The sequence below is a fragment of the Burkholderia sp. AU33545 genome (assembly GCF_020419685.1).
In the GTDB taxonomy this organism is placed as follows: domain Bacteria; phylum Pseudomonadota; class Gammaproteobacteria; order Burkholderiales; family Burkholderiaceae; genus Burkholderia; species Burkholderia diffusa.
On record NZ_JAIZRQ010000010.1, the window covers coordinates 169863 to 215752 of the forward strand.

The 45890-nt window shown below is 60.1% G+C and carries 37 protein-coding genes and 9 pseudogenes; 35 read left to right on the forward strand and 11 right to left on the reverse strand.

Going from position 1 to position 45890, the window contains the following annotated elements; translation table 11 throughout:
• Window positions 1–214: 214 nt before the first annotated feature.
• Together LGM71_RS29955 and LGM71_RS29960 are read left to right on the forward strand one after the other, a co-directional pair.
• Entirely contained in the window at window positions 215–1150 is a 936-nt protein-coding gene (locus LGM71_RS29955; protein WP_226118061.1) for an N-acyl homoserine lactonase family protein, read from the forward strand.
• Between the two features lie 116 nt (window positions 1151–1266).
• The gene (locus tag LGM71_RS29960) at window positions 1267–1665 is read left to right on the forward strand and encodes a RidA family protein (RefSeq protein ID WP_226118070.1); all 399 of its coding nucleotides are present in this window, start codon (window positions 1267–1269) and stop codon (window positions 1663–1665) included.
• 74 nt (window positions 1666–1739) lie between these two features.
• Here the strand turns inward: LGM71_RS29960 and LGM71_RS29965 are convergent, their stop codons facing one another.
• A complete protein-coding gene (locus tag LGM71_RS29965; protein ID WP_175671346.1) occupies window positions 1740–2270 on the reverse strand; it encodes a MarR family winged helix-turn-helix transcriptional regulator in 531 nt (176 codons plus the stop codon).
• 760 nt (window positions 2271–3030) lie between these two features.
• Here LGM71_RS29965 and cnbCb point away from each other — a divergent pair.
• The 21 genes and pseudogenes from cnbCb to LGM71_RS30070 all read left to right on the forward strand — a co-directional run bounded on the left by cnbCb (window position 3031) and on the right by LGM71_RS30070 (window position 25045).
• Window positions 3031–3945: a 2-aminophenol 1,6-dioxygenase subunit beta gene (gene cnbCb, locus LGM71_RS29970; RefSeq protein ID WP_226118075.1), complete on the forward strand. Its 915-nt coding sequence runs from the start codon at window positions 3031–3033 to the stop codon at window positions 3943–3945.
• Window positions 3946–3996: 51 nt separating this feature from the next.
• The gene (locus LGM71_RS29975) at window positions 3997–4812 is read left to right on the forward strand and encodes a tRNA U-34 5-methylaminomethyl-2-thiouridine biosynthesis protein (RefSeq protein WP_226118076.1); all 816 of its coding nucleotides are present in this window, start codon (window positions 3997–3999) and stop codon (window positions 4810–4812) included.
• A 109-nt stretch (window positions 4813–4921) separates the two neighbouring features.
• Window positions 4922–6397, forward strand: coding sequence for a 2-hydroxymuconic semialdehyde dehydrogenase (locus tag LGM71_RS29980; protein WP_226118077.1), 1476 nt, complete (start codon window positions 4922–4924; stop codon window positions 6395–6397).
• Window positions 6390–7175: a 2-keto-4-pentenoate hydratase gene (locus LGM71_RS29985; RefSeq protein ID WP_226118079.1), complete on the forward strand. Its 786-nt coding sequence runs from the start codon at window positions 6390–6392 to the stop codon at window positions 7173–7175. The genes LGM71_RS29980 and LGM71_RS29985 overlap by 8 nt, the downstream gene beginning before the upstream one ends.
• Window positions 7176–7184: 9 nt before the next feature.
• On the forward strand, window positions 7185–7955 hold the full coding sequence (locus LGM71_RS29990; RefSeq protein WP_226118081.1) for a 2-keto-4-pentenoate hydratase: 771 nt from the start codon (window positions 7185–7187) through the stop codon (window positions 7953–7955).
• Between the two features lie 5 nt (window positions 7956–7960).
• Complete coding sequence (locus LGM71_RS29995; protein ID WP_226118083.1) at window positions 7961–8392, forward strand: RidA family protein; 432 nt, start codon at window positions 7961–7963, stop codon at window positions 8390–8392.
• A gap of 82 nt (window positions 8393–8474) precedes the next feature.
• Window positions 8475–9419, forward strand: a complete 945-nt coding sequence (locus LGM71_RS30000; protein WP_413226927.1) for an acetaldehyde dehydrogenase (acetylating) — start codon at window positions 8475–8477, stop codon at window positions 9417–9419.
• A gap of 10 nt (window positions 9420–9429) precedes the next feature.
• Window positions 9430–10467 carry a 4-hydroxy-2-oxovalerate aldolase gene (dmpG, locus tag LGM71_RS30005; RefSeq protein WP_226118085.1) on the forward strand — a complete coding sequence of 346 codons (1038 nt, stop codon included), beginning with the start codon at window positions 9430–9432 and terminating at the stop codon, window positions 10465–10467.
• A gap of 27 nt (window positions 10468–10494) precedes the next feature.
• Window positions 10495–12810 (forward strand): molybdopterin-dependent oxidoreductase, encoded by a 2316-nt coding sequence (locus tag LGM71_RS30010; protein ID WP_226118087.1) that lies wholly within the window; start codon window positions 10495–10497, stop codon window positions 12808–12810.
• 64 nt (window positions 12811–12874) lie between these two features.
• Window positions 12875–13090 carry a 4-oxalocrotonate tautomerase gene (locus LGM71_RS30015; RefSeq protein WP_226118089.1) on the forward strand — a complete coding sequence of 72 codons (216 nt, stop codon included), beginning with the start codon at window positions 12875–12877 and terminating at the stop codon, window positions 13088–13090.
• A 242-nt stretch (window positions 13091–13332) separates the two neighbouring features.
• Complete coding sequence (locus LGM71_RS30020; RefSeq protein WP_226118091.1) at window positions 13333–14409, forward strand: AraC family transcriptional regulator; 1077 nt, start codon at window positions 13333–13335, stop codon at window positions 14407–14409.
• 58 nt (window positions 14410–14467) lie between these two features.
• Window positions 14468–15334 (forward strand): arylamine N-acetyltransferase family protein, encoded by an 867-nt coding sequence (locus tag LGM71_RS30025; RefSeq protein ID WP_226118093.1) that lies wholly within the window; start codon window positions 14468–14470, stop codon window positions 15332–15334.
• Window positions 15335–15630: 296 nt separating this feature from the next.
• Window positions 15631–16035: a heme-binding protein gene (locus tag LGM71_RS30030; protein WP_226118095.1), complete on the forward strand. Its 405-nt coding sequence runs from the start codon at window positions 15631–15633 to the stop codon at window positions 16033–16035.
• 116 nt (window positions 16036–16151) lie between these two features.
• A complete protein-coding gene (locus LGM71_RS30035) occupies window positions 16152–16766 on the forward strand; it encodes an FMN-dependent NADH-azoreductase (RefSeq protein WP_226118097.1) in 615 nt (204 codons plus the stop codon).
• A 371-nt stretch (window positions 16767–17137) separates the two neighbouring features.
• A complete protein-coding gene (locus tag LGM71_RS30040; protein ID WP_226118099.1) occupies window positions 17138–18574 on the forward strand; it encodes a purine-cytosine permease family protein in 1437 nt (478 codons plus the stop codon).
• A gap of 154 nt (window positions 18575–18728) precedes the next feature.
• Window positions 18729–19508: a cyclase family protein gene (locus LGM71_RS30045; protein ID WP_226118101.1), complete on the forward strand. Its 780-nt coding sequence runs from the start codon at window positions 18729–18731 to the stop codon at window positions 19506–19508.
• 492 nt (window positions 19509–20000) lie between these two features.
• Window positions 20001–21104 carry a porin gene (locus tag LGM71_RS30050; RefSeq protein WP_226118103.1) on the forward strand — a complete coding sequence of 368 codons (1104 nt, stop codon included), beginning with the start codon at window positions 20001–20003 and terminating at the stop codon, window positions 21102–21104.
• 315 nt (window positions 21105–21419) lie between these two features.
• Window positions 21420–22539: pseudogene (locus LGM71_RS30055) on the forward strand (IS3 family transposase).
• 47 nt (window positions 22540–22586) lie between these two features.
• Window positions 22587–22979 (forward strand): annotated as a pseudogene (locus tag LGM71_RS30060) (integrase core domain-containing protein); the annotation flags it as partial.
• Between the two features lie 178 nt (window positions 22980–23157).
• Window positions 23158–23313: pseudogene (locus LGM71_RS33475) on the forward strand (IS21 family transposase); the annotation flags it as partial.
• Window positions 23314–23575: 262 nt separating this feature from the next.
• Window positions 23576–25045 carry a flavin monoamine oxidase family protein gene (locus LGM71_RS30070; RefSeq protein ID WP_226118105.1) on the forward strand — a complete coding sequence of 490 codons (1470 nt, stop codon included), beginning with the start codon at window positions 23576–23578 and terminating at the stop codon, window positions 25043–25045.
• 271 nt (window positions 25046–25316) lie between these two features.
• Here the strand turns inward: LGM71_RS30070 and LGM71_RS30075 are convergent, their stop codons facing one another.
• Window positions 25317–26018: a helix-turn-helix transcriptional regulator gene (locus tag LGM71_RS30075; protein WP_151049858.1), complete on the reverse strand. Its 702-nt coding sequence runs from the start codon at window positions 26016–26018 to the stop codon at window positions 25317–25319.
• A 247-nt stretch (window positions 26019–26265) separates the two neighbouring features.
• Between LGM71_RS30075 and LGM71_RS30080 the strand changes: the two genes are divergently transcribed.
• Window positions 26266–26646: a hypothetical protein gene (locus LGM71_RS30080; RefSeq protein ID WP_226118107.1), complete on the forward strand. Its 381-nt coding sequence runs from the start codon at window positions 26266–26268 to the stop codon at window positions 26644–26646.
• A gap of 150 nt (window positions 26647–26796) precedes the next feature.
• Here the strand turns inward: LGM71_RS30080 and LGM71_RS30085 are convergent.
• Window positions 26797–27299: pseudogene (locus LGM71_RS30085) on the reverse strand (MFS transporter); the annotation flags it as partial.
• Window positions 27293–27568, reverse strand: a pseudogene (locus tag LGM71_RS30090) (aldehyde dehydrogenase family protein); the annotation flags it as partial. The pseudogenes LGM71_RS30085 and LGM71_RS30090, both read right to left, overlap by 7 nt.
• Between LGM71_RS30090 and LGM71_RS30095 the strand changes: the two are divergent.
• Window positions 27567–27887: pseudogene (locus LGM71_RS30095) on the forward strand (LysR family transcriptional regulator); the annotation flags it as partial. The pseudogenes LGM71_RS30090 and LGM71_RS30095 sit on opposite strands and share 2 nt — an antisense overlap.
• A gap of 273 nt (window positions 27888–28160) precedes the next feature.
• Here LGM71_RS30095 and LGM71_RS30100 read toward each other — a convergent pair.
• Window positions 28161–29450, reverse strand: coding sequence for a porin (locus LGM71_RS30100; protein ID WP_226118109.1), 1290 nt, complete (start codon window positions 29448–29450; stop codon window positions 28161–28163).
• A gap of 128 nt (window positions 29451–29578) precedes the next feature.
• On the reverse strand, window positions 29579–31021 hold the full coding sequence (locus tag LGM71_RS30105) for an APC family permease (protein WP_226118111.1): 1443 nt from the start codon (window positions 31019–31021) through the stop codon (window positions 29579–29581).
• A 399-nt stretch (window positions 31022–31420) separates the two neighbouring features.
• On the opposite strand from LGM71_RS30105, the gene LGM71_RS30110 reads away from it, so the two are divergent.
• The 3 genes from LGM71_RS30110 (at window position 31421) to LGM71_RS30120 (ending at window position 33855) form a co-directional block, all read left to right on the forward strand.
• Window positions 31421–32527, forward strand: coding sequence for an S-(hydroxymethyl)glutathione dehydrogenase/class III alcohol dehydrogenase (locus LGM71_RS30110; RefSeq protein ID WP_062885791.1), 1107 nt, complete (start codon window positions 31421–31423; stop codon window positions 32525–32527).
• Window positions 32528–32543: 16 nt separating this feature from the next.
• The gene (gene fghA, locus LGM71_RS30115; RefSeq protein WP_151049852.1) at window positions 32544–33401 is read left to right on the forward strand and encodes an S-formylglutathione hydrolase; all 858 of its coding nucleotides are present in this window, start codon (window positions 32544–32546) and stop codon (window positions 33399–33401) included.
• 70 nt (window positions 33402–33471) lie between these two features.
• A complete protein-coding gene (locus LGM71_RS30120) occupies window positions 33472–33855 on the forward strand; it encodes a VOC family protein (protein WP_151049850.1) in 384 nt (127 codons plus the stop codon).
• A 202-nt stretch (window positions 33856–34057) separates the two neighbouring features.
• Here the strand turns inward: LGM71_RS30120 and LGM71_RS30125 are convergent, their stop codons facing one another.
• Together LGM71_RS30125 and LGM71_RS30130 are read right to left on the reverse strand one after the other, a co-directional pair.
• The gene (locus LGM71_RS30125; protein WP_151049848.1) at window positions 34058–35059 is read right to left on the reverse strand and encodes a GlxA family transcriptional regulator; all 1002 of its coding nucleotides are present in this window, start codon (window positions 35057–35059) and stop codon (window positions 34058–34060) included.
• Between the two features lie 23 nt (window positions 35060–35082).
• Window positions 35083–35721 (reverse strand): TetR/AcrR family transcriptional regulator, encoded by a 639-nt coding sequence (locus tag LGM71_RS30130; RefSeq protein ID WP_226118113.1) that lies wholly within the window; start codon window positions 35719–35721, stop codon window positions 35083–35085.
• Window positions 35722–35980: 259 nt separating this feature from the next.
• Between LGM71_RS30130 and LGM71_RS30135 the strand changes: the two genes are divergently transcribed.
• The gene (locus tag LGM71_RS30135; RefSeq protein ID WP_226118115.1) at window positions 35981–36679 is read left to right on the forward strand and encodes a helix-turn-helix transcriptional regulator; all 699 of its coding nucleotides are present in this window, start codon (window positions 35981–35983) and stop codon (window positions 36677–36679) included.
• Between the two features lie 19 nt (window positions 36680–36698).
• Here LGM71_RS30135 and LGM71_RS30140 read toward each other — a convergent pair whose 3' ends face one another.
• The 3 genes from LGM71_RS30140 to solA form a co-directional block, all read right to left on the reverse strand.
• Window positions 36699–37403 carry a histidine phosphatase family protein gene (locus LGM71_RS30140; RefSeq protein ID WP_226118117.1) on the reverse strand — a complete coding sequence of 235 codons (705 nt, stop codon included), beginning with the start codon at window positions 37401–37403 and terminating at the stop codon, window positions 36699–36701.
• 97 nt (window positions 37404–37500) lie between these two features.
• Window positions 37501–38445, reverse strand: coding sequence for a phosphotransferase family protein (locus tag LGM71_RS30145; protein ID WP_226118119.1), 945 nt, complete (start codon window positions 38443–38445; stop codon window positions 37501–37503).
• Complete coding sequence (gene solA, locus LGM71_RS30150; protein WP_151049838.1) at window positions 38442–39581, reverse strand: N-methyl-L-tryptophan oxidase; 1140 nt, start codon at window positions 39579–39581, stop codon at window positions 38442–38444. Before solA ends, LGM71_RS30145 begins: the two co-directional genes overlap by 4 nt.
• A 455-nt stretch (window positions 39582–40036) precedes the next feature.
• Between solA and LGM71_RS30155 the strand changes: the two genes are divergently transcribed.
• From LGM71_RS30155 to LGM71_RS30180, 6 genes and pseudogenes are all read left to right on the forward strand, one after another.
• Window positions 40037–41290, forward strand: a complete 1254-nt coding sequence (locus LGM71_RS30155; RefSeq protein WP_226118127.1) for an aspartate aminotransferase family protein — start codon at window positions 40037–40039, stop codon at window positions 41288–41290.
• Window positions 41291–41398: 108 nt separating this feature from the next.
• On the forward strand, window positions 41399–42829 hold the full coding sequence (locus LGM71_RS30160) for an aldehyde dehydrogenase family protein (protein WP_226118129.1): 1431 nt from the start codon (window positions 41399–41401) through the stop codon (window positions 42827–42829).
• Between the two features lie 78 nt (window positions 42830–42907).
• A pseudogene (locus tag LGM71_RS30165) lies at window positions 42908–43450 on the forward strand (3-hydroxyacyl-CoA dehydrogenase family protein); the annotation flags it as partial.
• Window positions 43451–43509: 59 nt separating this feature from the next.
• A complete protein-coding gene (gene paaK, locus LGM71_RS30170; RefSeq protein WP_226118131.1) occupies window positions 43510–44832 on the forward strand; it encodes a phenylacetate--CoA ligase PaaK in 1323 nt (440 codons plus the stop codon).
• A 154-nt stretch (window positions 44833–44986) separates the two neighbouring features.
• Window positions 44987–45250: pseudogene (locus tag LGM71_RS30175) on the forward strand (transposase); the annotation flags it as partial.
• 271 nt (window positions 45251–45521) lie between these two features.
• Window positions 45522–45890, forward strand: a pseudogene (locus LGM71_RS30180) (transposase); the annotation flags it as partial.

The following is a 45890-nucleotide window of genomic DNA, read 5'->3' on the forward strand; positions in this document are numbered from 1 at the left end:
TTTTATGCCGACGCAGCTGCCTGCCGCTGACGGACGGAACCGAGCGTCTTGACGTTCCCGCAGCCCCATACCGATCCGTAAGGTTTTGGAGCGCTACACCTGCTCTGCAAGCGGTTCTTGTCGGGCGACATGGTTCCGTTCGGGGCGTCGTCCAATAGCCAGTTTAATTCGGTATGCGAAATTTAAAATGCATCATTCATGTCAGGAGACTCATGTGAGCGCCCCATCCATCATCGGCTCCCAACCTATGCGAGACACGGATTACTCGATCTGGGCGCTCGCATATTGCCAGGCAGATATGCCGCAGGACTTTTTCGGCGGCGCCGGCATCTACAGCAACGCCGGCACCATCCGGATTCCCATGATCTACACATTGCTGGTCGGGGGCGAGGTCGGCGGTAAGCAGCATGTTGCGCTCGTCGACTGCGGATTTCGCAATGACCATTGGCTGACGCGCTACCCGTTCTCGAGCTGGGAAGAGCCGCGAGACGTATTGGGACGCATCGGTTTTGCGCCGGAGGACGTCGATACGATCCTGGTGACACACATGCACTTCGACCATATGGGAAATTTCGAAGCCTTCCCGAACGCAAAGCTGTATGTGCAGCTCGATGAGTATCTGGGCTGGTCGCAGGCGGTCTGTGCGGTGCATCAGCACGAGACCGAAGAAGAGAAGGCGTGGGTGTTCTCCTCGTTCGATCCGATGGATTTGATCCGCGCGGCGCAGGGCGTTTCGGAAGGTCGCATCAAGTTCATCCGCGGCGACGAAGAGGTCTTGCCAGGCATCACGGCCCGCCTCGCCAAGGACAGTCATACGTTCGGTTCGCAGTGGTTCGAAGTGAATACACGCAACGGCCCGTTTGTCGCTGCCGGTGACATTGTTTACTGGTACTCGAATATCGACCGCATGTGGCCGCCCGGCTATCACCAGGGCAACGCGTTCAATCAGATTCACGTTTACCGCCAGATGCGCGATCTACTCAAGCAGAAGACGGAGCGCGTCATCCCCGGTCACGATCCGGAGGTCTGGAATCGTCACTCGTCCTGGGAAGCACCGCCGAACGGGAATCAGATTGCCGAGGTCAATCTGAAAGAAGGGGATACGTCACGGCGCCCCGATGTAAGCGCGTCGAAGATCATCAGTATCTGAACCCGGTGCGTTTCGCGGACGGGGCGCGGCACTCGCAAACCCGTCCGCCTGCCGGTGCCGACATCGCGGCGTCGGCGGACGACCGAATCCAAAACCTGCAAACTTTCAGGGTAACCATGCATCGCGAAATTGTTTCGTCGAACGTTCTGCCAACGCCACGTTTTCGCTATAGCCCCGTCGTGCGGGTCGGCCCCTTCGTTTTTGTCTCTGGCCTCGTTGGACTGGACCCGTCGACCGGCACTCTCGCTGACGGCGGCGCATATGGGCAGACGGTGCAAATTCTCCGAAACCTGAAGCGGCTATGTGATGAACAGAGTTGGGCGCTTTCGGACCTGATCGTGGCGCGGGTGTTCTGTGCGAACACGGCGGACGCCGCGGCGGTGAACAAAGCGTGGGAGGAAGCGTTCGAACATGTCGAGCCGCCCGCCAGAACGGTTGCGACTGTCAGCGGATTGCCGCTTGGGGCTGCCGTGGAGATCGAATTTCAGCTCTTGCCAGGGGAGCGGCGGAGTTGAGCGCCGTCGTCGTGAGAGATGCATCGGGAGCACGTCCAGCGTGCCCCGATTTCCGATGCGTGCAAGGACTGCGGTTACAAACCCGCTTCGGGCTCCGATTCGACGATCAGTTTCAGGCACTTCACAAAAAGCGGCCGGTATTCTTCCGGTAGTTTATCAAGCAGCTTTTTCTCGACTCCGGCGTCTCGCGGCAGCACACGGTTCAGCGTCTCGATGCCGTTCTTGGCGATGTGCAGGCGATAAGCTCGCTGGTCGTCTTCCGAAGGACTCCGTACGAGCATCTCGTTCGCGCAGAGCCTTTTCACCATCTCCGCGATCGTGTTTCGGTCCATGTGCAACTGGTCGGCCAACTCGCTTTGCTTCAGACCGGGGTGTTGAGCAACCACCACGAGGGCAGCCTTTTGCCGCGGCGTCAGCGATTCGGATGCGAATTCCCGGCTGAATATGTCTTCGGCAATGAAGTGTGCTCGCCTCAGCAGGTGAGAGGCGACCTCTTCCAAGCGGAAGTGATCCAGAGCATGTTGTGCTTCCTTTGACAGGCCGATCGAGCTGGAATCCGCCGACTTGTTCTTTGCGGGTTTGTCGTTCTTCTTGGGTGAAGGCATAGGAAAGAAGACAGTCGAATGAGAAAGAGGTCGTTCGGGTAATCGGGCTCCAGACGTGAGACGAAGTGAAAGGAACACGAATACGGTGAAAGGAAACAGTTGCCATTATCGATGGTTCGGCTGCGCGGTTCAACTGGCATGGGACCGCGATCGGGAGCCGGCGCACGACTGGCCAACGTGCATAGGAGAAGCCATTTCGGCTGCGCGCGGTTCGATGGCGGCGGCGTCGCTCATCGACACGTCGGCGGTTCTCCGACGCTCAAGAACACGCCCATAACTTACGTACACGTATTATATTGATTCAATGACATGTTGCGGTGGTTCGTCGTGGTGCGGCAAAAGCGACGATCATGTCCATTGCTTCATCGTGGGCCCTTTCCAGTCTCACACGGTGCGCGAAACGCCCTTTAAAAGTGCAGGACTCCCCTTGTTCTCATGAGCAGGCCCCATCAATCTCGAACCGACTGGATTGATGGGCCGTCGGCAGGGTTTGTACCTACGTCGTATGCAAATTTGAACCCTTGACACCACGGCGACACGGCTCCTATCATCGAACCAACAAAGTACGTATACGTACATTTATGATTCGAGAGAAAGGCGGCGGTAGCGGAGAAGGTGCAAGACGGCTAAGCGGTTTTCAAACCATAAACCGGTCATGGACGAGCGTCCGATTCGAAGGATGACGTCAACGAAAGAAGCCAAAGGGCGGCGGCCGTGATCAATGTGAACGTTCCACTTCCAAAAAGGTAGGAGAGAAAGTATGGCCACCGGAGAAATCGTCAGCGGTTTGCTGGCACCCCATCCTCCGCACATGCTCTATGCGGAGAACCCGCCCCAGAACGAACCCAAATCGTCGGGCGGCTGGGAGCAGCTGCGCTGGGCATACGAGCGGGCGCGCAAGAGCCTGGACGAGCTGAAGCCGGACGTATTGCTGGTTCACTCGCCGCACTGGATCACATCGGTGGGGCACCATTTTCTCGGCGTCGAGCACCTGTCGGGGCGATCGGTCGATCCGATCTTTCCGAACCTGTTCCGCTTCGAATATTCGCTGAACGTCGACGTCGAACTGGCCGAGGCGTGTTGCGAAGAAGGCCGCAAGCTGGGCCTCGAGACGAAGATGATGCGCAATCCGCGCTTCCGTGTGGACTATGGAACCATCACCACGCTCCACATGATCCGCCCCCAATGGGACATTCCGGTGGTCGGTATCTCGGCAAACAACACGCCTTACTACCTGAGCATGAAGGAAGGTTTGGCCGAGATGGATTTGCTGGGGCAGGCGACGCGTGAAGCGATCATCAAGTCGGGCAAGCGCGCGGTCCTGCTCGCGTCCAATACGCTGTCGCACTGGCACTTTCATCAAGAGCCGGTTCCGCCGGAAGACATGAGCCAGGAGCACCCGTTCAGCCACGCCGGCTATCAATGGGATATGCGCATGATCGACCTGATGCGTCGCGGGGAAATGAAGGAGGTGTTCCGCCTGCTGCCGCAATTCATCGACGAGGCGTTCGCGGAAGTCAAGTCCGGGGCGTTTACCTGGATGCATGCGGCGATGCAGTACCCGGAACTGGCCGCGGAGTTGCATGGTTACGGCACCGTCATCGGCACGGGCAATGCCGTGATGGAGTGGAACCTCGTCAAGGCCGGTCTTGCGCACGAAGCTACGGTGTCCTGATAGAAGGCGCGCAAACGAGCTTCCTTGGTCCCTTTCTAGAGTGTGAACATCATGTCTATTGTTTCCGCGTTCATTGTTCCCGGTAGTCCTCTGCCCGAGCTTCGTTCCGACGTGCCGGGATGGCACAAATTCAAGCAGGCCATGCAACAGGCCGGCGCTGCATTGAAAGCGTCGAAACCCGATGTCGTGCTGGTGTACTCGACACAATGGTTCGCCGTGCTTGACGAAATCTGGTTGACGCGACGGCGCAGCCAGGACGTACACGTCGACGAGAACTGGCACGAGTTCGGCGACTTGAAGTACGACCTCTATAGCGACGTGGATCTCGCGACGCTGTGCATTCAGTCTTGCCAGAACCAGGGTATCAACGCGCGCGGCGCGGATTACCTGAATTTCCCGATCGATACGGGCACGATCGTCGCCAGCAGTGGCTTGGGGATCGGAGGAGAGGATCTGCCGCTGGTGGTGGCGTCCAACAATCTCTACGACAACGGCGAAGCGACGGCAAAGCTGGCTTCCATTGCGGTGTCCAGTGCGCAGCAGCAAGGGAAGAAGGTCGCCGTCGTGGGTGTGGGGGGACTGTCCGGGAGCGTTTTCACGAAGGACATCGATCCTGCCACCGATCACATCGTCAAGCCCGAGGAAGACGAGTGGAACCGGCGGATGCTGGCGCTGTTTGAAGCAGGAGATTCCGACTCGATTCGCGAGTTGTTCCCCGCCTACGCAAAAGGCGCGCGTGTCGACATGGGCGGCAAGCACTTCAGTTGGGTGCTCGGTGCGCTCGGCGGCAGTTTCGCGGGCGCCACGGTTCACCACTACGGCCCGCTGTATGGGAGCGGTGCTGCAGTCATTGAATTCCGGATCTGATCCCGGGGCCGAACGGGGGCTCGCCCGTTCGGTCACCGTTCGAACCGGAAGCTAATCAGATCGACATGTGCGGCGAAAGCCGCCAGTCAGCGTAACCAAGGTAAAACGGATGAAGCACTATCGAAATTTTGTGGATGGCCGATGGGTCGAAAGCACGCGGACGTTCGAAGATATCAGCCCTGTCGACGGTTCTCTGGTTGCGATAGTCCATGAGGCAAGCCGGGATCTGGTGGATCAGGCGGTCAAGGCCGGGCACCGGGCAGTCGCGGGCGAGTGGGGGCGCACCGGAACGGTGGAGCGGGTCGCCATGCTGCGCCGTATCGCCGACGAGATGGAACGCCGCCAGGACGATTTCCTTGCCGCCGAGATGGCGGATACCGGCAAGCCTCTTGCGATGGCGTCGAGCATCGATATCCCTCGGGGCATCGCGAACTTCCGCGCGTTCGCCGATATGCTCGCCACCGCGCCGCTCGACAGCCATCGGCTGGACCTCGCCGACGGCGGCTACGCACTCAACTACGCTGCACGCAAGCCATTGGGCGTCGTGGGCGTGATTTCCCCATGGAACTTGCCGCTGCTGTTGCTGACCTGGAAGGTGGCACCGGCGCTGGCGTGCGGTAACGCCGTGGTGGTTAAGCCTTCCGAGGAAACGCCCGGCAGCGCGACGTTGCTCGCCGAGGTCATGGAAGCGGCCGGCGTACCGCCCGGCGTGTTCAACCTGGTCCACGGTTTTGGGCCTGACTCTGCCGGCGAGTTCATCTCGCGTCATGCGGATATCAGCGCCATCACGTTTACCGGAGAGTCGCGCACGGGTACGACGATCATGCGCGCAGCGGCAGAGGGCGTGAAGCCGGTCTCGTTCGAGCTGGGCGGCAAGAATGCGGCGATCATCTTCGCCGACTGCGATTTCGACAAGATGCTCGACGGCATGATGCGCGCGCTATTCCTCAATAGCGGCCAGGTGTGCCTGTGTTCGGAACGCGTCTATGTCGAGCGGCCGATCTTCGATCGATTCTGCGCGGCGCTGGTCGAGCGGATCAAAGCGATGAAGATCGACTGGCCCGACGATCCGGGCACGCACATGGGGCCGCTCATTTCGGCCAAGCATCGCGACAAGGTGATGAGCTACTTCGGCCTCGCGCGCGACGAAGGGGCAACGTTCCTGACGGGCGGCAAGGCGCTGCGTTTCGGCGACGAGCGTGACGGCGGTGCATGGGTCGAGCCGACGGTGATCACCGGCCTGCCGGACGATGCGCGATCGGTGCGCGAGGAAATCTTCGGGCCGATCTGCCATGTTGCGCCGTTCGACAGCGAACGCGAAGTGATCGCCCGCGCGAACGATACGCGGTACGGCCTCGCGGCGACGATCTGGACGTCGAACCTGAGCCGTGCGCATCGTGTGAGCGAGTCAATGCGCGTGGGTATCAGCTGGGTCAATACCTGGTTCCTGCGCGACCTGCGCACGCCGTTCGGTGGGGCGGGCCTGTCCGGTATCGGACGCGAGGGCGGGGTGCATTCGCTCAATTTCTATTCGGAGCTGACCAACGTCTGCGTGCGCGTTGACGAGGAGATCGAGCATGTCTGAACGAGTCCAACACGTGGCCGACCTGCTCGATCAGGCGGCCAGAACGGGGCAGCCGATTGCGCCGGTGCGTGAGCACTTTACCGGCGGCATCGCGGAGGCATACGCGGCACAAGACCTGAATACGCAGCGTCAGGTGCGCGAAGGGCGCCGGGTGACCGGCCGCAAGATCGGACTGACCTCGCTCGCTGTGCAGAAGCAACTGGGCGTGGATCAGCCCGACTTCGGCACGCTGTTCGACTCGATGGCGGTCAACGACAACGAGGAAATGGCCTGGTCCCGGCTGATGCAGCCGAAGTGCGAGGCCGAGGTGGCGCTGGTGCTCGAGCGCGACCTCGACGGCGAACACATCGTCATGACCGATCTGCTGGCGGCGACCGCGTACGTGCTGCCGGCCATCGAAGTGGTCGGCAGCCGCATCGCGAACTGGGACATCACGATTCTCGACACCATTGCGGACAACGCATCCGCGAGCCTCTACGTGCTGGGGCAGCGTCCGGTCAAGCTTGCCGAACTGGACCTGAGGCTCGCGGGCATGATCATGGAGCGCAAGGGCGACGCCGTGTCGCTCGGCGTTGGTGCGGCGTGTCTCGGTCATCCATTGAACGCGGCGCTGTGGCTCGCGCGGACCCTCGTCGAGATGGGCACGCCGCTCCGTGCCGGCGATGTGGTGCTGACCGGGGCGCTCGGGCCGCTGGTCACGGTTTCCGCCGGTGATGTGATCGAGGCGCGCATCCAGGGTCTCGGTAGCGTGCGCGCGCGCTTTGCCGAGGCCGGTTGAGGAGATTTCATGAAAATTCAACGTATCGCCAAGCGTCTCGACGATGCTGCAGTGAGCAGGCAGGCTACGCCGCAATTGACCGGCGACGATGCCGTGACGCTTGAAGAAGCCTATGCCGTGCAACGGGCGCTGATTGGCCATCGCCTGGCGCGTGGAGCGAATCAGATCGGCATCAAGATGGGGTTCACGAGCCGGGCCAAGATGGCGCAGATGGGCGTCTCCGATCTGATCTGGGGGCGGCTCACGTCCGACATGTGGGTCGAGGAAGGCGGCAGCATCGCGCTGTCCGACTACGTTCATCCGCGAGTCGAGCCGGAGGTGTGCTTTCTGCTGGGCAAGCGCCTCGAAGGCAAGGTCACGCCGCTGCAGGCTCTCGCCGCGGTCGAGGCGGTTGCTCCCGCGCTGGAAGTGATCGACTCGCGCTACCGCGACTTCAAGTTCTCGCTGCCCGATGTCGTGGCCGACAACGCTTCGTCTTCAGGTTTCGTGGTGGGGCCGTGGCACGCGCGGGACACCGATGTGAGCAACCTGGGGCTGGTGATGTCCTTCGATGGTCGCCCTGTGGAGATGGGGACTACCGCTGCCATCCTCGGCGCGCCGATTCGTGGCTTGGTCGCTGCCGCGCGCCTGGCGGCGGAGCAAGGCGAGGCGCTCGAAGCAGGCAGTCTCATTCTGGCAGGAGCGGCAACCGCGGCGGTCGCGTTGCGCCCCGGCGTGGCGGTGAGCTGCGAGTTTCAAAACACGGGCAAGGTGGCGTTCAACGTCCGGCGCGAGGAGTGAACGGTATGACAGATGCAGTCCAACAGCACGCGGCGGTCGTGGAGGGCAAAGCCCGGCCGCTCGGCGCGTATCCGCACATCAAGCGCGCAGGGGACTTCCTGTTCGTATCGGGTACGAGTTCCCGGCGCGCCGACAACACCATTGCAGGCGCCGAAGTCGATTCGTCGGGCAGAGCACGGCCGGACATCGAGGTACAGACGCGAGAGGTCATTCAGAACATTCGCGACATCCTCCGCAGCGCCGGCGCCGACCTGAAGGATGTGGTCGAGGTGTGCAGCTATCTGGTCAACATGAACGACTTCCCGGCGTACAACCAGGTCTACTCGGAATTCTTCGATGTGGAAGGGCCGACGCGCACGACCGTGGCCGTGCATCAGCTACCTCATCCTCATCTCGTGATCGAAATGAAGGTCGTGGCATACAAGCCAGTCAGTTGAAGTGAAGGAGGTACTCCACGACGTTCGCGGCGGCCGGCATGGCGCCGCGTCCGTGGTACTTCCCACAAGCGAAAGGAAGAATATCGTGTCAGAGAATCGCGTTCTCGCGGCGATCATCGGGTCGGGCAACATCGGCACCGACTTGATGATCAAGATCCTGCGTCATGGCAAGTTCCTGAAAATGGGCGCCATGGTCGGCATCGATCCACAATCGGATGGCCTGGCGCGCGCGGCGCGTCTCGATGTACCGGTAACGGCAGGCGGCATCGACGGCCTCCTCGCAATGCCCAATTTCGGCGATATCCGCATCGTGTTCGACGCGACGTCGGCAGGTGCGCACAAGCGTCACAACGAACTGCTCCAGGCAAGGGGTGTCCAGGTGATCGACCTCACGCCTGCCGCGATCGGCCCGTACGTGATTCCGGCGATCAACATCGACGCGCATCTCGATTCGCCGAACATCAACATGGTGACGTGCGGCGGGCAGGCCACCATTCCGATGGTGAAGGCCGTCTCGCGCGTGGCGAGGGTGCATTACGGCGAAATCATCGCATCGATCTCGAGCAAGTCGGCCGGCCCCGGCACGCGGGCGAACATCGACGAGTTCACCGAGACCACGTCGAAGGCGATCGAGGTGATCGGCGGCGCCGCGCGCGGCAAGGCCATCATCATCCTCAACCCGGCCGAGCCGCCGCTCATCATGCGCGACACCGTGTTCACGCTATCGGAAATGGCGGATACGAAGGCCATCGAGAAAAGCATCGCCGAGATGGTGGAGTCCGTCCAGGGCTATGTGCCGGGATACCGGCTGAAGCAGCGTCTCCAGTTTGAGGAAATCTCCGCGGCGAACCCGTTGAACGTGCCGGGCCTCGGAAAGCTGTCGGGCTTGAAGACCACCGTCTTTCTGGAAGTCGAAGGGGCTGCGCACTACCTTCCTGCTTATGCGGGCAATCTCGACATCATGACCTCCGCCGCGCTCGCGTGTGCCGAGCGTTTCGCGCAGACGCGCCTGGTAGAAGCCACCTGAGGACCGCATCATGAGCAAGAAGCTTTACATTTCCGACGTCACGCTGCGCGACGGCAGCCATGCCGTGCGTCATCAATACAGCATCAAGAACGTTCGCGAGGTCGCGCAGGCGTTGGACGACGCGCGGGTGGACAGTCTGGAAGTCGCCCACGGCGACGGTTTGTCGGGTTCCAGTTTCAACTACGGCTTCGGTGCGCACACCGATGTCGAGTGGATCGAAGCCGTGGCAGATACAGTCAAGCACGCGAAGGTCGCGACGTTGCTGATTCCCGGTGTCGGTACCGTGCATGACTTGCGCAATGCCTATGACGCCGGCGCTCGCGTGGTACGCGTCGCCACGCACTGCACAGAAGCCGACGTTTCGAAGCAGCACATCGAATTTGCCCGCAATTTGGGGATGGACGCGGTCGGGTTCCTGATGATGAGCCACATGAACACACCGCAAAAGCTCGCGGAGCAGGCGAAGCTCATGGAGAGCTATGGCGCTTCGTGCGTGTATGTGGTCGATTCGGGCGGCGCATTGAGCATGAACGACGTACGCGATCGCTTCCGCGCGTTCAAGGATGTGCTGAGGCCGGAAACGCAAACCGGCATACATGCCCACCACAATCTCAGTCTGGGCGTAGCAAACTCCATCGTTGCCGTGGAGGAGGGGTGCGACCGTATCGATGCCAGCCTGGCGGGAATGGGCGCCGGTGCAGGTAATGCACCGCTGGAGGTATTCATCGCCGCGGTAGAACGTATGGGCTGGAACCACGGTTGCGATCTGTACAAGCTCATGGACGCCGCGGACGACATCGTCCGTCCGTTGCAAGACCGGCCGGTGCGCGTCGATCGCGAAACGCTCGCGTTGGGCTATGCCGGCGTGTACTCGAGCTTTCTGCGCCACGCGGAAGCTGCCGCAGCTCGATACGATCTGAAGACGGTCGACATTCTCGTCGAGCTCGGGCGCCGCAAGATGGTCGGCGGCCAGGAAGACATGATCGTCGACGTCGCGCTCGATCTTCAGAATGCGCGATCCAGTTCAGCGGCCGCGGCTGATCGCTGACCTAGCCTTACTCTCGGAACCCGGAAAATGAGCGATTCGAAGCGGATTCAGACTGCGTCTCACTGGGGCGTCTATGACGTTCACCTGAAGGACGGTGAAATCTCGGGCGTGACTGCGTTCAACGAGGATCCGGGCCCACCTGCTCTGATTCAGGCACTGCCGCAGATGGTGCGCAGTCCGCTGCGCATCGATCAGCCATACGTTCGCGCCGGGTATTTGAAGAGCCGGGAGGCGTCTCGAGCGGGGCGCGGCGCGGAACCATTCGTTCCGGTCACGTGGGACGTCGCGATGGATCTGGTCGAAGACGGGCTGCGCAGAGTCAAGTCCGAGTTCGGCAATGAAGCGATATATGGCGGCTCCTACGGTTGGGCAAGCGCAGGGCGGCTGCACCATTCCCCCAGCGTTCTGAAGCGATTCCTGGGACTATTCGGCGGCTACGTCGACAAACGGGGCAACCACAGCTTTGGCGCGGCGATGCACATCGCGCCGTATGTGATCGGTTCGTCCGACGTCACGTCGATGGCTGTCCCGTGGGTGCATATTGCCGAGCATACGGAACTTGTCGTGATGTTCGGTGGCGCCCACGTCAAGAACATGCAGATCGACGCGGGCGGTGCCGCGGTCCATGAAGCCGAGCAGTGGATCGAGCGCATCGCGCGCTCGAACGTCGAGTTCGTCAACATCAGCCCGGCCCGCGACAACGTATCCGAACTGCTGAAGGCAGACTGGCTGCCGATCGTTCCGAACACCGATACTGCGATGATGCTGGGGCTTGCGCATGTGCTGGTGAGCGAGAACCTGCATGACAAGCGATTCCTCGATGTCTACTGCGAGGGGTTCGAACCGTTCAGGCGTTATCTGCTGGGCGAAACGGACCACGTGCCCAAGGATGCGGCATGGGCGTCGCGCATTTGCGGCGTGGACGCGGACACCATTCGCGATCTTGCTCGCAGGATGGCGGCGCATAAAACGCTGATTGCGACAGCCTGGTCGGTCCAGCGCGCCGATCATGGCGAGCAGCCGGTATGGATGACGATCGCGCTGGCCAGTCTGCTGGGGCAGATCGGCGAGCCCGGTTGCGGGTTTAGCTTCGGTATCGGCGCCGTTGCGGGGATTGCCGTCCGCCGGCCGCGCGACATTCCGCGTCCGACGTTTTCTCTCGGTCCCAATCCCGTACGCGCGTACGTTCCGGTTGGACGCGTGGCGGACATGCTGCTCAATCCGGGGTCCGAGCTCGAATACGACGGGTCGACGATCCGGATGCCCGATATCAAGCTGATCTATTCGGTTGGCGGCAACCCGTTCCATCACAACACGAATCTCAACCGGTTCGTGCAAGCCTGGCGCCGGCCGGATTTCGTGGTCGTGCATGAACCGTGGTGGAACCCGCCGGCCCGATATGCCGATGTCGTGTTGCCGGCGACGACAACCATGGAGCGCAACGACATCCTCGCGACGGAATTGCAGCGTCACTGGATCGCGATGCATCAGGTGATTCCTCCCGTCGCACAGTCGCGGAACGATTTCGACGTATTTGCGGAACTGTCGGAACGGATGGGCTTCGGGGACGCTTATACCGACGGACGCAACGAGATGGAATGGCTGCGCCACATGTATGCTCAAGCTCGCGAACGCGCGATCGGTCTGGGCTATGCGCCGCCGGATTTCGATTCGTTCTGGGAGCAAGGGTCGTATGAGTTCCCATCCAGCGACGAGTATCTGGAGCCGGCGCTATTGGCCGATTTCCGCGCCGATCCCGCCGCACATCGCCTCAAGACGCCTTCCGGAAAGATCGAACTCTTTTCGCAGCGGATAGCGGAATACGGGTATGACGATTGTCCTGCGCATCCGAGCTGGCTGGAACCGGCCGAATGGCTCGGCGGCGAAAAGGCTGCAAGATTCCCGCTGCATCTGCTGTCGAATCAGCCCGCCGGCAAGCTGCATAGCCAGCTCGATCCCAGCCCGGTCAGCGTTCAGTTCAAGCGCGATGGCAGAGAGGTGTTGAGTCTCTCACCGCGAGACGCCGCCGAGCGCGGTATCGAAGACGGCAATATCGTCCGCGTCTATAACGATCGCGGGGCATTTCTCGCATCGGCGCGGGTGAGCGAGGATTTGATGAACGGCGTGGCGCAAATTCCGACAGGCGCATGGTTCGACCCTGAAGACCCCAGTGCCGATTGCTCTCTCGAGAAGCACGGCAATCCCAACGTAGTGACGCTCGACAAGGGTACATCCCGGTTGGGACAAGGATCGGTCGCGCAAACGGTCCTGATCGAGGTCGAGAAGTTCGCGCAGCCGCCGCGCGTCACTGCGTTCGACCTTCCCCTGTTTTCCTCCGAGTAATGTCGGAACGTCGTTCCGGCCGCCGCGAAGGCAAATCGAAAACCATCGAATTAAGGAGAGGGCCGTGCCTTTGATACAGGTCATGCTCATCGACGGCCGGACTACGGCCGAGAAAACAGCGCTGATCGCCGGTTTGACCGAAGCAGCTGTGACCGCGCTGGATGCACCGAGAGAGTCGGTGCGGGTCATCGTGCAAGAGGTGCCGGCCGCACACTGGGGCGTCGGCGGTGTACCGAAGTCTTCAGTCGCCGCCCGCTCGCCGCCAGGGAAGGACGCATAGCGTCGACCTGATTCCGAAGGCGTAGGCGGAGCGGCGCCTCAAGGGTTTCCGATAGTCTTGACACTCAAATTTTCGGTGATTAAATTCAAAGATAAATACGACGTACACGTACTTAGTCGGGCGTACCTATGCATGCTTTGATGTGGTTGTGACGGTCGGGAACTGCATTCTCTGAGCGACATCCGGGCCGGGGAGTCTCTGGAAGCGGTGCTCCCGTCCGTCCCCGGGAAGCTGAGGATGTCATGAACACTTATCCGAGTTTGTACAACGGCACGCGGGACGCCTTCGAGCATTTTGGCGTTCACTTCGAAGGCAGAATGAATCGAGAAAGCGTGATCGATCTGGTAGGGCAAGCAATCAAGCCGCACGAGATGTCGGTTGCCGGAGGTCGCGGCGAGATCGACGCGGCGCTGCGCTCACTCAAGATCGGCAGTTTGCGCGTCTTCTATCTGCAGTATGGAGCGGAAGTCCAGGTCGACTGTGACGAGCTGGAAAGCTTCACGCTGGTTCAGATGCCCGTTCGCGGCACCTCACTCTACTCGGTCGGAAAGCAGCTGGTGTCGGGCAGTCCCGATGTCGCTGCCATCCTGTCGCCTCAAGAGGCGATACAGCTGCAATTTTCGGCCGAGTTGGAACAAATCGTTGTCCGTATAGAACAGAAGGCGCTGGAGCGCGCGTGCATGGAGCATATCGAATTGCTTCCCAGGCAAGGTTTGCGCTTTCAACCGAAATTGTGCCTTTTCGGGCCAGCCGGCCAGGCGTGGCTGGCTACGCTCTCTTACGTTCTTCAGGTAAGTGCGGCGTGTCCCGACTTGCTCGCGCGCCCCGCCTATTGCGAACGCTGGGAGCGTCTGCTGATCGATACGCTGTTGCTCGCGCAACCCAGCAACTGGTCGGAAAACCTGAATGACATGTGCGACCGTAGGACGGTCAGGCCGGCCTACGTCAAGCGCGCGGAGGACTATATGCGGGCGCATCTCGCTGAGGCGACCTCGGTGGAGCAGATTGCCCGTGCCGTCGGAGTGAGTCCAAGGGCGCTTTTTTATGCGTTCCGCCAGACGCACGGTCAGTCGCCGATGTCGTTTTTGCGTGACCTGCGCCTGAAGGCCGTTCACGCCGAACTCACCGCGGGCGACCCAGCGACGACGCGTCTGACGGAAGTGGCGTTGCGTTGGGGTTTCGAACATTACGGTCACTTCACGTCGCACTATCGCCGTCGATTCGGTGTACGCCCTCAGGATACGTTGAAGGACGTGGGCCGCTTTGGGCTTGCGGAGCACGATGGTCGGATCGAACACATCGAGGCTTTCACGGGCTAGCGAGGGCATGCTTGCGGCGCGTACGAGACCCGGTTTTTCAAGTGACATGGAGCAAGCAATGACTGAACCGCACGAAGCTCTCGATCTCGCCGGATACTTCAAGCGTATCGGCTATCAATCGGCCGAGCCGCCGGCTGGACCTACCCTCGACAGGTTGTGTTTACTGCATCGGTTGCATCCCGAGGCAATCCCTTTTGAAAATCTCGACGTATTGCTCGGCCGACCGGTGCGAATCGACCTCGCATCGATCCAGCGGAAGCTGGTGCAAGCCGGTCGGGGCGGGTACTGCTTCGAGCACAATCTGCTTTTTCGACACGTGCTCGGACTGCTGGGTTATACAGTACGAAGCTGCGCCGCGCGCGTGCTGTGGGGCCACGACGCATCATTCGGCATGCCGCCGCGTACGCACATGTTCTTGCTTGTCGAGATAGATGGGGAGCGCTATCTGGCCGATGTCGGCTTCGGCGGGATGACGCTGTCCGCCCCGCTCTTGCTGCAGACGAATCTCGAACAGACGACACCGCACGGCGTATTCCGGATTCAGGATTCGCCCTTTGAGGCCGGAGCCGATCGTGCAGGCCTACCGGCCTTCGTGCTGCAGGCCCAGGTGGAGGATCAGTGGAAGCCGGTGTACCGCTTCGATCTTGACCCGCAGTACCCGGTCGACTACGAAATGTCGAATCACTTCGTGTCGACATATCCGAGCTCGCTGTTCGTGAGCAACCTGCTTGGGGCTCGCCTTGCGCCGGGCAGGCGTATCGGACTTTTCAACCGCATGCTGCATATCCACGACCAGCAAACCGGGACGCACAAGCGGGAATTGTCGGGTGCACAAGAACTGCGCAGCGTCCTTCGCGGTGAACTAGGTATCACTTTGCCCGAGGAGTCCGCCGCACTCGACGCGGCGCTCGCACGCCTTCCGTGAAAGGGCGGTAACGCGACACGCCATCTCGGCCAGTACGGCCGCGCCCCGAGGGCGTCGTGCGCCCCTCTGGCGCGGTAAGGCCGTCAATGCCCAGCCAGTCGTTCCTGGTAAGCGGGCGACCGAATCTCTCTTTCGCTCACGGGATTTATGTTGCCGAAACTGGATGGCGGCGCGATTTGTGTCGCCGGACGATAGGTTCAAGCGGGTCCCGTGTTCGACGCCATTTTCGCGCCTACCCGCCCCATACGGTTCCACGGCGTGGTACCGCGCGCTGAAACAACTGGAGAGAAACGAAGGTGCAAAGAAAGTCTGTTTTGACCGTCGCAGAGGTTGAACGAATCATGGATGCGGCACGTGCCGAGGCCGAATCGAACCAATGGCCGGTAGCGATTGCCGTGGTCGATGATGGTGGTCATCTGCTTGGTTTGCTTCGGCTCGACGATTGCGCGCCGATCGCCGCCGAAATGGCTATTGGAAAAGCACGTACGTCGGTGCTCGGACGCCGCGAGTCGCGGATGTACGAGGAAATGATCAACGCCGGCAGAACGGCATTTGTCAGCGCGCCTCTCGTCGCGGCGCTGGAGGGTGGCGTGCCGGTCGTTGTCGACGGGCAGGTGGTGGGCGCCATTGGTGTCTCGGGTGTCAAGCCTGGTGAAGACGCCCGGATTGCGAAGGCGGGAGCGAATACGCTTGCCCGTTGACGCAGGTTGTCGGTGCCACCGTGGTACGAGCTGGCACGGAACCCACGAAGCTCGCCACGTGTTTCGCCTTCAATCGCGGGGCCTGAACACCGCTTTGATTCAGCATGGATTGACTGATGAACGCTACAAATTTGCTTCTGCTTGATTGCAGCCCGCGGAACGACAACTCGACGAGCCGGTACTTCACCGAGCATTTGCTGCCTACGTTGACGGCCCGCACCGGACGAAACATTCGGGTGACACGGCGCAAGATCGGCACCGAGCCGCTGCCGCCTCTTACAGCCGAGTATGCCGAATCTCTGCTCTTGCCTGCCGCGGAGGCAAGAGAGTGGTATGGCGCGGCGCTTGCTGTTTCCGATCAACTGATTCAGGAGCTCGACGCAGCGGACGTACTGTGGATTTCGACCCCCGTGCATAACTTCACAGTGCCAGCGGCGCTTAAGACCTGGATCGACCTTGTCGTTCGCCGCGACGTAACGTTCGTGGCAACGGAAAAAGGCAAGGTCGGCTTGTTGCGCGATCGCCCGACGTATATTGCGGTCACGTCCGGCGGCGCGATGTTTCACGAGCCGCCCCGCCAACCGGATTTCTTTCGCCCTTACCTGACCACCGTGTTGGGCGTGATTGGTATCAAAGACATTACCTTCGTGCATGCCACCGGCCTCGCTTTTGTTGAAGAGCCGCTTGTCGTGCTCGAAGAAAAAGCGGCGCAATGGACTATCCGCGATTGAAGCAACCGTGATCACATCGATGCGAGATGACGACTATGTCGACACTGCGGCTTGTGGTCGGCACGGGGTGACGCTCTTCGACTGAATGGTGGGAAATGTGGTGTGCGCAACGCGCGGTGTTATGAATAGGAATACGAATGTTTTAGCTCTTAAGCGGAGTCAATTTTTACCGAGTTGAGCGACGGAGGCGGCCGATATGAGCAAGGTGGGTTTGCCGTTTAACGTCGTTTGATCCGAATTGTGGTTTCCCCTATAGACAGTATTAAATCGGCCGACTATTTCCATATAGTACGTATACGTACATATGTGTTGGGTGTGACCTTCGAGCCACCGGGCCAGCGAGTGACTAGCGGTATCAACAGGAGCGAGAGATGAAGGAAGAAAGTTTGAGCGTGAAGATGGAGGACCACGCACTGGAGCCCGTGCCGGACGATGCTCGGCAAGGATGGTTGTCTTTGACCTGGAGTACGGCTGGCATCGTCGTATCCCTGGTTCAGCTATTTTTCGGCGCGTTGGTTACGTTCGTAGCCGGTATCAAGATCGGCTTGCTCGCCGGTGTTCTTGTGACCGTTGTCGGTGCGCTGCTTGGCTGGGCGTGCGGCCATGTCGCGTATCGATCGGGTCTTTCCAGTACCGTCATGTCCCGTTACTTCGGGTTCGGTCGCAGAGGGTCGATCGTCTCTTCGTTGATTTTTGCGTTCATGATCATCGGGTTTCTGGCGCTCGAGAATGCGCTGTTGTACAAGGGATTCATCTTCTACCTGGGGATCGCCGATACGCTCACTGCCCGAATCGTCACTTATGGCTTGATGACGATCCTCTGGGTGTTCCTCACGGCATACGGATTCAAGCTCGTTGCCCGGGTCTCGTCGATCGCGCTGATTCTGTCGCTGATCGTGCTGGCCTACATCATGGAAGTGGTCATTTCCAGTAGTCCGCACTCCGCAGCCGACCTGTTCTCGTTCGGATCGCAATTTCCGCTCGATACGCTCAAGGCCATGGGCGCAGGCAGCGACATGCACAAGTTCATCTTCGCAGTGAACGTCCTGATCGGGTCCGCGGGCGCGCTTGCGTTGTTCGATGCCGATCTCGGCCGATATGCTCGCCGCTCGCGAGACATTGGAATCGCCGCGTTGCTGGGCAATCTGTCGATGGATGTGCTGATGCTCGTACTCGGCGGTGTGATCATGTACGCGGGTATCCCTTCACTCGTGGATTTCTACATGCATACGGCCGGTATGACACGGGAGGCCGCGATGCACGCGTCGCTGCAAAGCCCGGACAGCATTACCGCCGCATTCGTGGTCTTCGGTGGTGTGATGGGGGCTTTGCTGATGGTCCTTGCGCAGGGCAAGACGCAGGTGCTGAACACGTACAGCGCATCCTTGTCGCTCTCCAATCTTTTCGATGCGCTCAACTTCCGTCCCGGCCGACTGACGTTCGTGGTTCTTGCCAACATAGTTGGATTGCTGATGCTCTATGGGCAAATTCTTGCGCTGGTCAATTCCTGGATCACGATCCTCGGGGTGCTGACGACGGCGTTCGCGGGCATTGTCGTCGCTGACTTTTTCATCGTCCGGCGTGTCTCGAAGGAAGAGTTGGATTTGAAGGCGCCGGCGGAGAGCGTCAATTGGGCAGGGGTCGTCACACTGATCGTCGCGGTGATCACGTCGCACTATTTGCTCGCACAGATCATTCCCGTGGAAGCCATCACGACCGTTGCGATTTGCATCGTGGTTTATCCCGCATTGCGCCTGACGGTTCTCAAGCCGAACCGTACGGGCCGCCCAGCGGCAGCGATGCTCTGACCGGGATCGTTCGCGAAGCGATATCGCGGCAAGCGCATTGCAGTTGACGCGGCCACCGCGTTTTATGCTCGATGAGACGTTGGGCACACCATCGAAGGCTACGTCGGAACCGATTTTCAAGCCGTACCAAAGAGAGAGTGAAGGAGTACTACGTATGAGCAACATCCTGAAGCAATTTTCCGAAGCGATCGCACAGGGCGCGATCGAGGTCATCGACTTGAGCCATACCTTGCAGGCGCGCACGCCGATCATCGGGCTCCCGCCGCAATACGGTCAGACGGCCCCGTTCCGCCTGGACGAGATCTCGAACTTCGACGAGCGCGGGCCGAACTGGTATTGGAACAACTTCTCGTGCGGCGAACACACCGGGACGCACTTCGATGCGCCGGTGCACTGGATCACGGGCAAGGACTATCCGGACGGTGCGACGGACACCATCTCGGTGCAGAAATTCATCGCGCCGGCGTGCGTGATCGATGTCTCGGATCGGGTGAAGGAAAACGAGGATTTCCTGTTGACCGTTGCCGATGTCGAGGCATGGGAGAAGAACTACGGGCGAATTCCTGCTGGCGCGTGGGTGTTGATGCGCACTGGCTGGTCGTCGCGCAATTTGACCGATGGCTTCTTGAATACGCGGGAGGACGGTGGTCATTCGCCCGGACCGTCGGAGGATCTCCCGGAATTCTTGGCCAAGGAGCGCGATGTGATCGGATTTGGTACGGAACCCGTCGGCACCGACGCCGGGCAGGCCTACACGTTTGCGAAACCGTTCCCGTGTCACCATACGATGCACGGCAGCAACAAGTTCGGCCTGTCTAGCCTGGCGAACCTGGACCGTTTGCCGCCCACCGGATCGATGCTGATTACGCCGCCGCTGAAGATCAAGCGCGGTTCGGGTAGCCCGTGCCGGGTACTCGCGCTGGTGGAGCGTTAAGCACTTAGCTGGTTGGGGGCACGGTTGTCTCGGTGCCCCCGAATTCTTCGCCGACATTTACTCCTCGCTCTTGGGATATCTATCCCGGACTCGCAGTCCTCGTGCGCTATCGCCTCCTCGACGTCGATTTCCGGTACGAAGTGGAACTGTCGCCGAAACCGGACATGCACGCGCTCCATCTCGAATCCTCAGTTCGTGATCGCGAGTCAGACGACATTCCGACGTTAGGCATCTCCGAAATATCGCCGTATTGCGGTCTCGCATACCGCGATCGCGCTGCATCGCCCGGCGCCCGGATTGCAGCGCTGAGAGCGCTTGGTTCGAAGTCGATGATGTAGGTGTACTCATCTTCGTCATTCGGATTAATCGTGCAGAAATTGGATGGCTGGACGACTTTTGGCCTTTAATGATCGAGTCGTGCCCGGTCGTGTACGACACACCATCGGGTGCAGCTATCGAAGTTCAATCTTGATCGGCGAGAGGAGAGCAGGGATGAAGGGGGAGGCAATCAAGTGCAGGACGGCCGCGTTGACTGCTGCGGTTGCAGCATCGTTCGGAGGCGTGGTGATCGCTGCACATGCGCAAAGCAGCGTCGAAATATACGGGGTGCTGGATACAGGCCTCGATTACGTCAGCAACGTCGGAGGGCACAGGCAGTTCTCTTTCGGCAGCGGTGTGATCGCGCCGAACTTGTTCGGGTTTCGCGGCAAGGAAGACCTGGGCGGAGGATTGACGGCGACGTTCGTGATCGAAGGGCAATTCAACGAAGGCACGGGCGCATCGATCGGAAACACGTTCGGTCGACTGACTTATTTGGCACTGGCCGACGAAAAATGGGGCCGCGTAACCCTAGGTAACCAGTATGACTTCATGTTCACGTCGCTGGCGATTCGGCGTTACGGCCCAGCGTTCCCGGTCATTACGCTTCAGAACCTCCGGCAAGGCCCCTTCAACGCGTTGAACGTTCCCAACCTGCCGGCTGGCGGATTCGATTTCGACCGCGTCTCCGGTCAACGTCTCGCCAACGCGATCAAGTACGAAAGCCCGGATATCAAGGGATTCAGCTTTGGCGCCATGTATGGGTTCGGCGGCGTGGCGGGCGCATTCTCGCAAAATAGCTCGCAGAGCTTCGGTATCGACTATGGCAATAGTCTGTTCGATCTTGACGCTGCCTACACGTATGTCCGTTACCCGAACATGAACAACGGGAATTCCGGCATCCGGACCTTTGGCCTCGGTGGCGGTGTGTTTGTCGGGCCGGCCTATGTCGACCTTCTCTATACAAATACGAGAAATACGGCAACCGGCGGCGCCGTGAATGTCTACGAGGTCGGTGGCATGTATCCCGTCAACCCGTTCCTGCGTATCGCCGTGGCTTATCAATTCATGGACGGAAACGCAGTACTCAATGGAAACAAGGCGCAGCAAGTCAATACGACGTTCGACTATTCTCTTTCAAAGCGTACGGACATATACGCGACCGCCGCATTCCAACGCACGTCGGGCAACGACGCGCAAGCGCAAATCACGCTGTTCGGCCCATCGTCCGGCCGAAACCAACTGGCGTTGCGGATCGGCATGCGACACATCTTCTGACGGTACGCGAAGGGCGGCATGAAGCGCTGGGTATTCACCTGGCGTTTTCCCACGCCGGCGGCGTTCGAGCTCGTTACCGGCGTAGCGCCGCCAACGGTCGCTCGTGCATCGAGCAAGGCGCCGAATCGATGCCTTGACGCCGGAATACTCGTCCACCTACACTTGCATATAGTACGTATACGGTCAAAATGCGGATCTTTCACCAACGCTCGTGTCGGGGATCGTGATGGCCACGAGTTCGTCTGCCGATTGGTGTGAGGCCGGCCGGAAAAAATGGAAGCCAACGTTTCGTAAAATCGAGAAACGGAGGCATGCATGAATCGAATTCCAAGAGCGGTGTATACGAAGGAGCTTCGCGACGAAGCGGTCAAGCTGGCGTTGACTGAAGGTGTTGGGGTATCGGAAGCTTCCCGGCGGTTGTCGATCCCAATCAAGACGCTGGCAAACTGGGTGCGCGCGGCGAAGGCCGGTAAGCTGAAAGATGTCGGTCGGCACCAGAAGCCACTGACGGAAATGGAGGCCGAGCTGGCGCAGGTCAAGCGCGAACTGGCCGAAGTCAAAATGGAGCGCGATCTGCTAAAAAAGTTCGCGACGTACTTCGCGAAGGAGTCGCGGTGAAGTACGGCGTGATCGAACAAGTGCGACAGGACTATCCCGTGCCGCCGATGTGCCGCGTGCTGGGCGTATCGGTAAGCGGCTACTATGCGTGGCGCAAGCGCAAGCCGTCCGAAAGAACGCAGCAGGAGCCTCGCCTGGAAGCGGAGGTGCTTGCGGCCCACCGGCGAACCCGGGAAAGTTTCGGGCCCGAGCGCCTGCAGCAACATCTCGAGGAACGTGGCGTGCGAATCGGCGTACACCGGATCAGGCGGCTGCGCAGAAAACTGGGGCTGCGCTGCAAGCAGAAACGCCGCTTCAAGGCCACGACGAATTCGAAGCACGACCTGCCTGTCGCGGCGACATCACCTATATCGCGACCGGCGAGGGCTGGCTGTATCTTGCCGGTCTGAAGGACCTGTACAGTGGCGAAATCGTCGGTTACGCGATGAGCGAACGGATGACGAAACATCTGGTCATGCAGGCCTTGTTTCGCGCGGTCGCGACCCGACGGCCGTCGGCAGGTCTGATTCACCACACCGATCGCGGGTCGCAATATTGTGCGTTGGCCTATCAAGCACTCGTGAGCCAGTTCGGCATGCAGGCGTCGATGAGCCGCCGCGGCAATTGCTACGACAACGCCCCGATCGAATCCTTCTGGGGAACGTTGAAGAACGAACTGGTCTATCATCAACGCTTCGCCACCCGTGAGCAGGCGCGGCACTCGATCAGCGAATACATCGAAATCTTCTACAACCGGCAACGCATGCAGGCGCGTCTGAACTACCAATCGCCGGTCGCGTTCACGCAGCACTTCTATCTGAATCAGATCGCTGCTTAACCCGTTGGCCTCCACGAATTCCGTCCGACCTCAGACGACTACACGCGGGCTTACGCGTGCAGCAAGTGCTCGAGCGGCTCAAGGAGATGCGAGGCTTACCCGCATCCATCACGGTCGACAACGGGCCGGAGTTCGCTGGTAAGGTGCTGGATGCATGGGCCTACGAAGCCGGTGTCACGCTGTCGTTCATTCGGCCTGGCAGGCCGGTGGAGAATGCCTATATCGAGAGCTTCAACGGGCGGTTCCGCGATGAATGGCTGAACGAGCACTGGTTCGTCTCGATGCGCCACGCCAAGCGGCTGATTGAGGAATGGCGTATCGAGTACAACACCGAGCGGCCTCATAGTTCGCTCGGCTATCTGACGCCAGTGCAGTTCGCTCGGGCGCACGATGCAAAGCAGCAGCTTTTAACCTCGGACTCTAACTGCAGTCCGGACTAAAACCGGGGGCAGGTCAGTCCCCTAAAAAGAGACAAGGCTAACGCCCGTCGTGGATCACATGCGCAACACCACCGCCGAGCCGGAACTGGTTGGCATCGCGAGATCGAGTGCGTATTACTGGGCGCAGCCAGTGATGAGCTGAACCCCAGATGTTGGACGGTGGTTGAGCGAATTTCATGCGAATCGAATCCGGTATGCGTGTGCAACACGCTCTGAGGCCATGCCTGACTGGATCGGCAGCCTGATCGACGCGTTGGAATTCTACGGCGGCGTTCCCGAGCTGCTGGTGCCCGACAACATCAAGGTATTGATAGCCAAGGCTGACCGGTACGAACTTCAACACATGCCGCTCGCGCAATTCTCGCGCTCGCAGCGCACCGTTCATAGGAGGGTGATTGGCGTGCTCGGCGCCGGCCATCGGTAATCTTCGATAAACCGAAGAAAAACCATCCTTTGGCGGATAGGCAACCCGCATCGTGAAGGTCAAAAATAGACGGACCGTCGTTCACCGCTGAATGACTCGAATCATCGCGAGTCGCATCAAATGACGAGCGTGTCGACGCAAGGATACAACGCGACCTTCATGGAGACTGAGCATGTCGCAGCTTAAAGATTCGGAGCTTTCGGTGACGAAAGAGGGGTACGTGCGTTATGCCGATGCACGGCCGCCACGGAACGAGCTGCCGACCCGGGCGGCTGTCACGGGCGTACGCGCTCGTGACGCAGCAGCGTGCGATTACGACGTGATCGTCGTCGGTGCGGGCTTCGCCGGGCTGACGGCGGCACGGGATTTGGGAAGAGATGGCTATCGGGTGTTGCTCGTCGAGAGTCGCGATCGAATCGGCGGCCGCACGTTCGCCGCACGCGTCGACGGCTACGACTACGAAATTGGCGGCACGTGGATTCACTGGAGTCAGCCTCACGTATGGTCGGAGGTCACGCGCTACGGCCTGAGCATCAAGGAGTCCATAGGTGCCGCGCCAACGACGATTTCCTATCTTTGCGACGGCGTCCTCAAACGGGCGGCAGCAGAGGAGGTATGGGCAGAGTTTGCCGAGGCCATGGCGGCATACTGCAATGTCGACGGTGCCGAGGCGCGCACGGTGTTCCCGCGAGCACACGATCCGCTTTACTCGGAGGAAATTGCAAAGTACGACCATATCACCCTCGCCGATCGCCTCGCGGAACTGAATCTGCGCCCGGAAATTCGCGACATGATCGGCGCGATGCTCGCGCTCGATTGCCACGGAGATCCCGCAACGGCCGGTCTTGCGGATCAACTGCGCTGGTGGGCCCTGGGAGACCACGAAATGGGCCGCATGTTCGACAAGTGTGGTAAGTTCAAGATCGAGGAGGGCACGACCAGCCTTGCGCTGGCGATGCTGGAGGACAGCAAGGCAGATCTCCTGCTTTCGACCAAAGTCGTGAAAATCGAGCAGCGGGGCGATGCAGCCGAGGTCCATACGGCGAATGGTGAAACGCTCACTGCACGGCAAGTGGTATGCGCGTTGCCGATGAACGTGCTCAAGAACGTGGAATTCATCCCAGAACTGAGTCCGGGAAAACTTGCGGCTTCGCGCGAGGAGCATGTAGGGAAGGGTACGAAGTTCTGGGTGAAACTTGATCGAAAGATCGGCAGCTGGTTTGGTATGGCTCCCTATCCGAATCCCGTTCTGGCCGCATGGACCGATACCGAGGCAGAGGATGGCACTTACGTAGTTTGCTTCGGCTCGCCCGATCAAGTCGACGTGTCGAGTCTCGAGGCGGTTCAGACGGCTCTGCGTACGTTGTTGCCCGATGCCGCGGTGAGAGCAGTGATTGCCCATGATTGGGCGAAAGATGAAGCGGCGTTGGGCACGTGGTGTTTCTACCGGCCGAATCAGCTCACCTCGGCACTCGCGACGTTGCAGTCCTCCGATAACCGACTGTTCTTTGCCGGTTCGGACTGGGCGAATGGCTGGCGCGGCTTTATTGATGGCGCGATCGAGAGCGGGACAATCGCTGCAGTCAATGTGCGCGCAGCGCTGCGGGACGAGGTGAAGACGGAGCAACCCGTTCGAGGTTGACGATCGACACTTGAAGATGAGGACTGCGTGCGCAGTCCTCAGATTGCCGACGAACCCCACGTTTTTCGGCGCCGGGGGTTCCGTTGTTCCGGGAACAGGCCGGAAGGGGCGCGGCAGCAAATCTACCGCCAGCGCCACCTTCGCTTGGAACGCCGCTGAGTGCGTGCGTCGGGTTTTCTTCGTCGTTTCCCCGGTTCCTTTACCAGCATGATCGCTGGCTCAGGCCTCGGCCAAACCCACTTGTCCGATTGTCCGGATTTGCGCGGCGACTTTAACGGATTACAGCCTGCCGCAGGATCTTGGCTGCAAGCGCCGTGCGGCTGGTGACTTGAACCTTTCCGAAGATATTGTTCAAGTGGCTTTTGACGGTCGCCAGGCTAATGCACAATGCCTCGCTGATTTCCTGATTGCTGCGCCCATCTGCAATCAATCGGGCGATCTGCGTTTCGCGTTTTGAAAGCGGAAAATCGTTCAGATACCATTCGGCGTCCGCGTCCGACGCATTCAAGCGTTGGCTAACAAAATTGAACTCAATGAAGCGATGACAATTGGCAACGTCCAATACGACACGTCGCACGTCTTCCTCTTTGCTTTGAGAGTGCGTGAGCGGAATACTCAGCCCGCCACGTAACTGACGCTTGGCATCGCGGAAGAAGAGTTCCACGATCTCGCCAAAGCCATAGCTGCCGAAAAAATCCATGAAACGTTCGCCGTATGGCACACGCGCGGCACCTTTACTGGCGACCTCGACTGAACTCCCCGACAACCAGGCTCGCTCGGTGTTAAATGGATCGACGTCCCGCATTGACGACATATAGCTCGTCAGCAGATCCTCGTCGATGTCCCTTGGCACGAAGATCGGCCCGTCCGCAGACCGATCGACGGTGTAAAAGAGCATCTTGTCGGTTCGCAGGATAGTCGACAAAAACTTCATGGTTTCGACTGCGAACTGGTTGAGCTCTTGGGGTTTCATTCCACGTCCACGATGAAAATTTAGGCTGCACTTCAATATCGTCACCCGTCATCGGCCCGTCAACATCGTGTTTACCTGCATATCCGTGCAGGTCCTGCCGCGGGAAAGACATGTGAAAGAAAAATTCAATCTTGCGATGGATTCCGGCGGCGAGACCGATTGACGACAATACGCTACGTCGCAACCAACGTGGCGCGACGGGTCCGATCGGACCGACACATCGAACCGGAAAACAGGTGGAGACCCTATGTCACAAACCCTTCGCAGCGCGCTTGAAGCTCGCGTCTCGGAACTCAATAAGGCATGGCCCAAACACGACGCAAACACCATCCATCGTGAATTCTTCTCGCCGCAGGCATGGATCGCTGGCGAAGGTATGCCGGCAGCCGCGCATGACGCCGCAGGAGTCGTAGCAACGCTTCAGCACATGTTCGAGCAGGCTCCGTACGTCAAAGTGGAAGTCGTATCGGCAAGCGCATTCGACTCCGCGATCTCGAGCTGGCTGCATTGGCGGATTACCGATGCTGGTGGAACGGTCCAGGCCACCATGCGGTCACTGACGCTCTGGGAGCCAGTGGATGGCCGGCTCGTCATCTCCAGCGACTCGTTCTCTGCCGGCGAACTGTGAATGTTGCAGCCTGACAGTCAGTGCATTCGGTAAAGAAATCGCCATGACCGGGTTCGGTTTTTTACCGACACCCGGTGCAAGTGTATTGTGCGGCGGTTCGCGCTTCCGGCAATCGTCTCCGCCGCGCCTGTCACCGGAAGCGCGTATCGCCTAACGTCGCGTTGAATCCGCGGGAATGTGCTGACGAACGACGGCAAGGGCGACGAATACGACCATCATCGCGGATCCAAGCATGAGCAGGTAGCCGGCTCCTCCGGTCGCGGTAATCACGGCCGCACCGGCAAAGGCGCTGAGGATTGCACCGAGCCGGCCGAAAGCTAGGTTGGACGCCGTGGCGGTTGCCGCACGCCGGTCGAATAGACGTACGCGCAGAGTGCATACATCGTCGACTGGACTGCGTTGACGAACAGGCCGTGCAGCCCGAGTCCCAAGATCAGAAGCGTGGTCTGATGCTTCAAGTCCACGCCGAGGATCAGCCATGCACTGGCGGCGCCGCCGATGCCGCACAGCAGCAACGGGACGCGCGAACCGTAGCGGGTGACCGCCATCGCACATGCGAGTGCGCCGAGCACGCCGCCGAGATTGTAGGCCGTCAGGCCGTAGCCGGCGATCGTCACCGACAATCCCTCGCCGGTGAGCATGGCAGGCTGCCAACCGCTGCGTCGACGTCCGCATCATCGAGGACGATGAATGGCGCCTTGCCGCCGAGTTCGAGCACGGCCGGTTTCAGATGACGCGCACATTGTTCCGCGATCAAGCGCCCCACGCGCGTGGAACCCGTGAAGTTGACCCGTCGGACCTTGGGATGGGCGACCAGTGCGTCGACGATGCGGGCAGCGTCCGCCGGGGCGTTCGTGACGAAATTCACCGTGCCGGGCGGCAATCCGGTCTCCTGCATCGCCTCGACGATGAGGCCATGGGTGCCGCCGCGCGGCACCGTGCCATCCGAACACATGCAGCAGGTGTTCGCCGGACACGGCCTGGGACTCCCGAACATCGTGGTCGAAACCCGATCGATTACCGTGTTGAAGAGTCTCGTCGCCCGGTCCGGCTTTCTGAGCTGGATGCTTGAACCTATGTACGTGACGGAGAGCAAGGCTGGTGTCTTCGATACGCTCGAATTGCCGAAGGTGGTCGGGCGGCGCACGTTGACCGGATTTCGGCGCGGGCGCGGTTTATTGCCGAGCCCCGCCGTCAAACTGCTCGAACAGTTGAGGCAACTGACGGGAGAGCAACGCTGACCGCTCCCCGCAGTGGCTTGCTGCTGTTCTTCCGTGCTCCTGAAACAGGAGCGAATCAAGCGGCGCCCCTATTCGAGCCGGGCGACGCGGCCCCGGACCTGTTCGACTACATCGAAAGGTTTTATGACCCGGTTCGTCGGCATGGTTCCGCCGGCGATCTTTTATCGCTAAACGGCTCGTGAGTGTCTATGAGACGCTGGCGGGTCCATGCGCTCGCGTCGATTACTTCGACGTTACGATCGTCCAGAACCGGGTCGAGACCGCAAGACGCGGCTAGAACGTGTGCTTGATACCCATCGACACTGCGAGCTGGCTCGACGAATTCGAATTGCCGAAATACGAGAGTTGCGCGTAGCGCTCGAGCGAGCCGGTCACGGGGTTGATACCGATGCCATCGCCAGCCATTTTTTCGAAATTGCCGATGAGGTAGAGCTGCGTTCGCTTCGAAAGATTGTAGATCGTCGCGAGGCTGACCTTGTGAATCTGAGGCCGATCCCCCGTTTCGGACATTTTTCCAATCGTGTATGCGTAGGCCAGACCGAACTGCAGCGCCTCGGAAAAACTGTACAGACTATTGACTTCGGCTGTATCGAATCGCACGTCACTGACCGGGCCGCCGGCCTGGACCAGATACCGACTGGCCAGCAACTTCGCGCGCGTAAGCGTGGCATTCACGTTGAACCGGCCGAAACTGTAGCTGCCGCCAACCCCGTATGTTCGAAGCTCGCTCGCGTTCTGCAGTTGACAATAGTTCGACGGGCTTTGCCCGCAGCTGAACTCGCCGATATATGCGTTGTTGCCGCCCAAGGCTGCGGTGAACGGATCCCGCAGCGAAAGATAACCGGCCGCAACGGAGAGGGCGCCGGACTGGTAGCCGGCCGCGACAGCCCATGCACGATTAGTTGCGAACGCTCCAGGTTGATTGCCCAGACTGAATGTGCCGCTGAAGGAGAAGCCGCCAAATGTCGGGCTCGTATACACGACGGAATTGTTCACGTTGAAAGCGGCATTCAGATTGTCAACGTCACCGAAGTGCGCGCCCGCAAAACCGGACCAGACATTGCTCGACGCATATGGCGCGAGATATGTCGTGTACGAGTCGAACTGGCGGCCAAACGTGAGCACACCGAGCTTGTCGGACTTCAGGCCGACGGTAGCATTGGCGTCAAACAGCCCGTTCGGCTCAAAGAAAGCGCCGTTGTTCGATTGAAAATAATTCTGCAAATTGAAAGTCGCGGCCATTCCGCCGCCGAGATCCTCTACGCCTTTTATACCGAATGACGACGGCGCGCTGTTACCGGCGGTCATTTGCCAAGCGCGTCTTCCCGAAACACCGGCGCCGTCCGCGACCTGCTGGTTGGACAGGAACGTGATGCCGGTGTCGACCACACCGTAAAGTGTGACGCTGCTTTGAGCGGCGGCCATCATCGGCCCACATGCGACGATAGCAGCAACGGATGCACGGATTGCGCGGGTCCGAAACTTTGCAGATGTGGCCTTGAAAGAGGATGAACTCGCGCGACGATTCATTACCGCGTACCGGTTGATTTCTGGATTGCGCATTCGAACGACTCCTGGAATCGACGTGTTTCGGCCGAACGCCGTCCTGCGGCGATCGCCGCCTGCGTTGGACCGATTGATGGGTTTCAGTCGGCTCTTCTACGAGCCGTGTTCTGGAGCGCCGGGGAAACTCACAGCTCGGAGAGGAAGCGTCCCAGACTGCTGTAGCGATCCGGACGAGCCTTGCGCAACCAAAGTGCGTACATCACGCCGCCGAGCGCAAGCGCGGCGATGCCGTAAGGGAAGCAATAGATCCACCGCGACGTCGATCCGGTCATCAGATCGAGGTGGCTGACTTCCATGAATACGAACCACGCAAGTGCGATCGCGCTTGCCGCCGGTGCTATTTGCCTCACCCACGCGTTCTCGCCACGGGTGCCCCGCATGAAAAAGGCGATCACCGAAAGCGAAGTCAAGCATTGGACCGACAGGAGACCGATGGTCGAGAGTGCGGCCGTATAGGGCAGGACGACATTCATCGGATCGGACTTCGACCATGCGAACAGGAGCAGAGCCGCGGCCACGGCGGCAGCTTGCACCGCACATGCAACTACGGGCGCTTGCTGTCCTCGTGATACCGTTGAAAGCACCCTTGGCAGCACCTCTTCTCGCCCGAGCGAGAAAATGTACCGGGACGTGGTGTTGTGGAAGCTGAGAAGTGCGGCGAACAGGCTGGTAAGCATCAGCACTTGCATCGCCTCGGAAATGAATTTGCCGGCGATACGCTCTGCCATTCCGTACCACAAGCTGGCGGGATCTTTCCCAGCCATGGAGAGGACCTCGCTGGGACCCCAGACGACGATCAGCGCCCAAACGGAGAAGGTATACAGCACCATGATCGTCGTGATGGAGATATAAGTCGCCAATGGAATATTGCGATGTGGCTCCTTTGCTTCTTCCGCATAAATCGCAGTGGTTTCAAAGCCCATGTACGAACCGACTACAAACACGATTGCCGTTCCAAAACCAGCAGTGAAGGTATGCTGCGGGGTGAAAGATGCGAGCGTATAGCCAGCGGGACCGCCGTGCAAAACTGCCGCGACGTCGAATACGGCGATAACGAGCATTTCGGCAGCGAGGAGGAAAAACAATAACCGACCGCTGATCTCAATGTTGGTGATACTCGCTACAAGAATGACGAGCAGCGCACCGAGACAGCATATCCACCATGGCACGTCAACGCCGATCCAGTCGTGTAGGCTTGTCGACAGGAAGAATCCAAGCATGCCGTAACAGGCGAGTTGCATTGCGTTGTACGACAAGATGGCGACAAACGCGGCGCTGATGCCCCACGGCCGCCCGAGTCCCTGAGCGATGTACGCATAGAACGCACCCGCGTTCGTGGTGTATTTGCTCATTGCGGTGAAGCCAACGCTGAAGAGCACATAGACTAGGCCGACGATGACAAATACCGAAGGCAGCCCGATACCGTTGCCCATGGTGAGGGAAACGGGAACCGCGCCTACCAGAGCGGTCAAGGGGCCGTTGGTTGCGATTACGGCCGAGACTATTGCGAAGAGCCCTAAAGCGCCCTTCCGCAGTTGCGGTTGATTTGCTTCTCTTGCGGCATCCATGGTGGGGTTCCTTCCAAAGTTAGGACGAAAGGCTGGCGTTATTAGCGCGTACATTGGTCGACGCAAGTATTTTTGATCTGTCGCATCGACCTCTCGCAGGAGACGGATTCCCGTGCGGTACCGGCATCTGTCGAACTGATTTTCAGCGGCCGAAATCAATCGTCAATCATCCCAAAGTTGCAAAGCCAGTGTTTCCCCTAGTGCGGGATACGCCCGGGTCTCCCAGGTCGAAGGCGTGGATGACGAAAAGGGGGCCGTCCAAGCGTAGATTTCAGGTTGAAAGCGCAGGCACTGATTCGCGCCATCGTGCGCAACGATCCCGCCAAAACTCAGGAGAAGCGTTGGCTGAGCATTCCCCGACACTTAATCTTCGTTCCAGCAAATAGATCGAGGATTGAGATGAAAACCAAAGCCGCAATCGCCTGGAAGGCAGGACAGCCTCTCACGATCGAGGAAGTCGATCTGGAAGGGCCGCGCGCCGGCGAAGTGCTGATCGAAGTGAAGGCGACCGGCATCTGCCACACCGACTACTACACGCTGTCGGGCGCCGATCCGGAAGGGATCTTCCCGGCGATCCTCGGCCATGAGGGCGCGGGCGTCGTGGTCGACGTCGGCCCCGGCGTCGGCACCCTGCGCAAGGGCGACCACGTGATTCCGCTCTACACGCCCGAATGCCGCGAGTGCAAGTTCTGCCTGTCGCGCAAGACCAACCTGTGCCAGAAGATCCGCGCGACACAGGGCAAGGGGCTGATGCCCGACGCGACGTCGCGCTTCTCGCTCGACGGCAAGCCGCTGTTCCACTACATGGGCACGTCGACGTTCTCGAACTACATCGTCGTGCCGGAGATCGCGGTCGCGAAGGTGCGCGAGGACGCGCCGTTCGACAAGATCTGCTACATCGGCTGCGGCGTGACGACGGGCGTCGGCGCGGTCGTGTACTCGGCGAAGGTCGAGGCCGGCGCGAACGTCGTCGTGTTCGGGCTCGGCGGCATCGGCCTGAACGTGATCCAGGGCGCGAAGATGGTCGGCGCGGACAAGATCATCGGCGTCGACATCAACCCGAAGCGCGTCGAGCTCGCGAAGAAGTTCGGGATGACGCACTTCATCAACCCGAACGAAGTCGAGAACGTGGTCGACCACATCGTGCAACTGACCGACGGCGGCGCGGACTACTCGTTCGAGTGCGTGGGCAACGTGAAGCTGATGCGCCAGGCGCTCGAGTGCACGCACAAGGGCTGGGGCCAGTCGTTCATCATCGGCGTGGCGGCAGCCGGTGAGGAAATCAGCACGCGCCCGTTCCAGCTGGTCACGGGCCGCGAGTGGAAGGGTTCGGCGTTCGGCGGCGCGCGCGGCCGCACCGACGTGCCGAAGATCGTCGACTGGTACATGGAAGGCAAGATCAACATCGACGACCTGATCACGCACACGCTGCCGCTCGAGCGGATCAACGAAGGCTTCGACCTGATGAAGGCCGGCGAGTCGATCCGCTCGGTCGTGCTGTACTGACCGGGAGCGCACCGCGATGCTCGAACTCGTTTCCTCGCATGCGTGCCACGGCGGCGAGCAGCGTTTCTACCGTCACGATTCGGCGGCCATCGGCCTGCCGATGAAGTTCTCGGTGTACCTGCCGCCGCAGGCCGCGCACGGCCGCGTGCCGGCGCTGTTCTATCTCGCGGGGCTCACGTGCACCGACGAGACGTTCGCGATCAAGGCCGGCGCGCAGCTATACGCGGCGCAGCACGGCATCGCGCTCGTGATGCCCGACACGAGCCCGCGCGGCGCGGGCGTGCCGGGAGAGACCGACGCGTGGGACTTCGGCGTCGGCGCGGGTTTCTACGTCGATGCGACCGAGGCGCCGTGGTCCGCGCATTACCGGATGGAGTCGTACGTGACGGGCGAGCTGCGCGTGCTCGTCGCGGCCGAACTGCCGATCGACGGTGCGCGGCTCGGCATCTTCGGGCACTCGATGGGCGGCCACGGCGCGCTGACGCTCGCGTTGCGCCATCCGGGCCTGTACCGGTCGGTGTCGGCGTTCGCGCCGATCGCCGCGCCGACGCGCTGCCCGTGGGGCGAGAAGGCGTTCTCGGGTTACCTCGGCGCCGATCGCGATGCGTGGAAGGCGCACGACGCAAGCGAACTCGTCGCGCGTGCCGATGCGCCGAAGTTCGCGGACGGCATCCTCGTCGATCAGGGCCTCGCCGATCAGTTCCTCGCGAACCAGCTCAACCCCGACGTGTTCGAAGGCGCCTGCGCGAAGGCCGGCCAGCCGCTGACGCTGCGCCGTCATCCGGGCTTCGACCACGGCTATTTCTTCATTTCAACTTTCATCGCGGACCACATCGGGCATCACGCGACTGCCCTCGGTGCGTACCGAGGGTGAATACACAATCATCCGAAGATTCATTCTGGCGCGCAGCGCCGTACCATCACGTCACTCAAAGAGGAGAATCATGGCAGTCTTTACGCACATCACTGTCGGCACGAACCATCTCGAGAATGCGCGCTCGTTCTACGATCGCGTGCTTGGAGAAATCGGCTTGAAGCGTGTCGCCGACCTCAACGACAACGGCTCCATCTGGGGTCAGGAGTCTCCGTCCTTCTTCGTTCTGAAGCCGGCGAATGGCCAAGCAGCCACCGTTGGGAATGGCGTGACCGTCTCGTTTGAAGCACCGGATCGCAAGTCGATCGACGCGTTTTACAAAAGCGCGCTTGCCGCAGGTGGAAAATGCGAAGGTCCTGCCGGACCGCGTGGCTGGGCGCCAAACGCATATGCTGCTTACGTGCGCGATCTGGATGGCAACAAACTTGCCGTCTATTGCTTCAAGGCTGAGTAACCCGACACCATTGCCAGAAAATGAGCTTTCGGCCTTGAGTTTTCCAGCCGCACCAGTACTACGTCTATGAGGCCGATCCGCCTGCGTTCATCTCGCATTCGCAACGAAGGCAGGCGGAATCCTGCCCATCCGGGTAAAGGAACCGCGCCTGTCAGGCTTCTCGGTGATCGGCTGGAGGTACCTGAGCCGAAGCGCAGACGGTTTATTTCGGCTTCGTTTCTTCCCCTGTGCTTCTGTAAGTGCTCGGGCTTATACCGAGCACCTTTTGAAAAGAGCGTCGCATCAATTCGTAGCTCCCGAACCCGACGTGACTCGCGATCGCCTTGGCAGGCAGGGATGTCTCGCGAAGTAGCTGGCTCGCCATATCGATACGTGTCTTCTCCAGGTAACGTCCAGGCGTCATGCCCATTTCCTCATGGAATACCCTTAAGAAGTTACGTTCGCTCATGGAGATGTATCCGGCCATCTCGGCAACGGAAAGCTTCCGTGTGATGTTTTCCAGGAGCCACTCTTGCAGTTGCCGAATTTCAATTCGGTTGGTCTGCTGAACTCGGAGGTGTACGCTCAACTGAGATTGTGTGCCCGAGCGCTTGAGGTAGACCACAAGATCGCGGGCGACCAAATGGGCAAGTTCCGGTCCGTGATCTTGCTCGACCATTGCGAGTGCCAGATCGATCCCGGCAGTGACGCCAGCTGATGTCCACAGCCAATCGTCGTTCAGGAAGATGCATTCTTCATCGATTGAAACCTTAGGATAGCGGTCCTTCAGTTCATCTCGAACGCTCCAGTGCGTCGTGGCGCGATGTCCGTCGAGCAGACCGGCGGCGGCAAGGAAGAAGACGCCGGAACAGAGTCCCGCGGTTCTTTGGAGTCGACTCGCCACCGAGCCGAACCAATCAACGATTTCAGGATTTTGCGCGACGGCATCGTCGATGCTCCGCGTGCCTACGACAAACGCGGTATGCGGCACCGACAATGGAGAAAGCGATTTGGTCGGTGTGAGGGAGGCGACCGAGTCGGATGCGATGGGGGTCACCTTGCTCGCAACAATCCGCACGTCGTAACCTGGCGGGCGGCCTAGCTCCGCAAGATGGATGTTCGCATAAGAGAACACGGACATCGGCCCGACCGCGTCCAGGAGCTTGAAACCTTCATAAATGATCAGGTCGATGGTGATGGTCGGATGGGTGAGCCGCTTTTTCATACGCTGTGTTGACCGCAGTGAGTCTATTCACCTCCGATAATGGAAGTGACGATGGAAAGCAATTCGGCACGCAATGGCGGTGCGCTCGTGGCGTCGACGTACGTTCGTCTACCCGCCTCCCGGATCGCACCGACGAGCAGAATAGCGCACGCATCGGCGCGCGAATGCCCCTTCTTCCCCCGGAATCGCGGCGTGGCTCTCAGATCATCCGTGATCTCGGCGCGAACCCAACCGGATGTCCTGCCGATCGCTGGCGCCAAAATCGGTGCCAGAGCTGGTTCGGCAACACTGTACAGCTTTCCCTTGCGCGGGTCCGCGCAGATGGCGAAGTAAGCATCTGCGAACGCCATGATCTTCTCCGACGGTGAATTTCCGCCATCCCGAAGCCTGGTGCTATCTCGTTGAAACTCGGCACCGATCTGCTCGTAAGCTAGAAGAAGCAGTTGATCGCGGCCACCCGGAAAGTGGTTGTAAAACGTTCCTTTGGACAAGCCCGCCCGTCTGAGAACGTCATCCAGCGCACACAATCCCGCGCCGCTGTCTGCAAGCTCCGTCGTTACTGCATCGACAAGATCGTCCCTGACTCGGAGCTTATTGCGCTCACGCAAGGTCAATGGCGTTTTCGAGGTCACTGCGAGGAGCGTGGATGCGGGTTCGGACATGCGACTGTCTCACACGGCGGTTTTCGGGGTTGAGGGCATTCGTCGGGTGGCAGCGCCGACCGTTCTATTGTGGGACGAGGTCGTTCACTTGGCAAGAAAACGTGGACATCGAGTCCAATTTATGGTTTTGGAGTATTGACGCGGTTTTTTTCGCTTTCTAACATGGATTCGTCACGGTGCATGTTTACTTCAGGTCGTTTTTTCGCTCCTGGCAAGTGTTCAAGAGGGAAGACGGTCTTTGCCGAACAGGGATGCGATCATGCGTAGCGAGAAGACGGGTGCCGAACAATTTGCAAGGCAGACATTGAATTTCATGTCGAATCTGCTGGGCGTCGACTCGATTGCGTTCTATCACATCGACGACGAAACGCGAGAGTCTCAGTTCAAGTTGCTGAACGTGCCGGCAGGCTTCCTCAGCGACTACTTGACGTATGCGGGGGATCTCGACCCACTTTCTCCCGTCCGGGCTCAATCCTTAGGGGGCGCTACAGCATTGCTAAGCAACGAGCTTGGCGAAAGTGACGGCGACCGGGAGTATCACCGCTTCATGCGACTGCATGGATTCCGGGACACTATCGAACTGTTCTTCCGGTGCAATGGACAAATGGTCGGAGGATTGAGCGTGCTTCTGAACGACGGTTCAGCCGCTCCTGATCGCAGGACTGAACTGCTGCAACGTTGTCGGATCGCACAGCCTTACATCGAGCACAATATTGCAAGCGGTCCTCACGCTTCCGTCATTCGCGTCCGCGAGTGGCTGGCGACCGCCCATGGCCTTTCGAAGAGGGAGGTAGCGGTTGCCGAATTAGTGGCGGCTGGTCAATGCAACAAGAGGATCGGAGGAGAGCTGTCGATCGCGGTCACAACCGTGAAAACTCACCTGGTTCACATCTTCGACAAGGTCGGCGTCGATAGCCGTGCTGCGCTGATCGCAAAGATCAATGCTTTCTCGTCGTAACGGGGCGGCCTAGCCTCTACTAAGTACCCGCTTGTCCGTGTCGGGAAAGCAAATGCTCCAGCGTCGTTTCACGCGGCGTTGGATGGAGTGGATGGTGCGCGGCAAAGTTTATCAGTCGGACCACCCAATCCTCGGGTTCAGCGCCGATGTCCAGCACGTTCAAACAAGCGTAATCTTGCTCGATGCTGGCGAAATACGCACCGCGATTTCCCGATAGCGCTCGGGAGATGATCGCGGTGTTGACCCCGCCGTGTACCGCAAGGAGCGCCACTTTCCAGGTGTCGTCCAACCGCAATGCCTCGATCTCGGAGTCGACCCGTGTCGTGAAGTCGCGAATCGTCTCGCCATTCATAAATGCCCAGGAACCCGGCACAAGTCGAACTCCCGCAAAGAACGCTTGATCCAGGCTGGTGCGAGACAACGCACTGACGTCGCCACCATGAATTTCGCATAGCGAATCAAAGTTTTCCACGGAGGTCACTCCGAGACTACTTCCGATGATCTGGGCGGTTTCGCGGGACCGGAGCAGCGTGCTTGAGAGAATTCGGTCTACGACCACGTTGTTCTGTTCCAGAAATGCGGCCGTCTGCGCTACCTGTGCTCTTCCGAGACTCGAAAGAGGCGGGTTCTGGTCCATTTGGCTCTGTTGGGGGAAGTAGTTCACCTCCCCGTGGCGGATGAGATAGATCCTTCGCCGACCGGACAAGCTGGGTTCACGCTGCATTTCCTGCACCCGTGGAGGTGGAAAATTCGGAGTATCCGGACATACTCGGAAAGACGGAAATTGCTGCCTACGCGCCGGGCGCGCGGCAGCTGTGGCGTCAGCGGGCCGCAGTCTGGAGCAGTGTCCCGAATTCGGGTGAATCGATCCGCTTTTTCACCTTGTCAAGGCTACGATTCAATTCACCCACGTAATCGTAGTCAGCGTTCTTGTCACTTGCTCCTTGCGCGACCGTCCATAGGCCGAGACTGCAGTAATCGGCGGCGAGTGCGAAGAGGCGCATGCGGGCCTGCCTGCATGCATCGTTGGTGCCGAAGTAGTCTTCACACATCTGGCCGATCGAATCGGTGTCGAGCTCACCGTACGTCGCGATGAAACCGAGTTCGTAGCAGCGATCGCCATTCCCGGACAAATCGTAGTCGACGAGTCGTACGTCACAAGTCGTCGTCTCGAGAATGTTCGCACCGTAGAGGTCGTTGTGACATGGAACGAAGTCGGTGATTCGAAGGTCGAGAACCTTTTCGACTCGCGCCATCACTTTGCACAGTTCTTCATAACCGTCGGGAAGGTCCACGCCGCGTTGGCGCGCGCATGCAAACTGTGATCTGGCGTCCGAAAACGGGCTGAAATCCCGTGCGAAGCGAGCGCCGCTATCGTGGAGTCGACGCGCGGCGCTTAGAAGGCGCCTGCGGCCCGCGCGATCCGAGGTGTCGAGAAGTTTGCCGGGAAGAAATTCGACCACAAGTGCGAGTGGCTCCGTGGTGATCTTCAATACCCGCGCACCAATACCCAACTCGCCCGCCAGACGCGTGTTTTCCATCGCGACGCCGGACGGCGGAATCACGCCAAGTCCCTCCCAGGTCGTATTCCACAACTTGAGCATGCACTTGCGGTCGCCGTCGATGGCCACCAAGTTTTTGTGCGCACCGCCGCCAGACATCCATTCGAACACGGGCCGGGAGTCTGCCCAACCCGGTGTTTGACGGATGACATCTTCAGCGCGCTTAAGCAGATCAACGTCGAGGACGGTTTCGATGACACTCATTTCGTCACCTCGCTGCTTTTGAGTTTGAACCGTGCCGTCGTGAAGGTATCGAGGTCCGGACGTTCCGTGCCATCGACGAAATCGGCCAGTGCTTTGCCGACCACAGGCGCGTAACGAAATCCGCGGCCGGTACACCCTGCGCCGATAACGACGTTCCTATGGTCCGGATGTGCCCCGAGCAGCCAGTGACCGTCCTTGCTTTCGCTCCACATGCACACCGCGCCGCCCACAGGTTCTGCATCGAGCTGCGGCAAGCGCTGACGGAGCACCTCGCGCACGCGCTCGACATCGTTTGCCTTGATATCTTGACTGATCGTATCGGGATCGATGATATCTATGCGAGTTGCGACGCTGAACTTGTAGGTGCCGTCAGGTTCGGGACATCCGTAAGCCGGCATCCCGGGGTCGCCCGGGGGAGCGGCAAAGAAGAGGGCGGGCATTGCGACATGACCCGCCGGGACCTTGAAATTGACGAGTACTTGACGCTCTACGTCCACTGGAAGGTCAAGGTTCAGTATCCTGTTCGACCTCGCGCCCGCGGTGACGACGAGCTTGTCAGCTCGATACGTGCCCTGGGCAGTGTGGACTTCCACGCCGCGGGCGTCGGCGCTCCACGTCAGAACGGGTTCGTCGAAGCGGAACTCGACACCGTGTTCGGAGGCCAATTTCTGCAAGGAGCGAATGGCAGGTTCGACCAGGATAATCGAGCCATTCGGTTCCCACACCGTCAGCTCGCTCTCTCGGGTTTTCAGCCACGGGAAACGTGCAGACGACTCGGAATCGGAAAGAACTTCGTATTCGAACTCGCTTTTTTGCAGGTTGGAAAGCGTCTTGTCGAACCACTCCGAACCGGGTTCGCCGATGAACGCCGAACCGGTTTTGACCAGAATGTCCTGACCGACCTTCTTCGAAACTTCGCCCCACATCTCCCAGGCGGCTTCGGTAAGCTTGATGTAGGCAGGGCCGGAACTGTTCGATTGCCGCGCGAGGCGAGTCGCGCCGCCGTGCGAGCCAACCTTGTGAGGCGGACGAAATGCATCGATCGCCAGCACCCGATAGCCACGGGCGGCCAATTGCCAGCTTGCTGCGCTTCCCCAGGTGCCGGCACCGAGAACGATCACATCGAAACTGCTCATCATAAATCCCGAAGAACATGGAGCTCGTGGACGTCCTTCGTCCGACGATCCTCGCCGTTAATGAATGGTCGTTGTCGGCTCAGCCGGCATCGACGTCTGCAGCCCGACCTTGACCGGACTTTCATTCATTTTTCTCAGCAGAAAATAAATTGTCGTCCTCCAAAGGTTGGAGACTCGACTAGGGTTTCTACGTGCTACCGGATAAAGATCGGAATCGACAACCCAGGTGTTCGTGTGCCTTGCGCGCTCTATCGTGCTGTTTGGAGCCTTCGGTAACCCCTCGGATCCAATATTTGGTTTGCAAGCTGCCAGCAAATCAAACCTTCGATTGATTCGAACTCGGAGCCGTTCGTGAAGAATCTAGCCAATTGACGGAGGGTGGCGCATCGTGGCGCATTTGGCGCCGAGACCGGTTCATGGCCATAACTCTCCGTGAAATTTTTCAGGAGCGGAAATTGAACACTCAGGACGATTCGGTGATGGACTTCTCGACTGCAGCGCCAGAGCAGCCTTTTGAGGATCGTGAGGAAACGATCGCGGCGTCGACGCGCTACCTCGCGTCCGAGAGTGGTAGATTGCTGCGCGGTCTCGGCGCTGACTTGATCATTGGCGCGCGCGCGCGAGCGCAGTTCCAGGACGCTTTCAGCGGAAAATGGTACTGGAACATGCACTGCAACGGTGGAGTGTTCAACATGGGCCACCGTAACGAGCGGTTACTCCAGGCACTCCGCGGTGCGCTCGACACGTTGGACATTGGCAACCATCGATTCACTTCCGGCATCCGGGCGCAAGCCGCACAGAAACTGACCAGGTCGACTGGCGGCGTGCACGCTGGCGTGGTTTTCAACGCGTCCGGCGGGGAAGCGAATGACCTCGCTATTCGGCTCGCACGCGGCGTTACGGGGCGGCAGAAAGTGATCAGCATTGTGGGTGGCTACCACGGCCACACAGGTATCGCCATCTCGACCACGGACCCGGAATTTTCCGCTCCTTTCGGTGGACCGCTCCCAGGCTTCGTTCAGGTTCCGTGGAATAACCTGTCCGCGATGGAAGCGGCGATCGACGACGACACGGCCGCGGTCGTCATGGAAACCCAGCCCTCGTCATGTGGCTTCCTTCTCCCGACAGACGGATATCTGCAGGCTGTGGAGAAGCTATGTCGCGATAGAGGAGCGATGTTGCTCATTGACGAGGTACAGACCGGTATGGGCCGGACCGGACATGTCTGGTCGTGGCAGCACCATGCCATTGAACCGGACATTTTCGTGAGCGGAAAGGGCCTGTCTGGCGGCGTCTACCCCATGGCGGCAACGATGATGAAGCAGCCGATCTTCGATCATCTTCATCGGTTTCCCTACGGACAGGTCTGCACGTACGGCGGTAACGAAATCGGCAGCGCCGTGCTGTGCGAACTTCTCGACATGGTAGATAACCCGACGTTCCTCGGACACGTGCGCTCGTTGAGTCAGCAATTCCACGAAGGCTTTGCCGATGCCGCGTTCGACTACTGGACGATCGGATTGAGCGGCGGCATAGGTCGAAACACGCCTGACTGGGCGCTGGCCGCAATGCCCAAGCTGTACGAAGCCGGAGTATGGGCAGTGTTCTCGTCGTTCAACAAGAGCGCGTTGCAATGCAAGCCCGTCATGATCATGACGGCGGAAGAGGCGGACCGACTCATCGGCGTGGTGAAAGCCGCGCTTCGCTAGTCTGAATTTCAACCAGTGCGCGGGGGCGGTCGGTGGACCTGCGTCACCTATCGCCTACGCTCAGATACGAACATTGAGAGCCTGGAGCACCAAGGGAGGAGCCAACGCATGAAAATCCATCTGAATGTCGTCAACGGCATGTTGGTCGAGGCCGTGGAGACCATTGAATCGCTCAACCCGGCGACCTCCGAGCCCATTGGTCGTGTTCCCGTTTCGACGAAAGCGGATGTCGATGCAGCAATTGCCGCTGCCCGGGCGGCGCAACCTGCGTGGATGTCGCTTTCAGAGGGCGCTCGAAGCGCCGCGCTACAGCGAGTGGCCGACGTTCTCAAAGAGAACGCCGAGTATCTCGCCACGTGGATCACCCGCGAGCAAGGAAAGCCTTTGGGCGGCGTCGGCCCGGATCAGATCCCCGGTTCGCGATTCGAGATGTGGGGCTGCGAGGTCTGGACCCGGGTACCTGCGAGCTTGGATCTGGCTCCTGAGGTCTTGTTCGAGGACGAAACTCGACGCGACGTCATGCACCGCCAGCCATATGGCGTGGTGGCCGCCATTGCGCCATGGAACTGGCCTCTGCTTATTGCGATCTGGCAAATTATTCCGGCGTTGCGGATGGGTAACACGGTCGTGCTCAAGCCATCCGAGCTGACCAGTATCTGCACGCTAGAGATGGTTCGCTTGATCTCGGAGGTGCTTCCGCCGGGCGTGCTGAACACGGTGAGCGGAGATGGCAGGGTCGGCGGCTTGCTGACTTCGCATCCTGGCGTAGACAAAATTCTATTCACGGGGTCAACCGCCACCGGCTCTCGCATTTCGGCGGTCGCAGCCGAAACTGTTACACCTACGACGATGGAGTTGGGCGGCAACGATGCCGCTATTGTTTTACCCGATGCGAACCCTAAAGATATTGCGCAAGGGTTGTTCTGGGGGGCTTTCCTCAACATGGGCCAAACGTGCGCATGTATCAAACGACTCTACGTCCCTGAGCACCTTCACGATGAAATCGTTTCGGAGCTCAAGGCAATCGCTGAAATGCTTCCGATGGGCGACGGGCTCACTACGGGCGTCGCGATTGGTCCCATTCAAAACCGCGCGCAATACGACAAAGTGTTGGCGCTTGTGGAAGCTGCGCGCGCCGAAGGTGGAACCGTGGTGTGCGGCGGTGTAGCCCCGTCAGGCGCCGGTAACTTCTATCCAATTACGCTTGTGACCGGTCTGAAGGACGGCGCCCGTCTGGTGGATGAAGAGCAATTCGGTCCGGTTCTCCCAATCATTAAATACTACGAATTGGCGGAGGCCATCGATAGCGCGAATCGTCTCGAGGTTGGACTCGGCGCCTCGGTGTGGTCGTCAAACCCTGACCGCGCAGCGGGAATTGCGTTAAAGATTCAGGCGGGGACCGTTTGGGTCAATCAGCATGGCGCCATTCACCCCATGGTCCCTTTCGGCGGCATCAAAGGCTCGGGCTGGGGAGTAGAGTTTGGAATCGACGGCTTGAAGTCCATGACCCAACCACACGTTATCAGTATCAAAAAGTGACGCGGCCGACTGTTGAGCCCGCTCCGTTTTCATAGCCGTTTTGAAATTCTGCAAAAGCCGCTCCTTTCGCCGGACGACGCGCAGGATGGCCCGGCCGCCGCGTTGCATGCACGCTTCGTCGAACGCATCGCGAACGGGCGGCGCAACGACGTGCATGCCGACGATTTGCTCGCCGTGGCCGGCCGCGCTGACCGATGGCCGCACCGGGACCGCGCTCGCCGCGCACACAGGCGTGGTGGATCTTGTGCTCGTCGATCTCGCGCGCTCCAGTGCAGCGACGCCGCGTATGCGGAGGCGGTCGGCCTGTTCCAGCAGGCGGGTTTTCGCGTCGTCGGCGTCGCGGACGTGCCGGGCATGGTCGCGATGCGCACCGTCGCGATGCTCGCGAACGAGGCGGCCGACACGGTGAACCAGGGCGTGTGCTCGCCCGCCGATCTCGATCTCGCGATGGAGAAGGGCGTGAACTACGCGTGCGGCCCGCTCGCGTGGGCCGATGCGATCGGCATCGGCCGCGTGCATCGCGTGCTGTCGAATCTCGCGGCGAGCTACGGCGAGGACCGCTATCGCGTGTCGCCACGCATCGCCATGCTGCACGCGGCCGGCCGCACGTTCCGGTCGTAGCCGCCGACCCCGTTACCCCGAACACGATAACGACATCACTCCATTGGAGGAGCACCCCGATGACTCACCCGACGCATCCCGCCGCCGCCCTCGAGCCGATCGAGACCGCCAGCCGCGACGAACTGCAGGCGCTGCAGCTCGAGCGCCTCAAGTGGTCGCTGCGCCACGCGTACGACAACGTCCCGCACTATCGCCGCACGTTCGATGCGGCGGGCGTGCATCCGGACGACCTGAAGTCGCTCGCCGATCTCGCGAAATTCCCGTTTTCGACCAAGAACGATTTGCGCGACAACTATCCGTTCGGGCTGTTCGCGGTGCCGCGCGAGCAGGTCGTGCGCGTGCACGCGTCGAGCGGCACGACGGGCAAACCGACGGTGGTCGGCTACACCGCGCGCGACATCGATACCTGGGCGAACGTCACCGCGCGCTCGATCCGCGCGGCCGGTGGCCGCCCGGGCGACACGCTGCACAACGCCTTCGGCTACGGGCTCTTCACGGGCGGTCTCGGGATTCACTACGGCGCGGAACGGCTCGGCTGCATGGTCGTGCCGATGTCGGGCGGCCAGACCGAGAAGCAGGTGCAGCTGATCCGCGATTTCGAGCCGAAGATCATTCTCGTCACGCCGTCGTACATGCTGAACCTGATCGACGAGATGGTGCGGCAGGGGATGGACCCGGTCGAATCGTCGCTGAAGATCGGAATCTTCGGCGCCGAGCCGTGGACGCAGGCGCTGCGCGAGGAAGTGGAGACGCGCGTGGGCATCGACGCGCTGGACATCTACGGGCTGTCGGAAGTGATGGGCCCGGGCGTCGCATGCGAATGCGTGGAGACGAAGGACGGCCCGGTGATCTGGGAAGACCATTTCTACCCGGAGATCATCGATCCCGTCACCGGCGAAGTGTTGCCCGACGGCAGCCAGGGCGAGCTCGTGTTCACGTCGCTGACGAAGGAAGCGATGCCGGTGATCCGCTACCGCACGCGCGACCTCACCGCGCTGCTGCCGCCGACCGCGCGCACGATGCGCCGTCTCGCGAAGATCACCGGCCGCTCCGACGACATGCTGATCGTGCGCGGCGTGAACGTGTTCCCGAGCCAGATCGAGGAGATCGTCGTCGCGCTGCCGCAGCTGTCGGGCCAGTTCCAGATCACGCTGTCGCGCGACGGTCACATGGACCGGCTCGACCTCGCGGTCGAACTGCGCTCCGAAGCGGCCGCGTCGGTCACCGAAAGCGATCGCGCGGCGCTCGCGCGCGAGCTGCAGCACCGGATCAAGACGATGGTCGGTGTGTCGTCCGGCGTGACGGTGCTGGCGGCCGGCGGGATTCCCGCGAGCGCGACCGGCAAGGCGCGCCGCGTGATCGATTGCCGTCACGCGGCGTGACCCCAGCCCGCCGCCGCCGCTTCAGTCCCGATCGCTTCCTCTTTAGGAGTTCAGTCTGGATTGCTGGTTCGTCGTGATCCGCATTAGGAATCCTGGACCGATTCGAGAGTGAGTTTTGCGGCAAACTTGACCCTGAACCAGAAGGAGGTTTGCCATGAAACGCGAGCGCTTTTCGATCGAACAGATTGTGGCTGTGCTCAAGCAGGCAGAGTTGGGCATGCCGGTGGCCGATGTGATCCGGCAGGTCGGTATTTCGGAACAGACGTTCTATCGGTGGAAGAAGCAATACGCCGGCATGCAGTCAGATCAGGTACGCGAGCTCAAGCAGTTGCAGGACGAGAACGCGCGACTCAAGAAGCTGGTTGCTGAACTGAGCCTGGACAAGGCCATCCTGCAGGACGTTGCATCAAAAAATGTATGGTCCGCCCCGGCTTTGCAAGGCGAGCGTTGTCGATCCGACGCATGTCAGTTTGCGTAAATGTATCCGGCCTCTCGCGAGTCGAACGCTTTTGGCGTTCAGGCCATGATGAGATCTGCGCGTACCGTTCCTAATAAGCTGGTTCGGGCTTGCTCGCCCGCTTTTTTGACCAAGGCTTACGACAAGAGGTGGCCTCGCAAAATCGGACAGCCAGATAAGTGGAACGGCCGTGGCCTGAGCTAGCGATAATGCTGGCAAAGGAACCGAGGAAATGACGAAGAGAACCCGACGCACGCACTCAGCGGCGTTCAAAGCGAAGGTGGCGCTGGCAGCGGTCAAGGGCGAGCGCACGCTGGCCGAGCTGGCGCAGCAGTTCGATGTGCACCCGAACCAGATTACCGAATGGAAGCGGCAATTGCAGGAGCGTGCGGCGGACGTGTTTGGTGCGGCGGGCATGCCGTCGAGCGAGCCGCCGGTGGACCTGAAGGCGTTGCACGCCAAGATCGGCCAGCGGACACTGGAGAATGATTTTTTAGAAGGTGCGCTCACCAAGGCGGGATTGCTGAGCGCAAAACGATGATCGACCGTACGCATGCGCTGCCGGTTTCGCAACAGACGCGACTGGTCGGCATCGCGAGAT

Excerpts from the sequence above, each read along its gene's own strand:
- LGM71_RS29960 (WP_226118070.1), top strand. The coding sequence starts at position 1,267 with ATGCATCGCGAAATTGTTTCGTCGAACGTTCTGCCAACGCCACGTTTT.
- LGM71_RS29965 (WP_175671346.1), bottom strand. The coding sequence starts at position 2,270 with ATGCCTTCACCCAAGAAGAACGACAAACCCGCAAAGAACAAGTCGGCG.
- cnbCb (WP_226118075.1), top strand. The coding sequence starts at position 3,031 with ATGGCCACCGGAGAAATCGTCAGCGGTTTGCTGGCACCCCATCCTCCG.
- LGM71_RS29975 (WP_226118076.1), top strand. The coding sequence starts at position 3,997 with ATGTCTATTGTTTCCGCGTTCATTGTTCCCGGTAGTCCTCTGCCCGAG.
- LGM71_RS29980 (WP_226118077.1), top strand. The coding sequence starts at position 4,922 with ATGAAGCACTATCGAAATTTTGTGGATGGCCGATGGGTCGAAAGCACG.
- LGM71_RS29985 (WP_226118079.1), top strand. The coding sequence starts at position 6,390 with ATGTCTGAACGAGTCCAACACGTGGCCGACCTGCTCGATCAGGCGGCC.
- LGM71_RS29990 (WP_226118081.1), top strand. The coding sequence starts at position 7,185 with ATGAAAATTCAACGTATCGCCAAGCGTCTCGACGATGCTGCAGTGAGC.
- LGM71_RS29995 (WP_226118083.1), top strand. The coding sequence starts at position 7,961 with ATGACAGATGCAGTCCAACAGCACGCGGCGGTCGTGGAGGGCAAAGCC.
- dmpG (WP_226118085.1), top strand. The coding sequence starts at position 9,430 with ATGAGCAAGAAGCTTTACATTTCCGACGTCACGCTGCGCGACGGCAGC.
- LGM71_RS30010 (WP_226118087.1), top strand. The coding sequence starts at position 10,495 with ATGAGCGATTCGAAGCGGATTCAGACTGCGTCTCACTGGGGCGTCTAT.
- LGM71_RS30020 (WP_226118091.1), top strand. The coding sequence starts at position 13,333 with ATGAACACTTATCCGAGTTTGTACAACGGCACGCGGGACGCCTTCGAG.
- LGM71_RS30025 (WP_226118093.1), top strand. The coding sequence starts at position 14,468 with ATGACTGAACCGCACGAAGCTCTCGATCTCGCCGGATACTTCAAGCGT.
- LGM71_RS30035 (WP_226118097.1), top strand. The coding sequence starts at position 16,152 with ATGAACGCTACAAATTTGCTTCTGCTTGATTGCAGCCCGCGGAACGAC.
- LGM71_RS30040 (WP_226118099.1), top strand. The coding sequence starts at position 17,138 with ATGAAGGAAGAAAGTTTGAGCGTGAAGATGGAGGACCACGCACTGGAG.
- LGM71_RS30045 (WP_226118101.1), top strand. The coding sequence starts at position 18,729 with ATGAGCAACATCCTGAAGCAATTTTCCGAAGCGATCGCACAGGGCGCG.
- LGM71_RS30050 (WP_226118103.1), top strand. The coding sequence starts at position 20,001 with ATGAAGGGGGAGGCAATCAAGTGCAGGACGGCCGCGTTGACTGCTGCG.
- LGM71_RS30070 (WP_226118105.1), top strand. The coding sequence starts at position 23,576 with ATGTCGCAGCTTAAAGATTCGGAGCTTTCGGTGACGAAAGAGGGGTAC.
- LGM71_RS30075 (WP_151049858.1), bottom strand. The coding sequence starts at position 26,018 with ATGAAACCCCAAGAGCTCAACCAGTTCGCAGTCGAAACCATGAAGTTT.
- LGM71_RS30080 (WP_226118107.1), top strand. The coding sequence starts at position 26,266 with ATGTCACAAACCCTTCGCAGCGCGCTTGAAGCTCGCGTCTCGGAACTC.
- LGM71_RS30100 (WP_226118109.1), bottom strand. The coding sequence starts at position 29,450 with ATGCGCAATCCAGAAATCAACCGGTACGCGGTAATGAATCGTCGCGCG.
- LGM71_RS30105 (WP_226118111.1), bottom strand. The coding sequence starts at position 31,021 with ATGGATGCCGCAAGAGAAGCAAATCAACCGCAACTGCGGAAGGGCGCT.
- LGM71_RS30110 (WP_062885791.1), top strand. The coding sequence starts at position 31,421 with ATGAAAACCAAAGCCGCAATCGCCTGGAAGGCAGGACAGCCTCTCACG.
- fghA (WP_151049852.1), top strand. The coding sequence starts at position 32,544 with ATGCTCGAACTCGTTTCCTCGCATGCGTGCCACGGCGGCGAGCAGCGT.
- LGM71_RS30120 (WP_151049850.1), top strand. The coding sequence starts at position 33,472 with ATGGCAGTCTTTACGCACATCACTGTCGGCACGAACCATCTCGAGAAT.
- LGM71_RS30125 (WP_151049848.1), bottom strand. The coding sequence starts at position 35,059 with ATGAAAAAGCGGCTCACCCATCCGACCATCACCATCGACCTGATCATT.
- LGM71_RS30130 (WP_226118113.1), bottom strand. The coding sequence starts at position 35,721 with ATGTCCGAACCCGCATCCACGCTCCTCGCAGTGACCTCGAAAACGCCA.
- LGM71_RS30135 (WP_226118115.1), top strand. The coding sequence starts at position 35,981 with ATGCGTAGCGAGAAGACGGGTGCCGAACAATTTGCAAGGCAGACATTG.
- LGM71_RS30140 (WP_226118117.1), bottom strand. The coding sequence starts at position 37,403 with ATGCAGCGTGAACCCAGCTTGTCCGGTCGGCGAAGGATCTATCTCATC.
- LGM71_RS30145 (WP_226118119.1), bottom strand. The coding sequence starts at position 38,445 with ATGAGTGTCATCGAAACCGTCCTCGACGTTGATCTGCTTAAGCGCGCT.
- solA (WP_151049838.1), bottom strand. The coding sequence starts at position 39,581 with ATGAGCAGTTTCGATGTGATCGTTCTCGGTGCCGGCACCTGGGGAAGC.
- LGM71_RS30160 (WP_226118129.1), top strand. The coding sequence starts at position 41,399 with ATGAAAATCCATCTGAATGTCGTCAACGGCATGTTGGTCGAGGCCGTG.
- paaK (WP_226118131.1), top strand. The coding sequence starts at position 43,510 with ATGACTCACCCGACGCATCCCGCCGCCGCCCTCGAGCCGATCGAGACC.